The sequence below is a fragment of the Herbaspirillum rhizosphaerae genome, assembly GCF_046025915.1.
Lineage (GTDB): Bacteria > Pseudomonadota > Gammaproteobacteria > Burkholderiales > Burkholderiaceae_D > Herbaspirillum > Herbaspirillum rhizosphaerae_A.
Map to the genome: position 1 here is coordinate 115344 of NZ_JAQQFR010000008.1, position 57671 is coordinate 173014.

Below are 57671 nucleotides of genomic sequence, written 5' to 3' on the forward strand. Positions count from 1 at the left end.
TGAGTGGAACGGATTCTGGAGCGGCGATCAACTGCCGTCGACCTACAATCCAAAGAAGGGCTGGTTCGCGTCCGCCAACCAGATGAACCTGCCGGACGACTATCCGTATCAGGAACGCAAGCTCGGTTTTGAATGGACCAACAACTCGCGCTTCACACGCATCAGCGAAGTGCTGGCGTCGCTGAAAAAAGTGTCGTTGAAGGACTCCATGCGTTTGCAAAACGACGACTTGTCGATCCCTGCACGCCGTCTGGTGACATTGCTCAAGCCACTATCTTCATCCGATGCGCAGACACAGGCGGCACTGAATGTTTTCAATGGCTGGGATTATGTGGAGCGCGTCGACTCGCCGCAAGCCGCGCTGTATGAGGTCTGGCTCACGCGCCATCTCGGCAAAGCCTTCAAGGACGCAGTATTGAGCAAGGACGCAGCCGCCGCCATGGGTGCGCCGGATGTCGCCGTCGTGCTCGACACCCTGGAGCAGCCGCAGACCCGACTGGGCGCCAATGGTGCTGATGCAACGAAGAAGCGTGACGAGATCATGCTCACCAGCCTCAGCAGCGCGTATGCCGAAATGGTCAAATTGCAAGGCGGCGACGCCAGCAAATGGCAATGGGGCAAGCTGCACCACAACCTGATGGAGCATCCGCTGGCAGGCGTAGTCGACGACGCGACACGCGCAAGGCTAAACGTCGGCCCGTTGCCGAAACATGGCGGCGCCTACTCGCCGAACCAGTCGACGTATCGTCCCAGCGATTTTCGCCAAACCAACGGCCCGTCGTTTCGCGTCGTGGTCGACGTCGGCAACTGGGACAAGTCAGTGGCAGTTAATTCTCCGGGACAATCGGGTGATCCGGACAGTCCGCACTATCGCGATCTGGCCGAAAAATGGCTGAATGGCGAATACTTCCCGCTGCTGTATTCGCGCAAGGCAGTGGAGAAGGCGACGACGCAAAGGATCGTGTTGGAGCCGAGCAGGTAAGCTGGTTGTAGAGCGTAGTCAACACGAAGCCGCCGTTCCGGTTTGTGCCGGAGCGGCGGCATTGTTTTGGGAATCGAAAGAAAGCGACTACAAAGCGATTGATGCCGCAGTCAATGCACCAGCGTCAGCCAAAACGGAATTGTCACCGCCGACATCAGCGTGCCGAGTGAAATCAGGAAGGCCGTCACAGGCCCGTTGCCGCCCATGCGTGCGGCGAGGATGTAGCAGCTTGATGCTGTCGGCAGCGAGCAGAACAGCACGACGATTTGCAACTGCAGCTCCGGCAGGCCCATCCAGCGGCCGAGGAAATAAGCAACAGTCGGCACGGCCAGTAATTTGATGGCGGTGAAATAAGCCGACATCAGTTTGCCTTCACGCATGCCCGACAGACGCAATCCTGCGCCCACCATCAACAAGCCTAGCGCTATCGAGGCGCTGCCCAGTCGCGACAAGACGGCGCCGGCGACTTCCGGCAAGGTCAGGCCGCAGATGCTGAACAACAAGCCTGTGCCGGTGGCGATCAACAGCGGATTCTTGCCGAGTTCCTTGAGCAGATTGCCGCTGCGATGCGCCAGTGCGTGCACCGCTGCCATATTACAGAGCGGAACGCCAAAGCCGATCAGCAGCGCCATCAGTCCCACGCCTTCTTCACCAGCCAGACGCGAAGCGAGGGCCAGTGCGATGTAGGAGTTGAAGCGGAAGGCTGTCTGCATGCCCGACTCGTAGGTCATCGGACTGGCTTTGATGAAGGGTTTGCCTATCCATGTCAACGCGATGCCGGCCAGCAGCGCCAGCACGCCGACCTGCAGGAACTTGCCGGTAGTTTCCAGATGCAGTTGCAGGCGCGCGGTCGAGTAAAACAGCAGCGCCGGAAACAGCAAGTAGTACACCATCTTTTCCATGCCGGCCCAAAAGGCGTCGCCCCAATTGGTGATGCGGTAAATAATCACGCCCATCAGGATGAGCGTGAAATCGGGAAGCAGGAGCGAAATAACTTGCATGGTGTTCTGATTTTTTTACTTGAGAAGACGCGCCAGTTCGACCGCAGTCTTGACGTTCATCTTGTCGAAAATATGGGCGCGATGGACTTCCACGGTGCGCATGCTGATGCCGAGTTCGTCGGCGATGATCTTGTTCATTTTGCCGGCCAGGATCAGGTCCAACACTTCGCGCTCGCGGGTCGACAGCGCTTCCAGCCGTGCGCGTACGGCATCCTGTTCGCCGGTTGCCAGCGATGCCTGCAGTGCTTCCAGCACGCGGTCCATCAGCTGGTTGTCGTTGAACGGTTTTTCAAAGAAGTCGAAGGCGCCGTTCTTGAGCATGTCGACCGCCATCGGCACGTCGCCATGACCGGTAAGGAAAATCACCGGGCGCCGCCGTGTAATGCCGCGGTTCTTCAGCGTGTCGAACAGGGCAACGCCACTCTGATCCGGCATGCGTACGTCCAGCAGAATGCATTCGCCTTGCGGGTCGAAGTCGCCGGCCTGTTCCATCGCCGCTAGAAATTCCGCGCCGCTGGCGTAGGCGGTCGCTGCGATGGCGCGCGATTGCGCCAGCCATGTGAGCGAGTCGCGAATGATTTCTTCGTCGTCAACAATGTGCAGCATCGGATGAATGAGTTTGCGATGCTCTGCCTCGGCGAGCGTCTTTGTTTTTATTCAATTGGTGGAACCCTGTGCAGGCAGGGAGAAGCGGAAGATTGTACCTCCTGTGGGATTGTTGGCATAGGTCAGTGTGCCGCCGTGGAATTCGATGGTGGTGCGGCAGATGTTCAGACCCATGCCCATGCCTTCGGCCTTGGTCGAGAAAAACGGTGAAAACAGACCTGCCGCTACCTCCGGTGGAATCCCGTGGCCCTGGTCGATCACGGAGACGATGATCGCCTGCTGGCTGGATTGTGACGACGAGGTATTGCGATCCAATGCGGCGGTAATGCGCAGGATGCGGCGCTCCGGCGCGATGGCGGCCATCGCCTGGATGGCGTTGCGGGTCAGGTTCAGCAAGACTTGTTCGAGCAGCACGGCGTCGCCCAGCACGTTGGGCAAATTGGCGGGGATGGCCGTTTGCAGCACCACAAGGAATTGTTGTGCCTGTAGTTCAATCAACGGGGTGACGTTGTCGACGATGCTCTTGATCGAAATCGGCTGACGTTCCGGCTCGCGCTTCTTGACGAATTGGTGCACGCTGCGGATTACGTGGCCGGCACGTTGGGCCTGAGTGTTGATTTTTTCCAGCGCAGGTTGCAGCGAGGCGGGATCAAGCGCGCCGTTCTGCATCATATTGAGCGCGCCGGTGGTGTAGCTGGAGATGGCCGCCAGCGGTTGGTTCAGCTCATGCGCCAGCGTCGAGGCGATTTCACCCATGCTGGCCAGACGCGCGCTGGCTTGCAGTTTTTCTTCCTGCATGCGGTTGAGGTCTTCGGCGCGCTTGCGGTCGGTGATATCGAGGATGGAGCCCATCCAGCCGGTTTGCTTGCCGTTTTGGTCCACCAGCGGCGACTCAAAAATCAGGACAGGAAAACGTTCGCCGTCGATGCGCTGGAAGATGGTTTCGAATTGCGGCGTGACGCGTCCGGCCAATACGTTGGAGAAGCGTTCCTGATATTCATCCATGGCTTCCGGTGCCCAGTAGGGCATCGGCGGGATCTTGCCGACCAACTCGTTGGCGGAAATGCCGACCATTTTGCAGAAGGCCGGATTGACGTAGGTGATGCGGCCCTCCAGATCGCGTGCGCGCATGCCGGTCACCAGGGAGTTTTCCATCGCGCTGCGGAAAGACACTTCGTTGACCAGCGCGTCTTCGGCTGTCATGCGGCGGTTGATGTCGCGCCACAGCGCCCACAGGCTCCACAGCAAGCCCAGCGACAGTACGATGACCGAGCCGACCAGCAGATTCGGCAGCAGCTTGGGTGCGCTCTTGGTGCTGTTGGTGTGCAGACGCAGGGTCAGGCCGGGCAGCTCCAGTTCGCGGCGATGGGTGTAGACGTTTAACCCGGGGCCGCCGGCGGTGCGGCGCGCCACGACTTTGTCATCGGTGTCGGTGAGGACGATTTCATTGTCCTGAGCAAACCACCACGGCACCATTTCATTGAGCACGCGCGAGACCGAGTAGCTGGCGACGACGCTGCCGATGTAATGGTTGTCGCGAAACAAGGGGATGTGATAGTCCATCAAGACCGGCTCGGCGATGCCGGGCGGTACAGCAGGTGCACTGTAGAGCGGGCGGCGAATGGTGCGGGAATGCTCTTCGGTTTGCTGTGACGGCACCGACAGCGCATTGCGCGCGACCGGAAAATCGTCGGTCGACGCCATGGGTTTGCCGTCGACATTGAACCAGGTGACGCGATAGAACTCGCGGTTGTTGCGCAGCAGTGCGTTCAGGCGGGTGCGGAATTGTTCTTTTTTCAGATGCTCGCCGACGATCTCACGCGCAATAAGTCGCATGCTTTCATCATCGCGGCTGAGCTGGAATCGAATGGCCTGTTCGACCCATAGCGAGTCGGCAATCAGTTGTTCCTGCCGCTCGCTGGATTCCATTTGCTGTGCCTGGCGCGGCAGCCAGATCAGTGTCATCAGGAACAGCAGCACCAGCAGGATGGGCATGACCCAGCGCAGCAGATGCCGACGTCCAGGGGACAGCAAGTGAGAGGGCGAGGAAATTTGCGGCGTGGTCATGGCGCCCTGTATTGTCAATGAAGGTGAAGTGCGCCTAGTTTAGCGTGCTTACGCGGCGGTGAGATGAGCGGAGATGAGTAGAAACAGGCAGAGAAAATGTTGCGGCGCGTCATGCAAATTGTGGTTATCCACACTTGTAGCGTAATTCCTTCATGGCAAAATGCGCTCAAGTCAAAATTATGACCACCTATTTCTATAACCAAAAAGGGGACGACAATGAAGCTCAAATCATTGGTATTTGCACTTTCCGCAGCAACCATCATCGCCGGCAATGCATTCGCACAAGCGCCGATCATCATCAAGTTCAGCCACGTCGTTGCCAACGACACGCCTAAAGGCAAGGGCGCGGAGCGCTTCAAGGAACTGGCCGAAAAGGCGACTAAAGGCCGCGTGAAGGTTGAGGTCTATCCGAACAGCACGCTGTACAAGGACAAGGAAGAGCTGGAAGCGTTGCAACTGGGCGCAGTACAAATGCTGGCGCCATCGCTGGCCAAGTTCGGTCCGCTGGGCGTGAAAGAATTTGAAGTATTCGACCTGCCGTACATCTTCCCGAGCAAGGAAGTGCTGTATCGCGTGACTGAAGGTCCGATCGGCAAGGATCTGTTCAAGAAGCTGGAGCCGAAGGGCATCACCGGTCTGGCCTATTGGGATAACGGTTTCAAGGTCATGTCGGCCAACAAGCCGCTGCACGTGCCTGCCGATTTTCGCGGCCTGAAGATGCGTATCCAGTCCTCCAAGGTGCTGGACGCGCAAATGCGCGCACTGGGCGCCAACCCACAAGTACTGGCCTTCTCCGAGGTGTATCAGGCGCTGCAGACCGGCGTGGTCGATGGCACCGAGAATCCGCCATCCAATCTCTACACCCAGAAAATGCATGAAGTGCAGAAGCACGTGACCGTCTCCGATCACGGCTACCTGGGCTATGCAGTCATCGTCAACAAGAAGTTCTGGGACGGTCTGCCACCTGATATCCGCACTGCACTCGAAGGCGCGATGAAGGATGCCACCAAGTACGCCAACGCCATTGCACAGCAAGAGAATGACGCTGCGCTGGCTGCCGTGCAAAAGACCGGCAAGACCACCATCTATCGCCTCAACGACAAAGAAAAAGCCGAATGGCGTAAAGCCCTTGCGCCAGTACAAGCGCAAATGTCTGATCGCATCGGTAAGGACCTGATCGCAGCAGTGAACAAGGAAGCTGCTGCACTGGGTCAGAAGTAAGTCGGTAATCGGTCAGAAATAAGAGTTCCAAAAAAGTCCGGCGCAGGTTCGTCCTGCGCCGGAGCGCTGACAGGGCGGGGCAAGTTTGACTTTTCCTTCCCATTGAGGAGACACGATGTTGAAATTTCTCGACCACTTGGAAGAGTGGCTCATTGCATTTCTGATGGCGGCCGCAACCGTCATCATCTTCATAGCGGTGGTGCACCGTTATGCTTCCGGTTTACCGATTCCCTGGCTGCAGGATGAACTGATCCAGATCAACACCAGCTGGGCGCAGGAATTGTGTATCTACATGTTCGTCTGGATGGCTAAATTCGGCGCAGCTTATGGCGTGCGTACCGGCATCCACGTTGGCGTCGATGTGCTGATCAATCGCATGGATACGCCATGGCGCAACAAGTTCGTCGTGTTCGGCCTGCTCGCCGGTGCTTTGTTCACTGGTATTGTCGGCACGCTGGGCGCTGAGTTCGTGTGGGAAATCAGTCAGCATTCCAGCACCTCCGAAGTCATGGAAGTACCGATGTGGATTGTCTACATGGCGGTTCCGCTGGGTTCGTATCTGATGTGTTTCCGTTTTCTCCAAGTGGCCTGGGCTTTCATCAAAACCGGTGAATTGCCTAAACATGACCACGCTTACGTCGAAGGCCTGGACGAAGAAATCAAGGGAGAAAAAGTATGAACGCAGCCATTATCTTCATCCTGCTGTTCGGCTTGATGCTGACCGGCATGCCGATCTCGATTTCGCTCGGCCTGACGGTATTGACCTTCTTGTTCACGATGACCGATGTGCCGATTCAGTCGGTGGCGTTGAAATTGTTTACGGGTATCGAAAAGTTCGAAATCATGGCGATTCCGTTCTTCATCCTGGCGGGTAACTTCCTTACCCACGGCGGCGTAGCGCGGCGCATGATCAACTTCGCGACGTCGATGGTCGGTCACTGGCACGGTGGTCTTGCACTAGCAGGCGTCATGGCTTGCGCCTTGTTTGCCGCAGTGTCCGGTTCGTCGCCGGCAACCGTGGTGGCGATCGGTTCGATCATTTTGCCGGCGATGACACGTCAGGGTTTTCCCAAGAAATTCGGTGCAGGCGTGATCACCACATCGGGCGCACTGGGCATCCTGATTCCGCCGTCGATCGTGATGGTGATGTATTCGGTCTCGACCAATACCTCCGTAGGCAAGCTGTTCATGGCCGGCGTTGTCCCTGGCTTGATGTTGGCGATCCTGCTGGGTCTGACCACCTGGTATCTGGCGCGCAAGCATAATTATCCGCGTCTGCCGAAGGCAAGCTGGGGTGAGCGTGCTGCGGCGTTCCGCAAGAGTGGCTGGGGTCTGTTCCTGATCGTGATCGTGATGGGCGGTATCTACACCGGCGTGTTCACGCCGACGGAAGCGGCAGCGATGGCGGCGGTGTATGCCTTCATCATTGCGGTGTTCGTCTACAAGGATATGAGCCTGAAACAAGTGCCGAAGGTCTTGCTGGATTCCGCCTCGATGTCGGCGATGCTGCTGTACATCATCACCAACGCGGTGCTGTTCTCCTTCCTGGTGACCAGTGAAAACATTCCGCAAGCGATGGCATCGATGATCACCGACAGCGGTCTGGGCCCGATCACCTTCCTGCTGGTGGTGAACGTGCTGCTGCTGTTGGCCGGTAACGTGATGGAGCCGTCTTCGATCGTCCTGATCATGGCGCCTATCCTGTTCCCTGTGGCGATGAAGCTGGGCATCGATCCGGTGCACTTCGGCATTCTGATCGTGGTCAACATGGAAGTCGGCATGTGTCATCCACCGGTTGGCCTGAATCTGTACGTGGCGTCCGGTATCACCAAGATGGGGATCACCGAACTGACCGTGGCAGTCATGCCGTGGCTGCTGACGATGCTGGTGTTCCTGGCGCTGGTGACCTATGTGCCGCAGATTTCGCTGTGGTTGCCGAATCTGGTATTTGATTGATGCAATTGCCGCCAAGGCCCGTAGAATGGGGTTTTTGGCGGCAAAGTTGTTTTATTGAAATGTTGTTTAAAAGTATGTTTTTCGTTTGCGCAAAAAATACTTTTAATGCAGGACGAGTACTGTTAAAGTGCGACCTTCGTCTGAAAAGACAACGAGATTTTTAGTCGTGGCTTGGTAACGATGTTGTTGTTCTTCATGCTTTAAAAACAGAATTTAAAGTGGGTGATACATAACAAACGGTATTAATACCGAGGATACTGAGGAGACGTGGGTTCAAGAGACTGTTAAAACGGCCGGAACACACAGGGGTTAGTTTGAGGCGCATCGAGAGATGCGCCTTTTTTATTTTGTGCGTCGGGATTTTGCCAGTGTATTCAGCCCGACAGCCCAAGCGGATGCATCCCGGTCGGCGTCTGTATCAGCGCCAGCAGATGCGATGTTTGTCCTGCCGCCGGCTGATGCATCGCAATCTGGCTTTGCAGGCCGATCAGATTGAGGTTTTTCGTAATGACTTCGGCCTCCGGATGAAAACCTTCCAGCTTGACCAATGAGCAACCCAGATCCTGCATGTTGTCGGTCGGATGGCTGGAGGTGCTCCACTGGATCAGGCTGGGCATCACGCCATTCATCACCAGCTTGCCGTCCAGCGGGATCGTAATGCGCCATTGCAGTGCACCGCGGCTCATGTCCTCTACGGGGCCGAGCGGGATATCCGATGCCGCTGCAGCCGCATCGATGTCGTCTGTGCGCACCACCCAGCTTGCCAGGCGCGGCTTGCTCCCTGTGGGCAGATGATCCAGGCCGAACCAGCGGGCGCGTTCTGCCGGCGGCGCAGCCGGGTTGATCGCAATCACTTCCAGATAAAATCCACGTCCCAGTTTCAGCAAGGCATTGTGTGTGCCCAGGCGGACATGTTCGCCGCCGGCTTGTGGCGACACGCCCAGCGTTTGTCCGATATAGGCAATCCCTTCGGCGAGGGTCGCGGCAGTGATGACGAGGTGATCGGCGTGGCTGACTGGCATGGGCGTATTGTTCTTCCGTAGGATTGGCAGGGACCGGCGGCGATGTGCTTAAATAGCGTATTCCATTTATGTGTCTGAATGATGAAGAATACTCAGGCGGGCGATATTTTTTCTGCCATCGTACACGTACCCTTCGGCGGCGTCGGCATTCGTACCTCAGCGGGCGTGATTCAAGAGATGGTGTACCTGCCCAAACACTTCCACGAAAAAGACGCTACCGATGCGCTGGCCGACAAGGCCGCCAAGCAGATTCTGCGTTACATCGACAAGCCGGACTACCAGTTCAAGCTGCCGCTGGCCGAGACCGGCTCCGAATTCCAGCGCAAGGTCTGGACCGCCATCTCGTCGATTCCGCGCGGTGAAGTACGTACCTATGGTCAGATTGCCAAGTTCATCCGGTCGGCGCCGCGCGCGGTCGGGCAGGCTTGCGGCGCCAATTGGTTTTCGCTGGTGATTCCCTGCCACCGCGTGACGGCAGCGGGCGGACTCGGTGGTTTCTCGCATCACGACGACGAAGACGGTTTTCCCTTGAGCGTAAAGCGTTGGTTGCTGGCGCATGAGGGTGTCGATGGCTATTGACGCAGAGAAGCTGGCCAATCCCGCCAAGCCGGTCAAGACGACCAAGGCAGTCAAACCAGCAAGCAAGCCAGCCAAGCCTGAACCGAAACCTCGTAAGGTCGCCACAGGTAAAGCCCCGAAGGTCGAGGCCACCGGCGCCAGCCTGGCTGCCATCGATGAATTTTGCGACACACTATGGCTGGAAGACGGCCTCGCCAAAAATTCGCTGGAAGCTTACCGGCGTGACATGACGCTGTTTGCACATTGGCTGCAGACGCAGCGCCACAAGGATTTGCTGGCGACGACAGCGGACGATCTCAATGCCTACTTTGCGGCGCGCCATGGCGATACCAAGGCCAGCTCAGCCAATCGCCGGTTGGCAGTACTCAAACGTTTTTTTCTGTTGGCTCTGCGCCAGAATCGGATTACGGAAGATCCCTGCCTGCGCTTGAAATCGGCCAAGCAGCCGCCGCGGTTTCCCAAGGTATTGTCGGAAGGCCAGGTTGACGCCTTGCTGGCGGCGCCGGACGTTTCCACGCCGCTGGGACTGCGCGACCGTACCATGCTGGAGCTGATGTATGCCAGCGGTCTGCGCGTCTCTGAGCTGGTGTTGCTGAAATCGGTGGAAGTCGGCATGAACGAGGGTGTGTTGCGGATCACCGGCAAGGGTAATAAAACGCGTCTGGTGCCTTTCGGTGAGGAAGCCCGGAGCTGGATCGAACGTTATCTGCACGACGGCCGTCCGCTGATCCTGGAGGGCCAGATCGACGATGCCTTGTTTGTCACCGCACGGGGCGGCGCCATGACGCGTCAGATGTTCTGGACGCTGATCAAGAAATACGCGATGCGGGGAGACATTCGGGCTCCCTTGTCGCCACACACCTTGCGCCACGCATTCGCCACGCATCTGCTCAATCACGGCGCCGACTTGCGCGTGGTGCAGCTGTTGCTGGGGCATGCGGATATTTCCACCACACAGATTTACACGCACGTGGCACGGGAGCGACTGAAGAAATTGCACGCCGAACATCATCCTCGCGGTTGAGCGGGGCGAAATAAAAGTGATGGCATAATGTGCGCCAACTCCGGGTTCCGCAAGCGTATTAAATGAGCTCCAAAAAAGACCATATCTCCGAAACTCCCGCCACGCAGTTCTTGCGCAAGCAGGGCATTTCCTTTACCGAACATCCTTACCCTTACGAAGAGCATGGCGGCACCAGCGTGTCGGCGCGCGAACTGGGTGTGGACGAGCACAGCGTGGTTAAGACGCTGGTGATGCAGGACGAGGCTGCCAAGCCCATGCTGGTGCTGATGCATGGTGACCGCAAAGTTTCGACCAAGAACCTGGCGCGGCAGATCGGCTGCAAGTCGGTGGAGCCTTGCAAACCTGAGGTGGCTAATCGCCATTCGGGCTTCCTGATCGGTGGCACCTCGCCGTTCGGTACACGCAAGACCATGCCGGTGTACGTGGAAGGCAGCATCCTTGCATTGCCGAAGATTTACATCAATGGAGGACGGCGCGGCTTCCTGATCGGCATTGCGCCGGAGGTGATTACCAAAGTCTTGCCCAGCAAACCTGTACACTGCGCGCTGGAAGAATAAAGAAGCAAAAGCCGCTGCATCGCAGAAGCGGTATCAGTAAGAAAACAAGACAGAACAAAAGAGTAAAAGAGGAACCAATGAATACAGTGCTGTTTACGATTGCCGCCTACCTGATCGGCTCCATTTCCTTTGCCGTGGTGGTGAGCAAAGCCTTCGGCTTGTCCGATCCGCGCACCTATGGTTCCAAGAATCCCGGCGCCACCAACGTCCTGCGCAGCGGCAACAAGAAAGCCGCCGTACTGACCCTGATCGGCGATGGTTTCAAAGGCTGGCTGGCAGTCTGGTTGGCGATGAAATTCGGTCCACAATACGGCATCGACGACACGGGTATCGCACTGGTGACGATTGCCGTTTTCCTCGGTCACCTGTGGCCGGTGTTCTTTCGTTTCGTCGGCGGCAAGGGTGTGGCAACGGCGCTGGGAATCCTGCTTGCGCTGAACGTCTGGCTCGGCGTAGCGACATTGGTGACCTGGCTGGTGATTGCCTATGCCTTCCGTTATTCCTCGTTGGCCGCGTTGATCGCCAGCGTGTTTGCGCCGTTCTACTACGGCCTGTTGTTTGGCAGCGCCGACGGTATCTTGTTGGCGGTGCTGGCGATGAGTGCCTTGCTGATTTATCGCCATCGCAAGAACATCAGCAATCTGCTGGCCGGCAAAGAAAGCAAGATCGGTTCAAAGAAGAAATAACTACATTGCCGACATTCTTCGGCAAGACGTTAAAAAGCCCGGTACAGTGAACTGACCGGGCTTTTTCATGCAAGCAGAATCAGCGAGAGTGCTTGATTCGTTTTAGGCGGTATTCCGTAACTCATCCAGCGGCCAGCGCGGCCGCACGCTGAAGGAGTACTTGCGCTTGGCGGCTTCGGGATGTTCTTGCAAACGCATCGCACCGGCGAAGGCAATCATCGCGCCGTTGTCGGTGCAGAACTCCAGCTCCGGATAAAACACCTGATAACGGCGTTTTGCTGCCGCTGCGTTCAAGCCTTCGCGCAATTGCTTGTTGGCGCCGACACCGCCGGCAATGACCAGGCGCTTCATGCCGGTGTGCTTGAGCGCATTCATGCACTTGGCGACCAGCACATCGACGATGGCGTCAACGAAGGCGCGCGCGATGTTGGCTTTGTCCTGTTCGCAGATGTTGGTGGTCTGATTCTTGACGACCGTCAGCACTGCCGTCTTGAGACCGGAGAAGCTGAAGTCGAAATTCTTGGAGTGCAGCATCGGGCGCGGCAGTTGATAGACGCCAGGGTCGCCGAACTCCGCCAATCGCGAAATTGCCGGTCCACCGGGATAGCTAAGGCCGAGCAGCTTTGCCGATTTGTCGAAGGCCTCGCCGGCAGCGTCGTCGAGTGTTTCGCCGAGCAATTCATATTGGCCCACGCCGTCCACACGCATCAATTGTGTGTGACCACCGGAAACCAGCAAGGCGACAAACGGGAATTCTGGCGGATTGGACGACAGCAATGGCGACAGCAAATGCCCTTCAAGGTGATGCACGCCGACGACCGGCTTGTCCAGGGATAGCCCCAGCCCGCAAGCCACCGAAGCGCCGACCAGCAATGCACCTGCCAGGCCTGGGCCTTGTGTGTAGGCGATGGCGTCGATATCACTGTGTGCGATGCCGCTTTTTTCGAATACCTGTTTCAGCAAGGGAATGGCGCGACGCACGTGATCGCGCGAGGCCAGCTCGGGGACGACACCGCCGTATTCTTGATGCATCGCGATTTGCGAATGCAGGGCGTGGGCGAGCAGGCCTTTTTGCGTGTCGTATAACGCCAGGCCGGTTTCATCACAGGAAGATTCAACACCGAGAACTATCATTGCAGCAGGGGAAACAGTGAGAACGCGAATACGTCCGAAGGCGCTATTGTAAAGGAAAGGTGCTTGCTGCCCCTGCGGCGCACAAGTCGCCGGGCTTGGTGTACCCTTGCGCACATGAAAAACGGCAGTAACGACAGAATAATGGACGAGAGTAAATCATGACGGATTCAAAGGACACAGGCGTAGAAATGCTCGCGGCAGCCCGCTTCATCAAAGAGATCGGCCGCGGCAAGGATGGTGCGCGCAGCTTGTCGCGCGACGATGCTGCGATGTTGTACGGCGCAATGCTGGACGGCCGCGTCAGCGATCTCGAGCTGGGTGCCATCTTGCTGTCCATGCGCGTAAAGGGCGAGTCGGTGGAAGAAATCGCCGGCTTCCTCGATGCGTCTGAAGTCTCATTCACACCGCTGCAGGCACCGCCAGGAAAATACGCGCCCGTCGTCATCCCGAGTTACAACGGCTCGCGCCACATGGCCAACCTGACGCCGTTGCTGGCGTTGTTGCTCGCGCGTGAGGGTGTGCCCGTGCTCATGCATGGCGTCACGCACGATCCACAGCGCGTCACCAGCGCAGAGATTTTCGAAGCGCTCGGCATTCACCATGCCAACGACGTCGATGCGGCGCAAGCTGCATTGGCGCGCGGCGAGCCGACCTTCATGCCGATCCAGTCGCTGGCGCCAAAGATGGCACGCCTGTTGGCGATGCGCCGGGTGCTGGGCGTGCGCAATTCGACGCATACGCTGGTCAAGATCATGCAGCCTTTCGTCGGCCCGGCATTGCGGCTGACGTCCTATACCCATCCAGAATATCTGGAAATGCTGGCAAAGTATTTTGTCACTGCCGCTCCGCAGGCGCGTGGCGATGCTTTCCTGATGCGTGGTACGGAAGGCGAGACCGTCGCCAATGCGCGCCGTGCGCAACAGATCGACTGGTTTCACGCCGGTGAGCGGACCTTGCTGGTGGAGAAACAAAAAGTGGCGGAAGAAATTCCGGATCTGCCGGAAGGCCGCGATGCACAGGCAACCGCACAATGGATCAAGGCCGTGTTGGCGGGACAGAAATCCGTTCCCGAGGCGATTGTGGAGCAGGTGGAGCATTGCGTAGCTGTTGCGGCAGAGATTGCTGCAAGGTAAGCCTGCCTGAGGCCGCTAAGCAAGATAAGAACGAGCAAGTGAAATGCACTCACTGAACGAGATGACTTGCCCACTCGTATCGCGTGTTATCGATTTTCTTGCTGAATAACTATTCAGTTATGACGATAGCACTCAAGAAACGACGGACGTAAAAATCAGACCTTGGTTTTGGTGATGACCTTTGGTGTCACCGTAGCAGCCACTTGCGCGAAGGCAAAAATGACTTCCTTGACGATCTTGCGTTGTGGTGCGGGAAGATTGATGAAGGCTTCGAAAGCCTCCCGCTCGCGGTAGCCGATTGCCTCTTCCCAGCGGGCGCGGCGCTTGTCGATGCGTTTGCCGATCTCTTCGCCGAAGCGCAGATGTTGCGGCGTGACAATAAGCCATTCGGCAAGCGTTTCCAGCTTGTCCTGATTGGGCATTGACTCACCGAGAAGCCAGCGACGCACACCGTGCAGCGTCATCGGTTTTCCCCAATAGCGCAAATTGAACTCGCGTTCGAGGACGGCAGGCTTAGGCTCATATCCCGCTTTTTCCATCGAGGCGCGCAGTCGTTTTGCAAATTTTTCGTTCGCGTTTTCCATGACTGGAAGTTACTGCCTGGCAGTTAAAAATTGGGTACGTTTGCGTTTCTGAATAATTACGCGAAGGATGTGACTTGTAATCAACTCTGCAAATCGCAGCGTCGTTTTGCTTATCTTGTCTTATTTTCAACTTGACTGATAGATAACAATTGTAACGTGTCTGAATCTACCAACATGATGCCCAGCAAGACTTTCAGGCCGGTAACCAACTTTTCCGTATGGCAGTTTTTCGACAAGCTACCAAGACGTATGTAACCTCGATTCATGTCGAGAAGCAATTAAAAGAAATTTGAGAGATTGTTAAAATATTCAGTTAACTCTTTAGGCATAAAACCTCGGTGAAGAAGCCGGGCTTTTTTAGTGCAGACAGGCTAGAATAGGCGCGGATAAAGGGATTGCGCCGATCGTCGCGAATGAATAATGAGCAAACGACGATGATAAAAGCGGGCGCAAAAAATAATCAGCGCATTTTGAAGGGGTTGACGACGCCTTCTCTCGGCTCCGGCTTTGCCTTGTTTTAAATATTTAAAAATCTCATAGCTGCCTTTCACGCGCAGGCTGGGATCACACGGCGTTCGATGTTGTTGTGAATGATTGAGTTTCGCTTCTCGAAATTCATTTCGTAATTTGCAGTTTGAAACGGAAAATGCAGACGGATTTTTCAGATCATGGCTGGCTCCTATAACCTCTTGCTGATTTGTTTTTCACTATTCGTTGCGACGCTGGCTTCGTACACAGTATTGGAAATCGCTGAACGCATCGCATCCCAGGAAACCACGCGCTATCGGCGCATGTGGCTGGGCGGCGGAGCGTTGGTGTTCGGCGTCGGCATCTGGGCTGCGCACTTCACGGGCATGCTGGCGTTCCAGTTGCCGATCAATGTCGGCTACAACGCTGTCCTCACCACGCTGTCGCTGCTACTGTGCGTCGCGCTGTCGTTCTATCTCTTGCATCGATCCACACAGCGCCGTCTGCGCTGGCCGCGCATGCTGGCCGACGGCGTCGTCCTTGGCGCGGGCATGGCGCTGGTGCACTACCTGGGCATGCACTCCATGCAGATCACGCCGGCGGTGCGTTATATGCCGTGGCTGGAGTCCTTGTCGGTGTTGCTGTCGATCAGCGTGGCGGTGCTCAACATCTGGGTTATCTACACACTCAATGCGCGCAAGAGCGACCATTTCTGGAAGCGCGTCACCATGGCTGCGGTGCTGGGTCTCGGCATCTTCTTCATGCATGGACTGAATATCGCCGCGGCGCATTTTTCGCCGGACAGCATCAGCAGTACCTACGGCAATATGGATCGCGACAATCTGATGAGCGTCGTGCTGCTCGGTACTTTGTTCGTGCTGATTGCCGCATTGATTTTCAGTGGTGCCCAAAAGACCAAGCTGCTTAAAAAGATCGTCGGGCGCACCAATGACAAGCTGCTGCATTTCGCCACGCACGATGTGCTGACGGGTTTGCCCAATCGTGCTTTGCTGGCTGAACGCATTCAGCATGCGATTCACGTGTCCAAGCGCAGCGGTCTGTCGTTTGCGGTGCTGTTCATGGATCTGGATGGTTTCAAGGCGATCAACGACTCGCTCGGCCATGCGGTCGGTGACGGTTTGCTGATTGCGGTCGGTCAGCGTATCCGCGCCTGTATTCGTGGTGAAGACATGGTGTCGCGCATTGGTGGCGATGAGTTCGTCGTGGTGATGAGCAACCTCGCCACGCCGGAAGTGGTGGAGAATCTGGCCGAGAATGTTCTCAGCGTGTTGCGTCAGGATTTTCGCGTCGACGAAGCAACCTTGCGCGTGACATCGAGTATCGGCATCGCGGTGTACCCGAACAGCGGCGAGACCGTCGATGCGTTGATGAAAAACGCTGACGCCGCGATGTACGAGGCCAAACAAAATGGCCGCAATACTTACCGCTTCTTTGAACCCGCCATGCATGCCAGCGCGATGCGCCATCTGACTATTCGTCACGCCTTGCAGCAGGCGGTGGAACACAACCAGTTGTCGCTGCATTTCCAACCCAAATTCGAAGGCCGGCAGCGCACGCTCACAGGAGTGGAAGCGTTGCTGCGCTGGGATCATCCCGAGCTGGGCAGTATGAGTCCGACCGAATTCATTCCGATCGCTGAGCGTTCAGGGCAGATCATACCGATTGGCGACTGGGTCTTGCGCGAGGTGTGCGCGCAGATAGTACGATGGGATGCGGAAGGGCGGCCGCCGGTGAAGGTGGCGCTGAATCTGTCGCCGCTGCAGATGCGTCCTGATCTGGTTGATAGCGTCACCGCGATTGTCGGGCAAGCCGGCATTGCGCCGCAACGCCTGATGTTCGAGATCACGGAAACGGCCGCGATGAAAAATGTCGAAAAGTCCGCACGCATCATCACCGATCTGCAGGCGCTGGGTTTTGATATTGCCATTGATGATTTCGGCGCCGGGTATTCCAGCCTCGCTTACCTTCAACAATTCCACTGTCGCCAGATCAAGATCGATCGTTTTTTTACCTCTCGTCTTGATCAGGGTGGCGACTCGGGGCCCGCCATCGTATCGGCGATCATCGCGCTGGCGCATGCCTTGAATATGGAAGTCGTAGCCGAAGGAGTGGAAACCGAAGCGCAACTCGAGGCGCTGCAAAAACTCAACTGCGATCAGGTGCAGGGCTTCTTGCTGGGTCGACCGGCAGCGGCGGTCGACATGCAGCAATTGCTGGGGCCGGGACGCGCTTTCGCCTAAGGGTTTGCGGAGATGCTTGCCTGGTCGGTGGCGATGCGTCGTTGCACCACCCGCAGATACCAGATCAGGAAGAATGCGACTACGCCCAGACTGGCGCTGTTACCCAGCCAAAAGCCTGCTGCGCCATGCAGCCAGGACGGAGAAAATCCGAATGGGTCCAGACCCAGTACGTAACCGCCGCCAAGCCCCACACCCCATAATGCCACCGCATAAATCACAGTCGGGATTACTGCCACCTTGTACGCGCGCAGCACGAATGCGGTCGTTACCTGCAATGAGTCGAACAACTGATAGAACGCGATGAACAGAAACAAAGGTAACGCCGACGCGATGATCACCTCATCCGGCGTATAGGCGCGGAGGATGTCTTTACGCGCAAACCATACGATCACGCCGATGAGTACGGACAGGACTGCCGACAGGCGAATACCGGCGCGGGAAATGGTCTTGGCCATGCGCCAGTCGCGCGCGCCGATGGCTTGCGCCACTAATGTTCCGGTGGCGTTGGCCAGCGACAGCGGCAGCATGTAGAGCACGGTGCCGACGTTGGCGGTGATCTGATGCCCGGCCACAGCCACGGCGCCCAGACGCGCGATAAAGATAGCCATCAGCGTAAAGGCGGTGACTTCGATGAAGTAGCTCAGACCCATCGGGATACCCAGCTTCAGCAGGCTGCGTTGCGCTGACCATTGTGGTTTGATGAAGCCGCTGCCGAAGACCTTCAGTTCGCGATAGATCGGCGCCTTGCGCACCAGCATCCAGCCGGTCAGCAGCATCAGCCACGCAATCAGGCTGGTGGCGATGGCGCAGCCTGGACCGCCGAACGCCGGCAAGCCGAGTCCGCCGAAGATGAACCAGGCATTGAGCGGGATCTTCAACAGCAACGCGCCGATCTGAATCGCCATGACCATCTTCGGCCGAGCGATCGCCGTATTGAGCGCCGCATAGACGCGAAATCCCAGCGTGGCAGGCAAGGCCAGTGCTTCGATGCGCAGGTAGAGCGTGGCCTTTTCGGCCAGCTCCGGTGAGGCTTGTGCAAAGGACAAAAAAGCAGGGGAGAACAGCAGCACCAGGCAACCGATGCAGCTCAGGAAAAACGCCAGCCATAAACCTTGCTTCACTTCACGGCCGATATCTTCCAGCCGGCGCGCGCCGTAGAGCTGGCCGATGATCGGCAACAGCGCCTGCAACACGCCCGACAAGCCGACAAAGACGCTCACGTAGATGGATACGCCCAGCGCCAGCGCCGCCAGATCCATCGCCGAAAAGCGCGACACCATGGCGGTATCGATCACGCCGTTGGCAATCAGTGCCAACTGGCCGATCAGGATGGGCCAGGCCAGCGAGGCAATGCGGAAGGTATGGAAGCGTTGAGTCATGCGGATAAATGATCAACGCAGGCTTCGTGCGGAAGCCTGCGTTCTCTTTTCTTTCTATTCTCTTTTGAGTTGACGGCAGCAGGGACGTCGGTACGAACGTCTGATCAATCTGACCACTGCGCAGCAGACGGTGTTCTGCTGCGCGCTGCCCTCAATTATCGCCCAATGCGGCGATACAGGCGGAAGCGCTCATCGCGGTCGGACGGACGGCGGCCTTCCCACAGCAATTGCCAGTTGCCTTGATACTGGCGCAACATCTGTTCGGCATTCTGATTATCGATGCTGTCTTGCAGCAGCAGGAAGTCGCAGCGCATGTCGGGACGGTCTTCAAAGCGCACATGGCCGAAGTACGCGAACGACGCGCGTTGCGCCGGTCCGACGTTGGATTCCACGCATTGCTTTACCGCCGACATCTTCTCTTCGATCTGTTGCGCAACACCGGCGTAGCTCTTGCCGTAGTTGACCCAAGGCAGCCACAAGGTCATCAACAGCACCCAGCACAGCACCACGCCACCTGATGACAGCACCACGGCGCGCCACAGCACCGACGGGCGGCGCGAGATGCGCCAATGCACGAGCAAGATCCAGAAAATGGTCGTCAGGATCGCAACCGTCAGCGCAATCATGTTGAAGCCGGGCTGATAGCCAGGCGCCAGCTTGTAGGCGTTCTTTGCTATCTGTGCCGGCCAGCCGGTTTCCTTGGCGATCCAGCCGATCCAGATGAAGGCCGCGCAGGTGGTCAGCGTCATCACCGAGAACCAGTCTACCGCGTTGATGGCGCCGCGTTTCATGGTCGGCAAGCCGAAGGCCGCGAGGATGGCCAGCGCCGGCAACAGCGGCAGCAGGATGCCTTCTTCGCTGTGCACGTTCAGTAGCACCAGCAGGGTCAATGGGATGAAGAACGCCAGCGGCAGCGAGATATGCAGCGAATGCGGCTGGCGGCGCCACGCGTAGACGGCCCATCCGGCAAACGGCCAGGCCGGCCAGGCGAACCACACACCGTATTTGAGGAAGAATTTCAGCGAGGCCATGGTCGGCCAGTTCAACTGATAGATGTTCCAGCTCAGCCAGGTAGAAAATTGCGCACCGGCTTCAGGCAACAACGCATTGATCGTCAATACCCAGATCACGCAGATTGCCAGCGCTACCGGCAGCGCCACGCCCAGCAAGGATTTAAAAACGGGACGGTAATAGAGTCCGGAAAGCACCAGCAAGCCGATCAGCAAGCCGCTCGGCAGCAACCAGCCATGGGCCAGGACCAGTAGGCCGAGCACCGCACCCAGCGACAGCGCCTGATGCACTTTATTCGTATCGAACACGCGCACCGAGCTGTACAACGCATAGGAGACCAGTGCGATTTGCATGGTCTTGGCGCTGGTTTCATGGCTATGCAGCAGCAAGCCGAGAAAACCGAGATAAATCAGGAAAGCGCCATCGGCCAGCGTACGGCCGAAATCGCGCGGTTCCGGTTGGCCGCCAAAGGCCAGTTTGAGCGGTTGCGCTTCGTTGCGGCGGCCCAGCAGATAGGTGGCGTACCAGATCGACAGCGAGCCGATCAGGAAGCAGCCTACAGTCGAGATACGCGCCGCCAGCGGATCGCCGAGCAGCCAGCCGAACAGCTTGATGCAGATCGCCCCAAACCAGTAAGCCAGCGGGCTTTCGGCAGGCATCGCCATGCCCGCGATATTCGGCGCCAGCCAATCCATCAGATTGCCGTGCGCCATGGTCCACATGATGCCGAAACTGGCGGCGTCATCGTTCTTCCACGGGTCGCGGCCGATCAGGCCCGGCAGGATATAGAGCAGGCCGAGAGCGAGCAGGCCCCAGCGAGGCAGTGCATTGGTCGCAGCGGCAGGGAGACGGACTGGCTTCATCAAGGTGTTATTGCTCTTGTTTAGTTTTGGTGCACTGTTGGAGTGCAAATTCAGGGTATCGTTTTGTCGACAACTTTGCAGGCGATATTGTGCAGCAAAACCCTGTTAAAAGTTGTATTTGACCGTAACGGCCTTAGGGGCGAATAGATGCTGGCTGAGGCAGATGAGACAGTTCCCCGTCACGTGGCGGGCAAAAAACAAAAAAGGCAGCCTGAGCTGCCTTTTTTGACATCGTGCAGAGATTACTCTGCAGCGACGGCAGTCTTGGAACCGACTGTACCGAATTTTTGGCGGAACTTTTCAACGCGGCCAGCGGTGTCAACGATCTTGTGCTTGCCGGTGTAGAACGGGTGCGATTCGGAAGAAACTTCAATCTTCACGAGTGGGTATTCTTTACCTTCGAATTCGGCCTTTTCGCGTGTGCCGATAGTCGAACGGGTGATGAACTTGAAGTCGTTCGAAACGTCGTGGAACAGAACTTCGCGGTAATCCGGGTGAATGCCTTGTTTCATTTTTTGCCTTAAAAATTAATGGTAGCCAATCATCACTTCGTCGGTCGTCTTGCTTCTTGACCCGATTGTCGATCACTTGCCGGGGGTGAAAAGTCCGAAATTATACAATTAAATCATAGGTTTGCATAGATTGGCTTTGGCCCTGAACGGCTTTGACCGGGCTCCGGCGTTGTTTTGCGCCGATTGCTCTGCTTTTTGGCTTCAAACGCGAGTCAGTCTGTGGCCCAAATGCTTTATCATTCAGCGCCCATGCGGCTTACGGGGCGACTGCTTCATTGTTGGGCAGACAACAGGCGAGCTTGGCCGGGATAGTCGCTATATGTATCTGCCTATAAATTAACGGAATAACAGACGCACAATTATTCATTTTCGCTTATCCCCCCGTCACTTCATACTGAGCCGCATGTAGTCAGGCTGGCTTAAGCAGCACGGACAGCGGCTCCAGCCGGTAAAAACAAAAAAGACAGAGAACAGAGCAAGACCCGTGCTGACGCTCGTTATTACGCGTTATCACACGTGATCGTGCAGATATTTTTAGATTTGGGAATCAATATGGTAACAAGACAGGACTGTATTACGCTGGACCAGCAAGATGCGCTGGCCGCATGCCGCGACAAGTTTGCATTGCCGGAAGGTGAAATCTATCTCGACGGCAACTCGTTGGGCGCCATGCCCAGGCACTTGCCGGCGCGCATGCAGGAAGTCATGGTCAAGGAATGGGGTAACGGCCTGATCCGCTCCTGGAACGACGCCAACTGGATCGACCTGCCCAAGCGCGTAGCCGGCCAAGTTGCACGCCTTATCGGCGCCGGCAAGGATGAAGTCATGGTCGCCGACTCCACCTCGGTCAATCTGTACAAGGCGCTGGTCGCCGCTGTCCGTCTGAATCCGGCACGCAAGGTCATCCTCAGCGAGCGCGGCAATTTCCCGACTGATCTCTATATCGCTCAGGGCGTGGCTGAAATCTTCAATCTCGAGATCCGTTATGTCGATTCGACCCCGGAACCCGTGCTCGCGGGTCTCGACGACAGCGTCGCGGTGGTGATGCTGACCCATGTCAACTACCGCACCGGTCAGATCTATCCGATGCAGGAAATCACCGCCAAGGCACACGCCGTTGGCGCATTAGCCTTGTGGGATCTGGCGCACAGCGCCGGCGCGGTGGAAGTTGACCTCAATGCGGCCAAGGCCGACATGGCGGTTGGCTGCGGTTACAAATATCTGAACGGCGGCCCTGGCGCACCAGCGTTTGTGTTCGTCGCGGAACGTCACCACAAGGACATGCGCCAGCCGTTGTCCGGTTGGCATGGTCACGTACGTCCTTTCGAATTCGTGCTCGGCTACGAGCCGGCACCAGGCATCGAAAGCATGCAATGCGGCACGCCGCCGCTGCTGTCGATGCTGTCGCTGGAATCGGCGCTGGAGATTTTCGATGGCGTCGAGATGAGCGCGCTGCGCAAGAAGAGCGTCGCCCTGACCGAACTGTTCATCAAGCTCGTCGACGAAAAGCTCTCGCCCTACAAATTCGGTCTGGCCTCGCCACGCGACTCTGCTGTGCGCGGCAGCCAAGTGTCGCTGACACATGAGCAAGGCTACGCCATCGTACAAGCGCTGATCGCGCGCGGCATCACCGGTGATTTCCGCATGCCGAACATTTTGCGTTTCGGTTTCACGCCGCTGTACGTCAGCTTTGCCAACGTCTACGACACGGCGCAGGCAATCGCCGAAATCATGGAAAGCGGCGAATGGAATCAGGACAAATTCCTCACCAAGAAGGCAGTGACCTGATCAATATTTTGTAGTTCTTAAGTCCAGTTTGGCGCGCCCGTGCAGACAGCGGGCGCTACCCGGTTGTCCCCAATTGTTTCGTTAGAAAACGATGGGAATTAACGCTCTCGAGATAGAAATAAATCGCAGTGGGTAAAAATTAACAGGGAGGAGTAGTGATGAAACTCAAAGGTGCAGTTGCGTCCGCGTTGTTGTTGGCGGGTGCAGGTGGAATGGCGCATGCCGCCGACGGCGTAAAGATTTCCGGCTTCGTCGATATCAATCTGGAGCATTTGTCGACGCCGAAGAACAGCGTCAATCGTATTTCCAGCGGTGGCCTCAATGCATCGCGCCTCGTCTTCAGCGGCGATGAAGATCTGGGGGGTGGCAGCAAGGCCTTCTTTACGCACGAAATGCAATTCTCCGCCGACAATGGCACCGGTCCTACGCCGCGCCAATCCTTCGTTGGTCTCAGCGGTTCCTGGGGTACGATTTCCATGGGCCGTCAGAATACGCCTTCGTACTGGATCGCCGGTTATGCTGATCCGAGCTGGTCGGCCGACTACAGTATCGTCAGCAATATGCAGTTCTTCTACGCGCCGTATCGCGAGAATAACTCGTTGGCCTACAACACACCACGCGTGGGCGGTTTCATGGGCCGCTTCATGGTCACTGCCGGTCAGGAAGACGGCACCAGCAACGGCCGCTACGTCAGTACCGCCGTTGAATATCGCGAAGGCCCCTTGTTCGCCGGCGCCGTCAGCGACCTGAAGTACAACAAGAATGTCTTCGGTTCCAACATCCTGAGCTCGCGCGATAACTACTTTGCCCTGGCGTACCGCTTTGGTTCGTTCGAGCCTACCTTCATCTATCACACCTACAATGGTTACTACGCCTACCCACCGTATGTCGGCTTCAACGCCAGCGGCTGGGATGCACAAGCCGGCATGCGTTGGCAGATCACCGATCGCCATCGCGTCTTTGCCAGTTTCGTGGTCAAGAAGGATGACAAGAACGTCGCCATGTCGGATGCCAAAGGCATGCTGCTCGGCTACGGTTACAACCTGTCCAAGCGCACCGACCTGTACGCCAACTACGGCCGCATCAACGTGAAGAACAACACGACTGTGGCGTATCCGATGACCTTCAATACCAGTACTTCGCCGGCGCCAAACAGCGGTATCCAATTGGGTATCCGTCACGCGTTCTGAAGTCCTGAAGTTTTACGTCTGACAGGCGGTAAAAAGGAGCCGGCGCAAGCCGGCTCCCACCAGATTCAAGGAGGTGTTTAAATGAAAGAAGGAGTCATGAAAACAAAATTTTTCCAATTCAGCACGATCGTTGCGTTGTTGGCCGGCGCAGCCGTTATGTCGATGTCTGCCCACGCGCAGCAACCGCGCAGCGGCGTCAACTTGACCGCGCCTGACGCGCCGCAAGGAATACCGCAGCATCCGTTGCTACCGGGTGAGCCGGCTTATCCGGCGCCAGGCACCTGGGGCTATGACAAGGCCACCGGCAAGTTCAAGAGCCCCGACATGGCACCTGACGCCTACGGCGCGCATCCAGTGGAAGGCAGCTTGCCTTATCTGGATCTGAACCAGTACGAAAAGAACGTCAAGGTCGAGAACTTCACGCCTTACGTTGCCGGTGCAGGCCACAGCTGGCAGGCCTCGTTCGACTGGAACGGCCGCCGCTATCTGTACGATTACGAAACCTGGATGTACAACCTGTTCGACATCACCGATCCGCATGACATCAAGGTGGTGCAGCAGAAGACCTTCAACACCCGCGCCGGCGAACATCAGTTCGGCCCGTTCAACGTCAAGTTCAACAAGAAGCTGAACAAGATGATCGCGGTGCAATGCTACGAAATCACACGCTACGGTCTGCTCTCCAACAAGTACACCAAGCCTGACGAAGTCAAGCGCGTACGTGAGCGTCAGATGCTGCGCGGCTTCCGTATTTTCGAAGTGACCAGCCCGCAATGGACCGACTGGAAACTGCTGTCCGAGACCTCGCTCGATCCTTATCACTCGGCGCAACAGCAGCCGCAGGAAGGTTCCGGCTGTCAGGACGTGCCGGTCTATAACGGTGACCAGTACCTGTTCGTCGCCGGCGCACCGGACAACAGCTTCGCCAACCAGGAGTACAAGAACTACCTGTACACCGGCGGCCAGTTGGCATTCGACGTGTCCGATCCAAGCAATCCAAAACGTCTGTCGATGTGGTGGGCGCCTGGTTCGCGTCTCGGTGAAGAAGAGGAATACAAGAAAAATCCTCGCGCCGGCAACAAGACCTCGTGGATGGGTTCGCGCATGCCGCTGTTCATTCCGAAACCGGTTGAGCAGGGCGGTAAATACGGCTACGCAGCGATGGGCGGCTTCGGCTTCTACGTGATCGACATCTCCGATCCGAAGAACATGAAGCAAGTCGCGCACATCGACATGCCTGTCAGCGTGACTGGCACCGAAGGCGACAACATCGACGTCTCCAAGGTCGAGTCGACCGGCATGGTGTACTACAGCGGCTATCCGATGACCGAAGATTGCTACGAACCGCTCAAGGCCATCTACTCGATCGACGTGCGCGATCCGAAGAATCCCAAGATCGTCAACACGCTGCCGACACCTGTGCCGCCGAAGGATGCGCCATTCACCGACTTCTGCCAGCGTCGCGGCAGTTTCGGTCCGAAGCGCAGCGGTTACGCCCAGATCCAGCCAGGTACGCCAAGCCCGCGCTACATGCCGTACTCGTACTACAACGCCGGCATGCAGATGTTTGATGTGAAGGATCCGCTGAACCCGACCATCGCCGCTTACTTCGTGCCGAAGATGATCGACCCGTCGCGTCACACCAAGGATGAACAGACACAATCGATCCGTGCTCTGCCGAATCCGGTGCACAGCATCTTTGTTGAGTGGGATCGTAATCTGGTGTGGGTGTTCTCCAACCACGGTATCTACACGCTGTCGGTGCCACCGCTCGGGAAACCAGTGTTCGGCATGCCGAAGAAATAAGCGCCGGCTCTCAACCTATACGCAAGAAAAAAAGCGTAGCAACCAATGAGGCGGGCGTCATCTTTTTCGATGGGTGACGTCCCGCCGCATGTAGTACGGATCTCTGACCGGATCCGGAGTTAAGGAAGTTCATTCTTTGTCCTTCTCTTGAGCTTGTGCCATTCAGTGTCGAAGCTGAATGGCACTTTTTTTGTTCGTTTTTTCAGGAACCCCATCATGAAGTTTCACTCGATCCTGTTCGTTACCTTGTCGCTGCCGATTCTGTTTTCACCTGTCGCCGGGATGGCGGCATCGGCTGCCGAAGAAAGCTGCCGCGTCTGTCACAAGATGGATAGCAAGCTGATCGGCCCGGCCTTCAATGACGTTGCTGCTCGCTATGGCAAGGACAAGGACGCCATTGCCAAACTCAAGCACAGCATGCTCGAAGGCAGCAGCGGCAAGTGGGGCACGATGGCCATGCCGCCCAACGCCGGGCTGACTGAAGCCGAGGCCGAGCGCTTCGCACACTGGATCATGAGCTTGAACAAGAAATGAGCGTGGATGTGAAATAGAGCAGGAGAGAAGGCAGGAGAGGCAAACACCACAACGCCGTCGTCCTGAAAAAAGTCAGGACCCAGTGTCGTGTCAACCGTTGCCACGACACTGGGTCCCAGCGTGCGCTGGGACGACAGCGAGGGAAGGGTCTATAGAGACTTTACTTCCACAACGAACACTTGGATTCCGCCTTGGTAGTCCAGGCTTGTTCAGCCGGAATAGTCTGTACCACCTTGTAGTAATCCCACGGATACTTCGACTCGGACGGCTTCTTCACTTCCATCAGGTACATGTCATGCACCATGCGGCCATCCGGACGAATGTAGCCGTTCTTGGCGAAGAAGTCGTTGATCTTGGTCTTGTGCATCTGCGCGATGACCTTGTCCGGATCGTCGGTTCCGCTGGCCTTGACCGCATTCAGATACTGCGTCGTCGCTGAGTAATCGGCGGCTTGCAGCATGGAAGGCATGCGCTTCATCTTGGCGAAGTAGCGCTTGGACCAGTCGCGGGTTTCCTGATTCATGTCCCAGTACCAGCCGTCGGTCAGGTACATGCCTTGCGTAACCTGCAGCGTCAGCGCATGCACATCGTTGATGAACATCAGCAGGCCGGCCAGCTTCATGGTCTTGTTGATGCCGAACTCGTTGGCGGCCTTGATCGAGTTGATGGTGTCGCCGCCGGCATTGGCCAGACCCAGGATCTGCGCCTTCGATGCCTGCGCCTGCAGCATGAAGGACGAGAAGTCCGACGCACCCAGCGGATGCTTGACCGCGCCCACCACCGTGCCGCCGTTGGCCTTGACGATATCGGAGGTATCTTTCTCCAGCGATGCGCCGAAGGCATAGTCGGCTGTCAGGAAGTACCAGCTCTTGCCGCCGTTCTTGACGATGGCCGAGCCGGTCCCCTTGGCCAGTGCGACCGTGTCGTAGGCGTAATGGATGGTATAGGGTGTGCATTCTTCATTGGTCAGCCGCGCAGTCGCGCCGCCGACGGCGATGAAGGTCTTTTTCTTTTCGCCGGCCACCTTGGCCATGGCCAGGCTGGTGCCCGAGTTGGTGCCGCCGATCAGCATGTCCACGCCTTGCTGGTCGAACCACTCGCGCGCCTTGGAGGCGGCGATGTCGGCCTTGTTCTGATGGTCGGCTGTGACCAGTTCGATCTTCTTGCCGTTCACCGTGCCGCCGAAGTCGGCAATCGCCATCTTGATCGCTTCGATCCCCCCCTGACCGTCGATGTCGATATAGACGCCCGACAAGTCGGTGATGATACCGATCTTGACCACATCCCCTGAAATCTGCGCTGCCGCCGGTGCGGAAAATCCTCCTGCAAATACGGCGGCCACGGTCGCCGCGATGGCTGTCTTTGTGACGTTCATCTGTTGCTCCTCCTGATTGGTTGTGTCTTTGATGCTGCTGTTGTTATGCCGTCTGATGGACGGTTGCTTTTTTACTGCCCGGTATGGATAAGCCGGTGTGCCGCTTCTTCTACAACATACAACGATACTGCGCTTGCTGGTGAGGCTGGTGACACTGGTGATGAGGCTGATAAGGAAATGCTTGCCGGAGGATCGGCTGCTAGTGTTTTTTTTGCTTGTCTCTACTTTGATTCTTATTTGTTTTTTGCTTCGGTTCTTTTTCATCCTGACCGAAGCGTGCCTGAAATAGTAGTGTCGGAAAAAAACACGGTCAAGCTGTTTCTCCGTGAATGTGAAGAATAAAAAAAGCCGTGAATCGCTTCACGGCTTTTGCACTGTATTGGACTGTTCAAGCACTCAAAGTTTGACGGGTCTGCGGTACCAGATGAAGTAGACCACACTCAGCAAGACCACAAAAGGGATGCCCGAAAGCAAGGTCGCCTTGAACTCATCGGTGAAATACGTCGTCACCATGATCGCGACCATCAGCAATGCGCCCAGCAAAGTCAGACCCGGAAAGCCCCACATGCGGAACGCCAGCGGCCGGCCGCCTTCTTTGCTCCAGCGGCGGCGGAAGCAGTAGTGCGTCACAAAGATCATCAGCCAGGTAAACATCGCACCGAACATCGACACCGACATCATCAGCGTGAACGAGGCCTTCGGATACAGCACGCTCAATGCGGTGGCGATAGCAATGCCGATACACGACAGACCGAGTGCCCGCACCGGTACACCGCGCTTGCTGACCTTGCCGAACTGCGGCGAAGCATAACCGGCGCGCGACAGGCTGAACATCATGCGGGTAGTGATGTAGAGCTGGCTGTTCATGGCCGACAGGGCGGCGATCAGCACCACGAAGTTGATGATGCCGGGTGCACCTGCAACATGGATCGCTTCCATCACCAGCACGAACGGACTCTTGTCGGTACCGGCCGACGACCAGGGCAGGATCGCCAGCATCAACGCCAGAGTCAGCAGATAGAAAATCACCAGGCGGAACATTGCAGCGCGGAAAGCATGCGTAATAGCCTTTTCAGGCTCCTTCGCTTCGCCGGCGGCGACGGCGATCATCTCGATGCTTAGGTAGCTGAAGATCGACACGATCACCGCCACCCAGGTGCCCCAATAACCTTTGGGGAAGAAGCCTCCATGTGCTACATAGTTCTTGAAACCGATGGGGCCATCGACCGGTGCGCCGTAGACAATGTACGCGCCCAGCAGAATGAAGCCGACGATGGCGACGATCTTGATCATCGAGAACCAGTATTCGATGAAGCCGAAGATGTTCACGCTCAGCGCATTGACGATGATCAGTGCGCCCGAAAACAGCACAATCCACAACCACGCGGGCGAACCGGGAAACCAGTACTGCATGTACAGCGCCACCGCCGTGACTTCGGTACCGACCGCCAGCACGATCGACGCCCAGTAGGCATAGCGCACCATGAAGCCGGCCCAGGGGCTGACGTAGTAGCCGGCATAGGCGCCGAACGATCCCGAAGTCGGATGCGCCACCGTCATCTCGGCCAGGCAGCCCATCAGCAGCAGGGCGATGACGGCGCCGATGGCATAGCTGATGAGAACGCTGGGACCGGCGAAACCGATCGCAAAACCGCTACCGAGAAACAGGCCGGTGCCGATCGCGCCGCCAATGGCGATCATCGACATCTGGGCGCTGCTCAAACTGCGTTGCAACCCCTTTTCCTGATCGACAATGCCCTGAAAGTGGTCGCTGCTATGCTGCATGATATGTCTCCTGAAGGTATTCTTTGTGTGGCTGGCAAACACTGTGCCAGCCACTTTTATCGCGCAGCATTATGCACTGCGCTTGTCATGCTGAATTAAAAATCAAATGCCGAAGAACCTGCGCGCATTGCCCGCCAATAGTTGGGCATGCGTGGCTGCGCTGAAGCGGGTGTCGCGGATCAGTTGGCCGACCTGTTGCTCGCCCAGCGGATAGGGATAGTCCGAACCCAGCATCACGCGCTCTTCGCCCATGATGTCGACCAGTAGTTCCAGCGCACGGCTGTCGAACACGGCCGAGTCGACGTGGAAGCGATTGACGTAGGACGACGGCAGGTTGGGGCAGTCCTCGCGGATGATGTCGCGCTCGCGCCAGGCGTTGTCGACTCGGCCCAGCAGGAAGGCGAAGCTGCCGCCACCATGGGCGAAGCAAATCTTCAGCGATTTAGGCAGGCGTTCAAAGGCGCCGGACAGGATCAGCGACAGGATACCGAGCTGGGTTTCCGCCGGCATGGCGACCAGCCACGGCAACATCCATTTTTTCATGCGCTGCTCGCCGCCCATCATGTCCCAGGGATGCACCAGCAGCGGGATATTTTCATTGGCGCAATGTGTCAGGAAGGCCAGCATGTCGGCGTCATCCAGATCCTTGCTGCCGAGGTGATTACCGATCTGCACGCCGATGTGGCCGATGCTTTTTGCGCGCGAGGCTTCCAGGCAGGCCGCATCGATGTTCTGCAGCGGCACCTGTGCCAGCGTCTTCAGACGCTTGGGGTCATGCGCACACAGTTCGATGGCGTAGTCGTTCATGCGTTGCGCCCACGGCAAGGCTTGTTCCACCGGATAGCTGTAGCCGAACATCACCGGCGTGGCGCACATGATTTGCAGGTCGACGCCTGCCTTGTCCATTTCAGCGATGCGGCGCGCCGGATCCCATAGCGCGGAATACACCGGACGGAACGGCTTGCTGCCGGTCATGATCATGCCGTGTTCGTTGTCTTTGACTTGCAGCCAGGGCGCGGCGTGCGGATCGAGTGCTGCAGCTTCGGCCTGGGTAATCGGCGGGAAAAAGTGCGAGTGAATATCGATCACTTGCGGTTGTGTATTGCTCAAGGTTTCGCCCCTTGTTGTGTTGTTGACGATGGCAGCACCGCGCCGTGCGCGTGCTTGCCCGGATGCGTGGCGCCGCAGTGTTTGCAGAGGCGCAGACTGGCGTCGCCGTAAAAGCGCTCAAACAGCGGCGGCAGGTCGGCCACGATGCTCTTCAATTGCACCTCGACGCGATACACCAGGTGGTTGCATTGCAGGCAATACCACTCGAAACCGTCGGTCACGCCTTCCGGGCGCTGGCGCTCGATAACCATGCAGCGGCTTTCCGGCTCCGGGCGTTGCGGCGAATGGCGCACATGCGGCGGCAGCAGGAAGATGTCGCCTTCCTTGAGGTCGACACGTTCCACCTTGCCGTTGTCCATGATGTTCAAATAGGCGTTGCCCTTGAACTGGTAGAAGAATTCTTCCAGCGGATCGTCGTGGAAATCGGTGCGCTGATTCGGGCCGCCGACCACGGTCACGATGAAGTCGGCGTCTTGCCAGACTTGCTGGTTGCCGACCGGTGGCTTGAGGCGATCTGCGTGATCGTCCAGCCATTTCTTAAAGTTCAGCGGCATGCCATAGGTAAACATGCTGTCTCCTCAGTTGTTATTTGGGTTTGTAGGCAATCGCCTTGATTTCTATCAACAGATGCGGGTGCGGCAATTGATGAACCGCCACCGTTGTGCGTGTAGGACCATCGTAATCGAAGTATTCCCCGTATACCTCGTTATAACCGCCGAAGTCGTTCATGTTGACGAGGAAAGTCGAGATTTCAACGACGTCCGACAACTCGGCGCCGACGCTGTGGAGGATGCCGCGGATATTCTCGATCACGGCGCGTGTCTGCGCTTTGATGTCGAGTGTGGTGGTGCCCAACTCGTCGACTTCCACGCCTTCGAAACTATTGTCAGGGAGGCGCGAACTGGTGCCGGAAACGAACAGAAAATCGCCGGCGCGTTTGACGTGCGGAAATTTACCGCGCGGCAGCGCCTTTCCTTCGACCAGCTTGGCTTGGGTGTTGAGGGTGAGTTGATTCATCATTGTTTCCCGGTAAAAAATTCGACCCGGCCCAGGCCGCCGATGTCGGTGCTGACATGCAAACCGGGGCGCAAGGCTTCGGCCGCTGTCGCCGCACCAGCCATGATCAACGAGCCGGCCGGCAGCGACATCTCTGCCGCGGCAAGCAATTGCGATGCCTGCACGATGCTGCGCAGCGGATTGCCGAGGATGGCGCCGGTACTGCCGAGCTGCACCGCATGGCCGTTGAAACGCATGGCGACGCCGCGGTTGCTCAGTGAGCGCAAGTCGCGCACGTCGTCGGAAAACGCACCGACGATCAGACCTGCGGACGAGCAGTTATCGGCCACCACGTCTTCCAGCGTGAACTTGAAATTGCGGTAGCGCGAGTCGATGATTTCCATCGCCGGTGCCACAGCTTCCAGATAGTTGCCTGCTTCAAGCAGCGTCAGCGGACGATCAATCACTTTGCTGGTCAGGAAGCAGACTTCCGGTTCGACGCGCGGATGAATGAAGTCGCCGAGATCGACCACGCCGCCTTCTTCGCGGAGCATGGCGTCGGTCAGCAGACCCCAGATCAGGCTGTCGACGCCCATCTGGATCATCTTGGCGCGGCTGGTGAAGCCGAGCTTGATGCCGATCGGTTTCTCGCCGCGCGCATGGCGCTGGGCGATGGAGGCGCGTTGAATATGGTAGGCCTGATCCAGCGAGAAGGCATGCTTGGGCGTCAAGGGATCGACTTCATGGCGATCGCGCGCGGCAGCGTCGAGCGTGGTCGCGAGTGCTTGCAGACTGGCCGCGCTCATGCCGCCACCTTGGCGGTTTTGCGTTGCTCCAGCAGGTCCAGCGCAACGTCGACGATCATGTCTTCCTGACCGCCGACCATGCGGCGGCGGCCCAGTTCAACCAGGATGTCGACGGCAGCGATGCCGTAGCGTTTCGCCGCTGCTTCCGCGTGACGCAGGAAGCTGGAATACACGCCGGCATAACCGAGCGCCAGCGTCTCGCGATCCACGCGCACCGGACGGTCTTGCAGCGGGCGCACCAGATCGTCGGCGGCGTTCATCAGCGTGAATAATTCGGTGCCGTGCTTGTAGCCCAGACGGTCGACGGCGGCGATGAATACTTCCAGCGGTGCATTGCCCGCGCCTGCGCCCATGCCGGCCAGCGAAGCATCGACACGGTCGCAGCCATGCTCCACCGCGATGATGGAGTTGGCCACGCCCAGCGATAGATTGTGATGGGCGTGCATGCCGGTTTCGGTTTCGGGTTTGAGCGTGTCCTTGAATGCTTTGAAGCGGTCGGCGACGTCGCGCATCGACAGGGCGCCGCCGGAGTCGACCACGTACACGCACTGCGCGCCGTAGGATTCCATCAGCTTGGCTTGTTGCGCCAAAGCAGCCGGCGTTGTCATGTGCGACATCATCAAAAAGCCGACGGTGTCCATGCCCAGTTTGCGTGCATGTTCGATGTGCTGTTTCGAGACGTCTGCTTCGGTGCAGTGTGTCGCCACGCGCACGGTACGCGCACCGGCGGAATACGCGGCGTCGAGGTCGTGCACGGTGCCAATACCGGGAATCAGCAAGGTCGCCACGCGTGCATGTTGCAGCACGCCGGCCACGGCTTCGATCCACTCGAGATCGGTGTGCGCGCCGAAGCCGTAGTTGAAGCTCGATCCACACAGGCCGTCGCCGTGGGCGACTTCAATGCTGTCGACTTTGGCGGCGTCGAGTTCTTTCGCGATGGCGACCGCGTGTTCCAGCGAATACTGATGGCGGATGGCGTGCATGCCGTCGCGCAGCGTAACGTCGGAGATATAAATTTTCTTTTCGGTTTGCATGAGCGTAATTTCCTTAATTCGCCAGGCGCGCGGCGATGTTCTCGGCGGCGGCCATGGCGGCCGAGGTCATGATGTCGAGGTTGCCGGCGTAAGCGGGCAGATAGTGCGCCGCGCCTTCGACTTCGAGGAACACCGATACCTTGAGGCCGCCGACTTTACCTAGACCCGGGATGTTGATCGGCTGATCGGGCGGGATGCGGTCGAACTGCACTTGCTGCTTCAGACGATAGCCGGGCACATAGGCGGCGACGTCGGCCACCATTTTTTCGATGGAGGCACGTATCTCGTCTTCATTGGCGCTGGCGTCGGCCAGGCAGAACACGGTGTCGCGCATGATCAGCGGCGGTTCGGCCGGGTTCATGATGATGATGGCTTTGCCGCGAGCGGCGCCGCCGACGCTGACGATGGCTTTCGAGGTGGTCTCGGTGAATTCGTCGATGTTGGCGCGGGTGCCGGGACCGGCGGACTTGCTGGCGATGGACGCCACGATCTCGGCGTAATGCACGGTCGCCACACGCGACACGGCGCGCACCACGGGGATGGTCGCCTGGCCGCCGCAGGTGACCATGTTGATGTTGGGGCTGTCGAGATGTTCTTGCAGATTGACCACCGGAATCACGTAAGGGCCGATGGCGGCCGGTGTCAGATCGATGACCTGGATGCCGTGTTCTTGCAGAATGCGGTTATGTTCGGCGTGGGCGCCGGCGGAGGTGGCGTCGAACGCGATCTTGATCTTGCCGAAACCCGGCAATCTGGTTAGGCCCTGCACGCCTTCATGGGTGGTCGTCACGCCCATGCGGGCGGCGCGGGCCAGACCGTCGGAGGACGGATCGATGCCGACCATGGCGCCCATGTTCAGATGCTTTGAATTGCGCAAGACCTTGATCATCAGGTCGGTACCGATATTGCCGGAACCGATGATGGCGACGTCGACGCGCTGCGTGTTTTCTGTGCTCATGCTGCTTCCTTAAATGTTGCCGTTATTCCGAAAAGAGCGCGCTGACGCGGCCGAGTCCTTCGATCTGCGCATCGAACACGTCGCCGGCGGCGGCCACCACCATCGGGCCGAGCGCGCCGGTCATGATGATGTCGCCCGGCTGCAACGGATTACCCACACGCGCCATGACGTCGGCCAGCCAGACGGCGGCGTTGAGTGGATTGCCGAGGCAGGCGGCGCCGGCGCCGATCGACACCTGATCGCCGCGGCGTTCCATCAGCATGCCGCAGTTGACGATGTCGAAATCAGCCAGCTTGACCGGACGCGAGCCGAGCACGAACAGGCCGCTGGAAGCGTTGTCGGCAATCGTGTCGGTCAGGCGGATGTCCCAGCCGGCGACGCGGCTGCCGACGATTTCCAATGCCGGGAGTGCGTAGGCGGTGGCGTTGATGATGTCGGCCACGGTGTGCTTGGCGTGGTTCAGCGGGCGTTCGATGACGAGGGCGATTTCCGCTTCGATCTTGGGTTGCAGGATGCGCGCGATGTCGATGGCTTCGCCGTCGGCCACGCACATGTCGGCAAACAGCATGCCGAAGTCGGGTTGATCGACGCCGAGTTGTTTTTGCACGGCCTTGGAGGTCAGGCCGATCTTGCGGCCGACCAGACGGCGGCCCTGCGCGATCCAGCGGTCGGTATTGCGTTGCTGAATGGCGTAGGCGGTATCGATGTCGCTGGTGCCGATCAGATCGCGCACGGGATCGCAGGGCTGCGCGGTTGCATGCGCTTGCCACAGGCGTTCTGCGGCTTGTTCGATTACGTTTGTCATAGGTTGATCTTCAAAGAGTCCTCAGGATTGGACGAAGGAAAATTCGATTTCGACGGTAGCGCCCAGCGGCAGCGCGGTGACGCCGACCGTGGTGCGCGCCGGGGGGATGACTTCGGCGGTAAATACTTCTTCCCACGCGGCGTTGATCTCGGCGAAGGCGTCGAAGCGCGTGGTGAAGATGCGCGCAATCAGCAGGTCGTCCAGCGTGACGTCGTAGTCAGGCATGGCCTTCTTGAGGTTGGCGAGAATGACGCGCGTCTCCGCGGCCGGGCCGCCTTCAGCGAGCTTGCCGGTGGCGGCGTCGAGCGCCACCATGCCGGACACTTGCACCACCGGGCCGATTTGCACGCAAGGGCTGTAACGGAAGCGCGGTGCGGGGATGGCGTCGGACTGGATGCAGACGCGGTTGTTCCTGGTCGTATTCATCGCGGCCTCGCTCACAGCTTGATGCAGATGTTGGTGACTTCCGAGTAGAAGTCCAGCGAATAGCGGCCGCCTTCGCGTCCCAGCCCCGATTGCTTGACGCCGCCGAAGGGCGTGCGCAGGTCGCGCAGATACCAGGTGTTGACCCAGACCAGTCCGGCTTCGATCTGCGGCGCAACGCGGTGCGCGCGTTTGAGATCAGAAGTCCAGATGGCGCAGGTGAGGCCGTAGTCGCTGTCGTTGATACGACCAATGACTTCGTCTTCTCGGTCGAACGGCGCGATGTGGCAGACCGGGCCAAAAATTTCTTCCGTCACGCAACGCGCATCGTCGGGCAGGCCGGTCCAGATGGTCGGCTGCACATAGGCGCCGTCGTCACGCTCGTCGTTGAACGTCGGGATCCCGCCGCCGGCCACCACGGTCGCGCCTTCTTCAACGGCAAGGCGGTAATAGGACAACACCTTGTCGCGGTGACCATGCGAGATCAGCGGGCCCATGTCGACGTTGTCTTCAGCGGGATAGCCGATTTTCAGCGCTTGTGTCTTCTCTTTCATTGCGGCGACAAAACGATCGAAGATGGATCGTTCGACATAGACACGTTCCGAGCACAGGCAGACCTGGCCGGAGTTGGTGAAGGACGAACGCATCACGCCGGCAACGGCGGCATCGAAGTCGGCGTCGGCAAATACCACGGCCGCATTCTTGCCGCCCAGTTCGAAGGAGACTTCCTTCATGCCGTCGGCGACTGCCTTCATGATGGTGCTGCCGGTTTTCGATTCGCCGGTGAAGGTGATGGCGTCGATGTCCGGATGGCGCGTGAGGAATTCACCAGCCGAGTTGCCGCCGAAGCCGTGGATCAGATTGAATACGCCCGGCGGCACGCCTGCGTCTCGGATCACTTCGGCCAGCAGCGTTGCGGAGGAGGGTGATTCTTCCGATGGTTTGGCGACGACGGTGTTGCCGCAAGCCAGTGCGGGAGCGACTTTCCAGGTGAACAACAGCAGCGGCAGATTCCACGGCGAGATGATGCCGACCACGCCCAGCGGTTTGCGCACAGTGTAGTTGAGGGCGCCGAGACCGTCCGCGCTTTCGCTCTGGAACAGGTCGGTGTTGGCGGTCTTGGCCAGATCAGCGAAGGTGCGGAAATTGGCGATGCCGCGGGCGACGTCAAGCGTACGCGCCTGATGCACCGGACGACCGGTGTCGGCGACTTCGGCCGCGACGAATTCGTCGAAGCGCGCCTGGATGCCGTCGGCGATCTTGTGCAGCATGGCTGCGCGTTCGGATACGGCCATGCGGCCCCATGGGCCATGCAACGCGGCTTGTGCAGCCTTGACGGCGGCGTCGACGTTGTTCGCATCAGCTTCGCAGACGTCGGCGATGTGCTTGCCGTCGACCGGCGAAATGTTGCGGAAGGTCTTGGCGCTGGCGACAAACTCGCCATTGATGAAGTGTCGTAACTGCGGACGCAGGTGTACAGATGATGTCGAATTCAAAGAACTCACGAGCGGGTCTCCCGATATAAAAGCGTGCTGGACCGGCAGCCGAAGTTGTCGTGACGATCCCGTCTCCTTGTTCTGATGAAAAGGCGAAGGTGGGCGTGTGGATGACTTCTGTCTACTTGTATTTGCGCCGGTTTTTCTTATCGTTTTGACCGTTAGCGCAGGCTTGCCGGATCACTTGTTGAGGCTAGTATAGGGAGAGCCAGATATGAAACATAATGAAAAAACAGGACTTTAGTATTCCATGAATTTATGGCTGGGAGGTGCGGCGAGGATGGGGGTTATCTGTTGATAACACGCGTCAAATAGCGGCTATTTGTATAGATTATGACGAGTAGGCCGGGATCGTAAGGATGCGTTCGGCCTGCCATGGAAGCTAATTTTCCAGGAATTTAATACTCGGCGGCAGTCTCTTTGAGGCACTTGATAAATGCCTGTGCAGCGGGTGTCGGTTCACGGTCGGTACGGATGGAATAACCGATATCGCCGAAGTCGCCAAGGTCACCCAGTTCGAGGATGGAAAGCAGGTTGAGATTGGCAAAATGCTGGGCAACCGCACGTGGCATCAGCGAGATCGAAGGCGAATCCTGCATCAGGCCGATATTGGTCAGCACCGACAGCGATTCCACCACGTTGGTCGGAATACTGAGACCGGCATCGAGAAACAGATGTTCGGCAGTCAGTCGCGCCGGCGACACTTGTAGCGGAAAAATCCACGGCCAGTCCAGCAGGTCGGATAACTGGATATCCATGCGCTTGGCCAGCGGATGTTTGCAGCCGACCACGGCGCACAGCGCTTCGCGGTACAACACGCTATGTTCGAAGGCATACATGCGCGCCAGCGGCAGGTCGCGTTCCGGCAGGCGGCCGACGACGATGTCGAGTTCGCCGGTCGCCAGCGCGGGAAACAGTTGATCGGTCGGGCCGTCGCGCACGGTGACCAGTACGCCGGGGCGCTGATGTTTGAGACGCGTGATCGCCTGCGGCAGCAGACGTGCCGACGCCGAGATCACGGTGCCGATGATGACGTGGCCGCTGTCGCCGGTGCGGAAGGTATTGAGTTCGTCGGTCAGGTAGCGCAGCTCGGCGATCACGGTCTTGACGCGCGTGCCGAGCAGGGTGCCGTAGCAGGTCGGCGTGACGCCGCGATTGGTGCGCTCAAACAGCGGCACGTCGAGATCGGCTTCCAGTTCCTGGATGGCTTTGGTGACGGCGGGCTGGGTCAGATTGAGTTCGCGCGCGGCGCGGGCGATGGACGATGAACTGAGCACACGCTCAAAAATCAGCAGCGGCTTCAGCTTGAGGCGGCGCAGCATGACGTCGGTTAACGGAATATTGGGGCGCGGATTGTTGGCGCCGCCGGTCTTTGCATCGGACATCGTTGTCTCCCTGCCGGTGCGGTCACGCATCGTTCCGGACAGTCTTGTTAATAGCTCGGCATTCCGGCGGAATGCTCGGTCACCGGTCATGCAAGAGGTATGCCATTGCGGCACCGCCTGTCATTGTCTGCCGGTGAATTTAGTCGAGACAGTTTACTGTATTCGCGGTGTGTGTCCGCTATAAAAAATGTAAAGACGAAATGAAGAGGTGTTGTTCGTCACGCTTAATCATGACGTCTTGATATCACCGTCGTCCTGACGAAAGTCAGGATCCAGCGTCGTATTGCATGTCGTATTGCACATGTCATATTGCACATTGTCACGACACTGGATCCCAGCGTTCGCTGGGACGACGGAGGTGAATGGATGGCGATCCGATTAAACGGTCGCACATATAGCGCGGGCATAAAAAAATCCGCCGGATTGCTCGGACGGATTTTTGAAGAATCGCTTACTTCGAAAGTGGCTAACACGGCGTCGCTGGCAAGGCGTTGCAACGTTGCCAGCGACGTTGGTCTTTATCTTTCGCTGCCGCGACGCATCATGTCGAAGAACTCTGCGTTGTTCTTGGTCGACTTCATCTTGTCGAGGATGAATTCCATCGCTTCGATTTCGTCCATGTCGTACATCAGCTTGCGCAGGACCCAGATCTTTTGCAGCTGGTCTGGCTTGATCAGCAGTTCTTCGCGGCGTGTGCCGGACTTGCTGAGGTTGATCGCCGGGTAGACGCGCTTCTCGGCGAGGCGGCGTTCCAGATGGACTTCCATGTTGCCGGTGCCCTTGAATTCTTCGTAGATCACGTCATCCATACGGCTGCCGGTTTCGATCAGCGCGGTAGCGATGATGGTCAGCGAACCGCCTTCTTCGACGTTACGCGCAGCACCGAAGAAACGCTTTGGACGTTGCAGTGCGTTGGCGTCGACACCGCCGGTCAGGACCTTGCCCGAGGCCGGGATCACGGTGTTGTAAGCGCGTGCCAGACGGGTGATCGAGTCCAGCAGGATGACCACGTCTTTTTTCATTTCGACCAGGCGCTTGGCTTTTTCCAGCACCATTTCGGCGACCTGCACGTGACGCGTTGCCGGTTCGTCGAAGGTCGATGCGACGACTTCGCCACGCACCGAGCGCTGCATTTCGGTCACTTCTTCCGGACGTTCGTCGATCAGCAGGACGATCATCACGGTGTCGGGATGGTTGGTGGTGATCGCGTGGGCAATGTGTTGCAGCATGACCGATTTACCGGACTTTGGCGACGCCACCAGCAGACCACGCTGACCGCGGCCGATAGGCGCGATCAGATCGATGATGCGGCCTGTGATGTTTTCTTCGCCGCGCATTTCGCGCTCCAGCTGCATGATCTTGTTCGGATGCAGTGGCGTCAGATTTTCAAACAGGATGCGGTGCTTGGAGGCTTCCGGCGCTTCGCCGTTGACCTTGTCGACCTTGACCAGCGCGAAGTAGCGCTCGCCGTCTTTTGGTGTTCGTACTTCGCCTTCGATGGAATCGCCGGTGTGCAGATTGAAGCGGCGGATTTGTGAGGGCGAGATGTAAATGTCGTCTGTGGACGCCATGTAGCTGGCGTCGGGCGAGCGCAGGAAGCCGAAGCCGTCAGGCAGGACTTCAAGGGCGCCATCGCCAAAAATCTGTTCTCCTGATTTTGCGCGTTTCTTGAGGATCGCGAACATCAGTTCTTGTTTGCGCAGGCGCGCTGCGTTATCGATGTCCAGGCCAATTGCCATTTCAAGCAATGCGGAGACGTGTAACGCCTTTAATTCTGATAAGTGCATATGAGTGTCCCGAGACGGGAATAGTAAAAGGTGGGGGAGGGAGTTGCGTGGTGTGTGTAAATTAAAGAACAGGCTTACAAGCTACGTTCAGGCTGCCGGTAAGCACAACAAGCGGCGATACGAGCGTATCGCCGCCTTGAATCTTCTTAGATATTGCTGTCGATGAACGAAGTCAGCTGGCCCTTGGCCAAAGCACCGACTTTTTGCGCCGCTGCCGCACCGTTCTTGAACAGGATCAGCGTCGGAATGCCGCGGATACCGAACTTGGCTGGAACAGCCTGGTTCGAATCGACGTCCAGCTTCATGATTTGCAGCTTGCCGTCATATTCTTTGGCGACTTCTTCCAGAATTGGCGCAATCGCTTTGCAAGGTCCGCACCATTCAGCCCAGAAGTCCACCAGGACTGGCTTGTCGGATTTCAAAACGTCAGCTTCAAAAGATGCGTCGGAGATATGTTTGATGTTTTCGCTCATGGTATTTCCTCGATATGAGGGATATATAAGTAGTCAAATAGCGCCGTGGGAACATACCGCATGCTTGGCGTATGCCATCAACGCTTCCAGAATTGCCTCATTGCTTACTAGGTGCTTATCAAGTAAGTGCTCAAAGCAGATGGAGTCGTTGCGCCCTAATTCAAGTTGTTTTGAAGTGCGGCAGCGGGTAATCGGCGGGGTACGGAGGCAATCATAACCCATTTTCGAAAAAAGTGCGTTTCAGATTGAAAGCCTTGTTGCGCGGGCGTTTGCCTGCGCCATGGCCTATGCGCCCGCGCATTCGGGCGGTCTCTCGCATACAATGCCGCAAAGGCATGGCCGGGTGATAGTTTTCGGCAATGCTTTTGATAGATATTTATTTTCATTTTGTTGTCCATTTTTCCCAGAATTTCACCGCATGCTTCATTCGCCCTTGCTGATCAGCCCGTCCGTCGATTTTTGGCCGCAAACCGCCGCCGCGCTGCTGGAGGCTGATCATGCGCTGGGCCAGGCCGTGCGATCCGGATCGCGTGACTTCTCCGGCTGCCAGGTGGTGGTGCCGGCGTTTTCGCACGCAGTGCACTGGCGCGCGGCGCTGGCCCAGGAGCTGACGAAGATCGCTCCCGGCACGCGCGCGTTCATCCCGCCGCGCATCAACACCATGGCCGGCTGGCTGGCCATGCAAGAACCCGAACCGGCAACCGCGGACAGCGAGCGGCTGATGCAGCTGTATGCGCAATTGCGCCAGCATGGCTGGCTCAAGAAGATGTTCACCGCGCGCCGCAATACCGATCTGCTGCCCTTGGCGCAAACACTGTTGTCGCTCTCGGACGAACTCACGCAGGCGCTGCTGCCGGCCATGGAAAAAGCGCCCGGCGATGCCGACGAGCGCTGGCAAGCCGCCCTGAATCAATTGTCGCCATCGGCACGTAGCATGCTCTCGGACGAGGCGCAGCTGGTCTGGTCGATCTGGAAGAGCCAGCTCGACGGCAACGACAAGACCGTACGTCGCTACTCCCGCATGCTGGCCCTGGCGCAGCCGCCCTTGCACGGTGCGCTGGCGCCGCTGATCTGGATCAGCCCGGTCGCGCCGGAGCCGATGGAACGGGCCTTCCTCGAAGCCTATGCCGAACACGCCGACGTGCAACCGGTCGTCATCGACTGGCGCGGCCCTGATATTCCTTTGCTCTATCAGACTGCCTGGCCGGAATTGTGCGATGCGCCATTGGCCCCGATGCCGGACGATCTGTTCGCGCCGCAGATGGATGCGCCGACCATGGCGCTGTGCCCGGCTGGCAGTCTCGAAGAAGCATCGCAACAAAGCGCGCTGATCGTGCTCGACTGGCTGCGGCAAGGCAAGAAGGATATCGCCATCGTCGCCCAGGATCGTGTCAGCGCCCGCCGCTTGCGCGCCTTGCTGGAGCGCGCCGAGGTTTCCGTCGCCGACGAAACCGGCTGGAAGCTTTCCACCACGCGCGCCGCCGCCGCATTGGCCGCATGGTGCGACGTCGTCACTTCGCGCGGCGAAACTACCGCGTTACTGGATTTGCTGAAGTCGCCGTTCATCTTCGCCGGCATGGCGGACAAGCCGGCCGCCGTGATGCAGATCGAATGGCAATTGCGGCGTCAGAACATTGCAGGCGAATGGCGCAGCATCCTCGCTGTCTTCAACAATGAATCCGCCGCTGCGGATTGCCTGAATGCCGTGGCCCGGCAAGCGACAGTATTCGAAGGCCGCAAGAGCTTGTCCGCCTGGAGCGACTGCGCCCAGCAACTGCTGGATGCGCTCGACATGCGCAGTGCATTCGAAGAAGACACCGCCGGCCAGCAGGCCCTGCAATTGCTGCAGGATCTGGGGGACGACAGTGCGCGCAATGCGGACGGCAGCGAACTGTTTTCTTTTGCTGAATGGCGCGCCTTGCTGAACCTGCAACTCGACGCCGTGACCTTCATGCCGCCGATCACCGATCGCCGCGTGGTCATGCTGCCGCTCAACGGCGCGCGCCTGCGCAACTTCGACGCCGTACTGGTGATCGGCGCCGATGCCGAGCATCTGCCCTCGCAACCGCAGGAAACACTCTTCTTCTCCAACGCGGTGCGGCACGAGCTCGGCTTGCCGACACGCCTGAGCCGCCAGCATCAGCAATTGCGCGACCTCACCGAGCTGCTGTGCGCCAATCGCGAAGTGGTCTTGAGCTGGCAGACGCACAAGGACGGCGAACCCAATCCCATGAGCCCGTGGCTGGAACGCATGGAGCTGTGCCTGGCAAGAGCCGGCATGGAGCCGATACGCGTACTGCGCCATCAACTGCCGTTGCAGCAATTGCACGCCGAGCCGGCAAGCATGCCGACGCCATCGGCACCAACGCTGCTGCCGTCCAAACTGTCGGCCAGCGGCTACAACACTTTTGTCGCGTGTCCGTATCAATTTTTCGCACTGCGCATGCTGCGCGTGAGCGTCATGGACGAGCTGTCCGACATGCCGGAAAAGCGCGACTACGGCGGCTGGCTGCATGAGATCCTGATGACCTATCACGAGACCGTGCGCGATCAAAAGACGCCGCTGGAGCAACGCGCGGCTCTGCTTGCTGCAATCTCCGATGAAGTATTCGGCAAAGCCATCAGCCAGCATCCGGCTGCACTCGGCTACGCTGCGCGCTGGCAGAAGGTCATGCCTGCGTATCTGGTGTGGGCGAATGATCGCGAAGGGCAGGGCTGGCATTTCGCCTTCGGTGAAATCGCCTTGCAGCACATGCTGGAGTGGCCGGGTGGCGGCATCGAATTGCACGGACGTCTTGATCGTGTTGACGAAAGCACCGAAGGCGAGCGCGCCGTGCTCGACTACAAGACGCGTCCCTTGCCGTCGCTGGTTACCAAGCTGAAGGACGCCGAAGATCATCAGTTGCCGTTCTACGGTTTACTGTCCGGACAAACCATGGCGGCCGCGCATTACGTCGCACTGGAAACCTTCAAGGATAAAACCGGCGACGTTGCTATTACTGCGGAGGATTTCGCGCGGCAGCAGCAAGCCTTGCAACAACAGATCAGCACCGTCATGCAGGCCGTTACGCAGGGCGCACCGCTGCCTGCCAACGGCATCGAATCGGTTTGCCAGTATTGCGAAGTACGAGGCCTGTGCCGCAAAGGAGTGTGGCAATGAGCGCCATGGAAACTACCGACAAAGATATGACGCCCATCTCTGCCTATGAGATCAACGGCCAGCCTGCTGAAGCCGCGGCCTTCACCGCAGCAGCCTGCGATCCGCGCCATTCGGTCGTGGTGGAAGCCTGCGCCGGCAGCGGCAAAACCTGGCTGTTGGTAGCGCGTATGCTGCGTCTGCTGCTGGCCGGAGCCAAGCCTGCTGAATTGCTGGCGATTACTTTCACCCGCAAAGCCGCACAGGAAATGCGCGAGCGTCTCATGGAGTTGCTGCATGAGCTGACGCTGGCGCCGGCAGACAAGGCGCGCGGCTTGTTGCTGGAGCGCGGCATCAGCGAAGCGGAATTGCCGCGTGTGATGCCGCAGGCGCGTGCACTATATGAACAGATTCTGTCGGGACAGCATGCGCTTTCCATCGATACTTTCCACAGCTGGTTTGCACGCCTGCTGCAAATTGCACCGCTGGCATCGGGCGTGCCGCATGGCTATTCGCTGACCGAAAAGAACGGCGAGCTGATGAACGAGGCTTATCGTCGCTTCATGCAAGCCGTGCAAAAGCCGGCGCAGAGCGACATCAAACAAGCCTTGCTGGAGCTGTACGATCTGGCCGGCGACAGTGGTGCCAAGCGCTTGCTGGATTCCTTCCTCGACAAGCGTGCCGAATGGTGGGCGGCGACCATGCCACCGTTGTCGTCCGACGATATGCCGCTGCAATGGCTGGAGAGTTTGTGCGGAGCGGATGCGCACCGCGATGCGCGTCTCGATGTCTGGTCGGATGAAGCGTTGAAGGCGAAGCTGTACGAAATTTCTTCCGTGCTCGGCAAAGGCGCAGTAGCCAATCAGAAGCGCGCGACCACCATCGAAGCATTGGTCACGGGCGAGGCTTCGCCGGAGAATTTCACCGCACTGGCGGCACAGTTCTATGACGACGCCGAAAAAACACGCGGCAACAATGCCCGCACCAAAGCGCTCAAGGCGGCGCTGGTCGCGCATTATGGTGTGGACGAAGAGGTCGCCGTCTCGCTGTTCGAAGAAACTTTCGAGCTGACCGGCAATGCGCTGAAACGGTTGCAACGCCGCAGCGCCGAAGGCATCGTGCTCAAGCTCAATCGTGCCTTATTCATCGCCGGTCGCGCTTATCTCGATGCGTATCAAGAAGTGAAGGCGGAACAGCGCGTATTCGACTTCGCTGACCTGGAATGGCAAGCCTATCGCCTGCTGACCAACGAAGAGAGTGCGGCCTATCTGCAGAGCCGTCTTGATGCGCGTTACAAGCACATTCTGCTGGATGAATTCCAGGATACCAATCCGCTGCAATGGAGCATCGTGCGCGCCTGGCTGCGTGCCTATGGCGGCGATGCGGCACAGCCGACGGTGTTTGTCGTGGGCGATCCCAAACAGTCGATTTACCGCTTCCGCCGCGCCGAGCCGCGCGTATTCTCGGCAGCACGCGACATGTTGCAAGAGCAGGGCGCCGCCGTGTTGCGCGCTAACCAGACGCGCCGCAATGCGACCGTTATCGTCGATGTGCTCAACACCAGTTTCACCGGACGCAATACCTTGTTCGCACCGCAAACCACGCTGGGCATGCCGGGCGGTGGCGTGTGGAAACTGCCGCTGGTGCAGGCGCCGGAGGCAGCAGAGACCGTCGCCGAAGTTGAAACTGCGGCTGAAGTGCAAACACCCATGCGCAATCCGCTGACCACACCGCGCGAAGAAGAGGATGACGCACGCCGCCGCGACGAAGGCACGCTGATCGCGCAGGCGATCTTGCAGGCACGCAGCCGGATCACCGTCAAAGGCGACAGCGGCGAACGCGCGCTCAATTGGGGCGACGTGATGCTGCTGGTGAAAAAGCGCCGCCATCTGATCGCTTATGAAAGCGCCTTGCGCGATGCCGGCATTCCTTTTGTTTCCGACAAGCGCGGTGGTCTGCTCGACTCGCTGGAAATTGCGGATCTGATCGCGCTGCTGACTTTCCTGATTACTCCCAATGACACGCGTGCGCTCACGCATGTCCTGAAGAGTCCCATCGTCGGTGCCTCCGACGACGACTTGATTGCACTGGCGCAGCGTGAAGAGAGCGACTGGTGGCAGCGCGTCCGGGCGCAGCAGCAAAGCGGCAATGCCTCGCCTGCGATTGATCGCGCGGTGCAGTTGTTGTCGCAATGGCTGGAAGCGGCACCGCATTATCCGGTGCACGACTTGCTCGACATGATCTTGCATCAGGGACAACTGGTGGCGCGTTACGCGCAATCGGTGGCGCCGGCCATGCGTACGCAGGCATTAGGCAATATCGAAGCCTTCGTCGAGCTGGCGCTCAATCTGGATGCCGGTCGTTATCCGAGTCTGCCGAAATTCATCGATGCCTTGCGCGTGCTGCAGCGTCATGCCGAGAGCGATGCACCGGACGAGGCCAGTATCGATGCTGCCGCCGACGCCGTGCGTATTCTCACCGTGCACAGCGCCAAGGGGCTGGAAGCGCCGGTGGTCGTGATGCTGGACACCAATCACAGCGACCCTGCCAACGACAACGTCGGCATCCTGTGCGACTGGCCGCAAGATGAAGACGCACCGACGCATTTCTCTGCCTTCGGACGCAAGAGCGAACGCGGGCTGGCGCGCGACCGCTGGTTCGACGCCGAAGAAGGATTCAAGCAGCAGGAGGACTGGAACTTGCTCTACGTCGCCATCACGCGCGCCAAGCAATTGCTGATCGTCAGCGGTGTGGCCAGCACGCGCGGCGCATTGGAGGGCGGCGTGCAGGAGGGCAGCTGGTATCACCGGCTGTTCGACCGCACCGGCGATGTCGCCGGCATGGAAGAAGTACATCCTGCTGCACAGCGCAACGACGAGCTTGCTGCGGCCGAGCAGATGTTTTCATTGGCATTGTTTGATCCTGTTCCGTTGCCGGTATCGATTACACCGGCGCCGGAAAATTACAGCAACGACGCCATCGAAGAAGGCGTCGCCTTGCACGCCTTGCTGGAACGCATGACCGAAGCACGTACATGGCCGCCGGTATTACCGGACGATGCCGTGATCGCACGCTGGCTGCCGTGCCCGCGGCCGCTGGCGACGACGATACGCGCTCAGGCCGCAACCATGCTGGCGCAACCGGCGCTGGAGCGGTTCTTCAATCCCGCTTTGTATCGCCACGCGCGCAATGAAATGGATATCGTGACCGGCGACGGCGTGTTGCGCTGCGATCGCGTGGTCGTGTTCGATGATGAAGTCTGGATTCTCGACTACAAGCGCAATCTGCTCGATAGCGAACGCGCTGCTTATGCGGCGCAGCTTGCAGGCTATCGCGACGCGGCGTTGTCAGTGTTTTCTGACAAGCGAATCAGGTCTGCGCTGATAACTGCCGACGGGCAATTTTGGGAACAATGATGGCGCTTTCACCATTCAAAACATAACGATCACAACATAGGAAAAAATTTCGTTTACTATAAAACTGGTTTATCTTCGAGTTCGCTCTCGAGATACTTTTCGATAAGCGTCACTTCATTTTCATCATTGCATCAGCACATACGCGTCGTGCAGGGGATATCCCGGAACAACCGACGCCGCCGGATGCACGTCAAATCTACAATTGTCAGGAGGAGCTATGCAGTGGACTCTTCCGTCTTTCGCCCTTGCGCAACCGGTTCAATGGAACGCGTTGCTGCTATTCGGTAGCTTGTTGCTATTCGGGTTGATAGCCGGTCATATCGTGTCGAAATCGCCATGGGTGCCGCGTATCACAGGTTATTTGATCGTCGGCTTCATTCTCGGCGGCGGCGGTCTGAACTGGCTGTCGGGCGATGTGCTGAGCGTCACCAATATCTTTGCCGACATTGCCGTCGCATTGGTTGTGTATCAGCTCGGGCGTTATGTCGATATCGGCTGGCTCAAGCGCGAGAAGTGGCTGCTGGCCACCGTCGGCACGTCTGCGGTGTTGTGTTTTGTATTCGTCAGTCTGGCCTTGTCCTGGTTCGGCACCTCGCAGGTACTGGCCTTGCTGGGCGGTGTGTGGGCAATTGCCACAGCGCCGGCGGTGGTGCTGGTGGTGTTGCGTGATCTGAAGGCCGAGGGCCAGGTCACACGGCGTCTGGCAACGATGACAGCGCTGAACAACTTTGTCGCGATTCTTGCTGCTTATGCATTGCTGCCGATCATCGCGCACGAATCCGGCACGCCAGTGCTGCTGCTGGTTGAAAATACCGCGTACTCACTGATCGGTTCTTTCGTACTGGCCTATCTGACGTACTGGCTGATGATGCCGCTGGCACGCTTGCTCGGACGTCAGGGAAGCCGTCAATTCGTACTGGTGATCTCTGTCATCGCGCTGGCCATCGGCGTCGCGCACGCCTTGCATTTGCCGGTGATGCTGACGATGTTGATCTTCGCGATCTTGTCGAAGAATCTTGATCGTCAATACGACTTGATGGAGTTGGAGTTTGGCGTCGCCAATGAATTGTTCGTGGTGATGCTGTTTGTGACAGTCGGCGCCTCGATGCGTCTGGCAGATCTCACCATGGTCGGCTGGTCAGTGCTGATTCTGATCGCTGCACGGTTTGTGGCGATGGGCTGCGGCGTATTCGTCTTTGCCCGTTTTGCACGCATGAACTGGAAGCAGGCCGGCTTGCTCACGCTCGGCACCTTGCCGATGACGGAAGCGGGGCTGGGGCTGATGCAGACAATTTCGAGTCTGTATCCCCATACGACCGCCGATGTGGTGCCGTTGCTGGCGGGTTGCCTGATCGTGCTCGAATTGTTTGGCCCGGTTGCCACACAATTCGCCTTAATCAAATCTGGTGAAAGTGGACGCGAATGACAACTACACTTATCCAAGAAGACGACCTGGTCGCGGAAGCCGCCGCCGGTTCGCACACGCACGCGGTTGGTGACACCAGCAGCGCAGGCATCCTGCCGTTCACTTCGTCGACGCCGTTCACGATGGGCATCGAGCTGGAGCTGCAGCTGGTCAACCGCCGCAACTACAATCTCGCCAGCGATGCCGTCGATCTGCTGACCTGGATCGCGCCGCGCGATCTGCAAAAGCAGATCAAGCTGGAAATGACGCAGGGGATGATCGAGCTCAACTCCGGCATCCACACCCGTGTCGACGATCTGATCGAAGAGCTGAAGGGCTTGCGAGCAGCATTGAATCGCGGTGCGCAGCATCTCAATATCGACGTCTCCGGCGGCGGTGCGCATCCCTTCCAGCATTGGAATGAGCAGCGCATCACGCCGAGCGAGCGCTTCTTTCATCTGCATGAAAAATATGGCTATCTGGCGAAGACCTTCACCGTGTTCGGCCAGCACATCCACATTGGCGTTCCCAATGGCGACGATGCGTTGTACCTGACGCATGCGTTTTCGCGTTTCGTGCCGCACTTCATCGCGCTGTCGGCGGCGTCGCCGTTCTATCAGGGTGCGGATACCAAGTTCGATTCGTCGCGCAGCAACGTGGTGCGCGCCTTCCCGTTGTCGGGTACGGCGCCGGTGCAGACCAAGTGGAGCGAGTTCGAAACCTATTACGACGAGTTGCTGCAAATGGGCATCATCGGCAGCATGAAGGATTTTTACTGGGATATCCGTCCCAAGCCCGAATACGGCACCGTCGAAATCCGCGTCTGCGACACGCCGCTGACCATCGAGCATGCGGCGCATCTGGGCGCCTATGCGCAGTTGCTGGCGCGCTGGATTCTGACTGAGCGGCCGTTTGAGATTCGCGATGATTTTTATCTCTTGTATCAGTTCAACCGTTTCGAGGCCAGTCGCTTTGGATTGAACGGCATGCTGGCTTTACATGGCGAGTCGCCGGCGACTTCGAGTAAACTGCCGATCTTCGAGCATTTGTTGCTGCAATTGCAGTTGTTGCAGCCGTACGTGCAAAATGAGGTCGAACTGATTACCCTGAAGCGCTTGCGCCATATGGCACACAACCGGCTCAGCGATGCCGGCTGGCTACGTCAGGCATTTACCCAGCGCGGCTCGCTCAACGATATGATGCGCATGTCGTCCGAGCTGTGGATGGATCAGTCTCCGCCTTCTTACTTCCAATAATGCCGTTTGCTTTCGCCAGTAAAGCAAGTTGGCGAAAGCAAACATGACAACACCATTCGATGTAGCAGTAATCGGCGCCGGCGCCGCCGGCATGATGTGCGCCGCTGTGGCCGGGCAGCGCGGCAAGTCGGTCGTGCTGATCGACCATTCCGCCAAGCTGGCCGAGAAGATCCGCATCTCCGGCGGTGGCCGCTGCAATTTCACCAACATCGGTGCGACGCCACAGAATTTCCTCTCGCAAAATCCCCATTTCTGCAAAAGCGCCTTGTCGCGCTACACGCCGCAGGATTTCCTCGCGCTGGTCAAACGCTACCGCATCGGCTTTCATGAGAAGCACAAAGGCCAGTTGTTCTGCGACGACACCTCCGACGACATCATTGAAATGCTGAAAGCCGAGTGCGATCTTGGTCACGTTGACTGGCGCATGCCCTGCGGTGTGGCCTCGGTCGGCAAGGATGGGGACTTGTTCCGTCTGGAAACGGACAGCGGCGAAATCCTGGCCCGCCACGTCGTCATCGCCACCGGCGGCTTGTCGATCCCCAAGATCGGCGCTACTGATTTCGCCTATCGCATCGCCAAACAATTCGATCTGAAGCTGGTTGAGCCGCGCCCGGGCCTGGTGCCGCTGACTTTTGACGGTGCCGGCTGGCAGCCGTTTGTCGATCTGGCCGGCATCGCGCTGGAAGTGGAGGTCGAAACCGGTGTCAAGAAAGAGCGAGGCTATTTCTTGGAAGACTTATTGTTTACACATCGCGGCCTGTCCGGCCCGGCGATTCTGCAGATTTCCAGCTTCTGGCAGCCGGGCGCATCGCTCACGCTGAACCTGCTGCCGCAGATCGACGTTGCCGGAACCTTGATCGAAGGCAAGACCACGCTCAAGAAGAACCTCGGCAACCTGCTGGCACAATGGCTGCCGACGCGTCTGGCGGACGGTTTGCTCAAAGCCAATGGCTTCGACGGCGCGGCGCGCATTGCCGACATGCCTGATAAAGAGCTGCGCAAGCTGGGCGAAGCGCTCAACCGCTGGACCATCAAGCCCAACGGATCGGAAGGCTACCGCAAGGCGGAAGTCACCATGGGCGGCGTCGACACGCGCGAGCTGTCGCAGCAAAGCATGATGGTCACCAAGGTGCCGGGCCTGCACTTCATCGGCGAGGCGGTGGACGTCACCGGTTGGCTGGGCGGCTACAACTTCCAGTGGGCCTGGGCTTCCGGCGTGGCGGCGGGGCAGTCTATTGAATAAGCTGGGGTGTGCCTGTGGGGGTGTATGTTTCCTGCACGCATCCCAGATCCTTGATTTATTTGAGTTTTTTGTGTGGCGGGTGGAAAAAAGCCACGCATTAGCTTCCATTTGGTGTCGCGGTCTGCTAAAATCGCGTTCTTTCCGTATCTAACCTAACCTCTTTGGTTTGAATCTACATGACCACTATTCGTCTTAAAGAAAACGAGCCGTTCGAAGTCGCCATGCGCCGCTTCAAGCGCACTATTGAAAAAACCGGCCTGTTGACCGAGTTGCGCGCGCGCGAGTTTTACGAAAAGCCGACAGCAGAACGCAAGCGCAAGCTGGCAGCTGCAGTGAAGCGCCACTACAAGCGCATCCGCAGCCAACAACTGCCTAAGAAGCTGTACTAAGAAATTCCCGTCGCGCTGCCTCGTTACAGGGTGCGCGCGACCATGTAAAACCCGCTCTGGTAAAGCACCACAGCGGGTTTTCGCATTCGTAGGCCGTCGCTAAGCTACTGCGCGAACCGGCATGCGGTCTGCGATGCTCGCCGTACTTTCGTACGACTGCGCTTCTCGATCCACATGTCGGTCCTGCTCGCTACGCTTATCGACGGCCTACGTGGTCTCATCCAAGTCCTTCGTTACTTTTTGCGGCTGGGATTTGAGGCTTATGCTAGTCTGAAAAATCGCTATCTCTGGAGAATGCAATGGGTCTGAAAGAGCAAATCACCGAAGACATGAAGGCCGCGATGCGCGCCAAGGAAACGGCCAAGCTGGGTACGATCCGTCTGATCACGGCTGCGATGAAGCAAAAAGAAGTCGACGAGCGCGTTGAGCTCGATGACACGATGGTGCTGGCGATCATCGACAAGATGGTCAAGCAGCGTAAGGATTCCATCAGCCAGTTTGAAGCCGGCGGTCGTCAGGATCTGGCCGATATCGAAAAAGCGGAGCTGGCCATTCTGGTCACTTACATGCCTGCCGGCCTGTCCGACGATGAAATCAAGGCCGAAGTGCAAGCCGCCGTCGCCGCCACCGGCGCAGCGGGTCCGCAGGATATGGGCAAGGTCATGGGCGTTCTCAAGCCGAAGCTGGCCGGTCGCGCCGACATGACTGCCGTTTCCGCACTGGTCAAGGCTGCCTTGACCGCTGCCTGATCTTGTCAGGACGCTAATTCTCTGTGATCCCACAGTCGTTCATTCAGGATTTGCTCAACCGCGTCGATATAGTCGATGTGGTTGGCAAGTACGTGCAGCTCAAAAAGGGCGGCGCCAACTTCATGGGCCTGTGCCCGTTCCATAACGAAAAATCGCCGAGCTTTACGGTTAGTCCGACCAAGCAGTTTTATCACTGCTTCGGCTGCGGCGCGCATGGAACGGCCATCAGTTTCCTGATCGAATATTCCGGCCTGGGCTTTGTCGAGGCGGTCAAAGACCTCGCACAAGGCGTGGGCATGGTGGTGCCGGACAATGATGACCGCATCCCGCCGCAACAGCGCGCCGAGCAGCAGGCCAAGAGCATGGCCTTGTCGGATGCGATGTCGGCGGCCTGCGATTTTTATCGCCAGCAGCTGCGTGCCGCGCCGAATGCAGTCGAGTATCTGAAAGGCCGCGGGCTGACCGGCGAAATCGCCGCCAAGTTCGGTCTGGGCTATTCGCCCGACGAATGGGACAGTCTGCGCAAGGTGTTCCCCGATTATGAGGTACCGGCGCTGGTCGAAGCCGGCCTGGTGATCGACAAGAGTGAAGAAGAGGGCGCCCAGCGCATGGGGCGCAAGCGCTATGACCGCTTCCGTCATCGCGTCATGTTTCCGATTCGCAATACCAAGGGCCAGGTCATTGGCTTCGGCGGCCGCGTCATGGACGGTGGCGAACCAAAGTACTTGAACTCTCCGGAAACGCCGCTATTTCAGAAGGGTAGCGAACTGTACGGTCTGTTCGAAGCGCGCCAGGCGATTCGCGAAGCGGGTTATGTGCTGGTGACTGAAGGCTATATGGATGTGGTGGCGCTGGCGCAGCTGGGTTTCCCGCAGGCGGTGGCGACATTGGGTACGGCGTGTACGCCTATCCACGTGCAAAAGCTGTTGCGCCAGACCGACGAGGTGGTGTTCAGCTTCGACGGCGACTCGGCTGGCCGGCGCGCTGCGCGGCGGGCGCTGGATGCCTGCCTGGTGCATGCCTCGGATAACAAGATCATCAAGTTCCTGTTCCTGCCGACCGAGCACGATCCGGACAGCTATGTGCGCGAAATGGGCGCCGAAGCGTTTGAGCAGCAGATTAAAGAAGCGATGCCGCTGTCGCAGTTCCTGATCAAGGAAGTGGTCGGCGACAATGATATGACCACGCCGGAAGGTCGTGCGCGCGCGCAGTTTGACGCCAAACCGATGTTGCAGGCATTGCCGCCGTCGTCCTTGCGTCTGCAGATCGTGCGCAGTCTGGCGCAGGTCACGCAGACCTCGCCGGCGGAGATTGAAGCCTTGTTCGAGCTTGCCAAACCGGTGGTGCAGACCACTGCACGCCGCGCGCCGCCGCCAAAAAGCAAGCGCATGGCGCCGGTCGGTCTGGAGCGGCAGATTGTGCGCCTGCTGGTGGCGCATCCGGCACTGGCAGCGGATCTTGACGATGCCGCGATGCAAGCCATCGCCCGTCAGGCGCCGGATCGGGCCGACATGCTGTCACAACTGGTTGAGGCCTGCCGCAGCATGGGCGAGCAAGCCAATTTCGCCACGCTGGTCGAGCTGTTGCGCGACGTCGGACCAGATTTTGAAAGCCTGATTGCCGAAATTGCTGCGGAAACCGAGTCCGAATTCGATGTCGTCCGGCAAGAAATGGCCGGCGCTGTCCGCCAAACCAAGATGCGCGGCGTTGAAGATGAGATGGAACAATTGGCAAGTACCGGACTCAGGGACGATACGGCACGCAGCCGATATCGTGAATTGATGCAGCAAAAAGAACATCTGAAGCGTCTTAGCGGCGCTGAATTCAGTTGAGAATCAAGTCGGGCGTACTCTGCAGAATGCTAGATGTTGTGTAGGATTAGCTTGATCTTGGGGAGAAACACCCTATATATGGTATAATCTAGGGCTTTAGTTCCGCGGCGAAACATACTCCGTGATGCGGAAAAGATTCATTGAACCATCGGTCCATAGGGCGATTTACAGCACATAAGCTATCGCATGGACACAGCAGAAAGCAGGGGACGAAAGATTTAGGAACGTTGCGCGGTCAGTCCGTGTCTACCGAATATATCGGATACGGGTTGCATGAAATACATGGTTTGATTGGCGCGATGAGGTAACTCACTTGGCTTTGATTCTATGGCAAATGCAATGAAGAAAACCGCAAAAACTCCGACACCTTCCGCAAAAAACATCAAGCCGGCCACCAAGCCGGCAAGTAAATCGACCCCTTCGGTATCTGTAACACGATCGGTCCCAAAGAAAGCAGCTGTTGCAAAGCCCACCGGCAAAGTAGCAGCAACGGCAGTAAAGGCGGTAACGTCGCCAGCGAAAGCTGCAACGGCAGCGGCGGCGAAAAATTCCAGTGCCAAAACTGCTCCCAAAGCGGTTCGCGCTGCAGCGCCAGTGGTAGCCAAACCGGCAGCCAAAGCGACTGCGACGCCAACGAAGAAGAACTTATCTGAAGCCAACGTAAAGACGGCTTCTGTGCAATCGAAAGCTTCTGTGACAACCAAGAAACCTGAACCGAAAACCGCTAAGCCTGCCGCCAAAGCAGCAGCCAAGAGCGAAGCCAAAGACGTCAGCGTCATGATCGCGCCTGGCGTAAGCCAAACGACTGATGCCGCTGTACTGGCAGCCATTGATACGTCCGGCTACATTTTGCCGTCCGTCAAGGTGCCTGGCCGCCGTGGCCGCAAGCCAAAGGAATTCCAGCCTGAGAACGACGAAATCGCCGCGCTGAACGCGGTTGAGCGCGCCGAACTCAAAGCTGTCGACAAAGCCAAAGCCAAGGACCGCAAGGCCAAGGAAAAGGCTCTGCTGAAAGACGCGTTCTCGTCCGACACAGAAGCAACCGAAGAAGAACTCGAACGCCGTCGTCAAAAGCTCAAGACCCTGATCAAACAAGGTAAAGAGCGCGGCTACCTGACCTTCTCCGAAATTAACGATCACCTCCCGGAAAACATCGTCGATCCGGAAGCAATCGAAGGCATCATCGGCACGTTCAATGACATGGGCATCTCCGTGTATGAACACGCGCCTGATGCGGAAACATTGCTGCTGTCCGACAACGTCGCCAACGTCGCCAGCGACGACGACGCTGAAGCCGCTGCCGAAGCAGCACTGTCGACCGTCGACTCCGATTTCGGCCGTACCACCGATCCAGTGCGTATGTATATGCGCGAAATGGGCTCGGTCGAACTGCTGACCCGCGAAGGCGAAATCGAAATCGCCAAGCGTATCGAAGACGGACTGAAGGACATGATCCAGGCGATCTCGGCTTGCCCGACCACCATCGCTGAAATCCTGGTTGCTGCCGACAAGATCAAGAACGACGAAATCAAGGTCGACGAAATCGTCGACGGTCTCGTCGACATGAGCGAAGGCGAAGTCGTTGTCGCCGCCGCTGCGTCTGATGAAGAGGAAGACGAAGAGGACGAAGAGGACGAAGAAGAAGAGGAAGAAGAAGGCGAAAGCAACGCTTCCGGTGCAGCCGGCTTCTCCGCTGAACAGCTGGAACAGCTCAAGCGCGACGCGCTGGGCAAGTTCGCGACCATCTCGACCCAATTCGACAACATGCGCAAAGCCTTCGAAAAAGAAGGCTACAACTCGAAGCCGTATGTCAAGGCGCAGGAAATCATTTCCAACGAGTTGCTGGGCATCCGCTTCACCGCCAAAGTCGTTGAAAAGCTGTGCGACACCTTGCGTGCACAAGTTGATCAAGTGCGTCAGATCGAACGTCAGATCCTCGACGTCGCCGTCAACAAGTGCAACATGCCACGCGCGCATTTCATCAAGGTTTTCCCAGGCAACGAAATCAACCTGGACTGGGTTGATGGCGAAGTCAGCGCCAACCACGGTTACAGCGTCGTGCTGAGCCGTAACGTTCCTGCTATCAAAGAACTGCAACAAAAGCTGATCGACCTGCAAGCGCGCGTCGTGTTGCCGCTGCCAGACCTGCGCGGCATCAACAAGAAGATGGGCGCCGGCGAGAAGAAGGCCCGCATGGCCAAGCGTGAAATGACCGAGGCCAACCTGCGTCTCGTGATCTCGATCGCCAAGAAGTACACCAACCGCGGCCTGCAATTCCTGGATCTGATCCAGGAAGGCAACATCGGTCTGATGAAGGCAGTGGACAAGTTCGAATACCGTCGCGGCTACAAGTTCTCGACCTATGCGACATGGTGGATTCGCCAGGCAATTACCCGTTCGATCGCCGACCAGGCGCGCACCATCCGTATTCCGGTGCACATGATCGAAACCATCAACAAGATGAACCGCATCTCGCGTCAGATCCTGCAAGAAACCGGTGCAGAACCTGATCCGGCAACGCTGGCCATCAAGATGGAAATGCCGGAAGACAAGATCCGCAAGATCATGAAGATCGCCAAAGAGCCGATCTCCATGGAAACGCCGATCGGTGACGACGACGATTCGCATCTGGGCGACTTCATCGAAGACAACAACACATTGGCCCCGGCCGATGCAGCGTTGCACGCTTCGATGCGCGGTGTCGTCAAAGACATCCTCGACTCCCTGACACCACGCGAAGCCAAAGTGCTGCGCATGCGTTTCGGTATCGAAATGTCGACCGACCACACGCTGGAAGAAGTCGGCAAGCAATTCGACGTCACCCGCGAGCGTATCCGTCAAATAGAAGCAAAAGCGCTGCGCAAGCTGCGCCATCCATCACGCTCCGACAAGCTCAAGAGCTTCCTGGAAGGTAACTAAGTCAGACCGGGACACACGTCCCGGTTGGACTCAGGCCCCCTAGCTCATGCTTGGTTAGAGCAGCGGACTCATAATCCGTTGGTGCCGTGTTCGACTCACGGGGGGGCCACCAAGATATAAGCGGGCTCACACTTTATTGTGTGAGCCCGTTTCTTTTTCGATTGCCGTTGAGTTGCGAGATTGAAATTAAAAGCGCGAAGAAGGCTGGAGTCGACTCTTGAAATATCTGTTGAAATGAAAAGGTTGAGTCTTAGGTCTTTCTAATTTGTGCTCTTTATCTAGTTAGTCGCTTAAATATTGAGGTCATTAGCGATCCATATAGGTTGCCAAAATGACTATTGCAACTCGACATTTTTTTTGCGTTAGGCGTACCTAACACAGTAGAGTTTTTGTTAAGTAAGCTTAACGCAAAATAATTTGTGTTAGGTATGCCTAATGCAAGCTATGTTGCATTAGGTGTGTCTATTGCACCTGAACGATGTCACGCCCCTCTGCAATATTAAGTAATTCACCTAAGACATAAATATGG

General features: G+C 57.9%; 49 protein-coding genes and 1 tRNA gene (2 of these 50 cut by a window edge). 25 read left to right on the plus strand and 25 right to left on the minus strand.

Annotated elements, in window-relative coordinates; all coding sequences use genetic code 11:
• On the plus strand, positions 1-982 hold the 3' portion of the coding sequence (locus PQR63_RS13635) for a penicillin acylase family protein (RefSeq protein WP_408168434.1). 1448 nt of this gene lie to the left of the window's left edge; only the last 982 of its 2430 coding nucleotides appear in the window; its start codon lies beyond the left edge, outside the window; the stop codon is at positions 980-982.
• A gap of 110 nt (positions 983-1092) precedes the next feature.
• On the opposite strand, the gene PQR63_RS13640 is transcribed toward PQR63_RS13635, so the two are convergent.
• The 3 genes from PQR63_RS13640 to PQR63_RS13650 are packed head-to-tail and all read right to left on the minus strand — an operon-like array spanning position 1093 to position 4656.
• A complete protein-coding gene (locus tag PQR63_RS13640) occupies positions 1093-1983 on the minus strand; it encodes an AEC family transporter (RefSeq protein WP_408168435.1) in 891 nt (296 codons plus the stop codon).
• Positions 1984-1998: 15 nt separating this feature from the next.
• A complete protein-coding gene (locus PQR63_RS13645; protein WP_408168436.1) occupies positions 1999-2589 on the minus strand; it encodes a response regulator transcription factor in 591 nt (196 codons plus the stop codon).
• A gap of 51 nt (positions 2590-2640) precedes the next feature.
• A complete protein-coding gene (locus tag PQR63_RS13650) occupies positions 2641-4656 on the minus strand; it encodes a PAS domain S-box protein (RefSeq protein WP_408168438.1) in 2016 nt (671 codons plus the stop codon).
• Between the two features lie 216 nt (positions 4657-4872).
• Here PQR63_RS13650 and PQR63_RS13655 point away from each other — a divergent pair, with 216 nt between their 5' ends.
• The 3 genes from PQR63_RS13655 to PQR63_RS13665 all read left to right on the plus strand — a co-directional run bounded on the left by PQR63_RS13655 (position 4873) and on the right by PQR63_RS13665 (position 7833).
• Positions 4873-5877, plus strand: coding sequence for a TRAP transporter substrate-binding protein (locus tag PQR63_RS13655; RefSeq protein WP_408168439.1), 1005 nt, complete (start codon positions 4873-4875; stop codon positions 5875-5877).
• Between the two features lie 118 nt (positions 5878-5995).
• A complete protein-coding gene (locus tag PQR63_RS13660; protein WP_408168589.1) occupies positions 5996-6556 on the plus strand; it encodes a TRAP transporter small permease in 561 nt (186 codons plus the stop codon).
• Positions 6553-7833, plus strand: a complete 1281-nt coding sequence (locus PQR63_RS13665) for a TRAP transporter large permease (protein ID WP_408168440.1) — start codon at positions 6553-6555, stop codon at positions 7831-7833. The genes PQR63_RS13660 and PQR63_RS13665 overlap by 4 nt, the downstream gene beginning before the upstream one ends.
• 374 nt (positions 7834-8207) lie before the next feature.
• On the opposite strand, the gene PQR63_RS13670 is transcribed toward PQR63_RS13665, so the two are convergent.
• Positions 8208-8855: a VOC family protein gene (locus PQR63_RS13670; RefSeq protein ID WP_408168441.1), complete on the minus strand. Its 648-nt coding sequence runs from the start codon at positions 8853-8855 to the stop codon at positions 8208-8210.
• 81 nt (positions 8856-8936) lie between these two features.
• Here PQR63_RS13670 and PQR63_RS13675 point away from each other — a divergent pair, with 81 nt between their 5' ends.
• The 4 genes from PQR63_RS13675 (at position 8937) to plsY (ending at position 11701) form a co-directional block, all read left to right on the plus strand.
• Positions 8937-9434 (plus strand): methylated-DNA--[protein]-cysteine S-methyltransferase, encoded by a 498-nt coding sequence (locus PQR63_RS13675; RefSeq protein WP_408168591.1) that lies wholly within the window; start codon positions 8937-8939, stop codon positions 9432-9434.
• Complete coding sequence (gene xerD, locus PQR63_RS13680; protein ID WP_408168442.1) at positions 9424-10458, plus strand: site-specific tyrosine recombinase XerD; 1035 nt, start codon at positions 9424-9426, stop codon at positions 10456-10458. Before PQR63_RS13675 ends, xerD begins: the two co-directional genes overlap by 11 nt.
• Positions 10459-10520: 62 nt before the next feature.
• Positions 10521-11015, plus strand: coding sequence for an aminoacyl-tRNA deacylase (locus tag PQR63_RS13685; protein ID WP_408168443.1), 495 nt, complete (start codon positions 10521-10523; stop codon positions 11013-11015).
• 77 nt (positions 11016-11092) lie between these two features.
• Entirely contained in the window at positions 11093-11701 is a 609-nt protein-coding gene (gene plsY / locus PQR63_RS13690) for a glycerol-3-phosphate 1-O-acyltransferase PlsY (RefSeq protein ID WP_408168444.1), read from the plus strand.
• A gap of 102 nt (positions 11702-11803) precedes the next feature.
• Here plsY and tsaD read toward each other — a convergent pair whose 3' ends face one another.
• Positions 11804-12835, minus strand: a complete 1032-nt coding sequence (tsaD, locus tag PQR63_RS13695; RefSeq protein ID WP_408168445.1) for a tRNA (adenosine(37)-N6)-threonylcarbamoyltransferase complex transferase subunit TsaD — start codon at positions 12833-12835, stop codon at positions 11804-11806.
• A 158-nt stretch (positions 12836-12993) separates the two neighbouring features.
• On the opposite strand from tsaD, the gene ybiB reads away from it, so the two are divergent.
• A complete protein-coding gene (gene ybiB, locus PQR63_RS13700; protein WP_408168446.1) occupies positions 12994-13968 on the plus strand; it encodes a DNA-binding protein YbiB in 975 nt (324 codons plus the stop codon).
• Between the two features lie 155 nt (positions 13969-14123).
• Here the strand turns inward: ybiB and PQR63_RS13705 are convergent, their stop codons facing one another.
• Positions 14124-14552: an XRE family transcriptional regulator gene (locus tag PQR63_RS13705; RefSeq protein ID WP_408168447.1), complete on the minus strand. Its 429-nt coding sequence runs from the start codon at positions 14550-14552 to the stop codon at positions 14124-14126.
• A 668-nt stretch (positions 14553-15220) separates the two neighbouring features.
• Between PQR63_RS13705 and PQR63_RS13710 the strand changes: the two genes are divergently transcribed.
• Positions 15221-17281: a putative bifunctional diguanylate cyclase/phosphodiesterase gene (locus PQR63_RS13710; protein WP_408168448.1), complete on the plus strand. Its 2061-nt coding sequence runs from the start codon at positions 15221-15223 to the stop codon at positions 17279-17281.
• Here PQR63_RS13710 and PQR63_RS13715 read toward each other — a convergent pair.
• From PQR63_RS13715 to PQR63_RS13725, 3 genes are all read right to left on the minus strand, one after another.
• Entirely contained in the window at positions 17278-18660 is a 1383-nt protein-coding gene (locus PQR63_RS13715; RefSeq protein WP_408168449.1) for an MATE family efflux transporter, read from the minus strand. The two genes, PQR63_RS13710 and PQR63_RS13715, sit on opposite strands and share 4 nt — an antisense overlap.
• A gap of 155 nt (positions 18661-18815) precedes the next feature.
• A complete protein-coding gene (locus tag PQR63_RS13720) occupies positions 18816-20534 on the minus strand; it encodes an ArnT family glycosyltransferase (protein WP_408168451.1) in 1719 nt (572 codons plus the stop codon).
• 242 nt (positions 20535-20776) lie between these two features.
• The gene (locus tag PQR63_RS13725; RefSeq protein ID WP_007876624.1) at positions 20777-21046 is read right to left on the minus strand and encodes a type B 50S ribosomal protein L31; all 270 of its coding nucleotides are present in this window, start codon (positions 21044-21046) and stop codon (positions 20777-20779) included.
• Between the two features lie 552 nt (positions 21047-21598).
• On the opposite strand from PQR63_RS13725, the gene kynU reads away from it, so the two are divergent.
• From kynU to PQR63_RS13745, 4 genes are all read left to right on the plus strand, one after another.
• Complete coding sequence (gene kynU / locus PQR63_RS13730; protein ID WP_408168452.1) at positions 21599-22834, plus strand: kynureninase; 1236 nt, start codon at positions 21599-21601, stop codon at positions 22832-22834.
• A gap of 158 nt (positions 22835-22992) precedes the next feature.
• Positions 22993-24024, plus strand: coding sequence for a porin (locus PQR63_RS13735; protein ID WP_408168453.1), 1032 nt, complete (start codon positions 22993-22995; stop codon positions 24022-24024).
• Positions 24025-24120: 96 nt separating this feature from the next.
• Complete coding sequence (locus PQR63_RS13740) at positions 24121-25830, plus strand: LVIVD repeat-containing protein (protein WP_408168454.1); 1710 nt, start codon at positions 24121-24123, stop codon at positions 25828-25830.
• Positions 25831-26046: 216 nt separating this feature from the next.
• Complete coding sequence (locus PQR63_RS13745) at positions 26047-26364, plus strand: c-type cytochrome (protein ID WP_408168455.1); 318 nt, start codon at positions 26047-26049, stop codon at positions 26362-26364.
• 160 nt (positions 26365-26524) lie between these two features.
• On the opposite strand, the gene PQR63_RS13750 is transcribed toward PQR63_RS13745, so the two are convergent.
• A complete protein-coding gene (locus PQR63_RS13750) occupies positions 26525-27739 on the minus strand; it encodes an ABC transporter substrate-binding protein (protein WP_408168456.1) in 1215 nt (404 codons plus the stop codon).
• A gap of 3 nt (positions 27740-27742) precedes the next feature.
• On the opposite strand from PQR63_RS13750, the gene PQR63_RS13755 reads away from it, so the two are divergent.
• Positions 27743-28081 carry a hypothetical protein gene (locus tag PQR63_RS13755; protein WP_408168457.1) on the plus strand — a complete coding sequence of 113 codons (339 nt, stop codon included), beginning with the start codon at positions 27743-27745 and terminating at the stop codon, positions 28079-28081.
• A 54-nt stretch (positions 28082-28135) separates the two neighbouring features.
• Here the strand turns inward: PQR63_RS13755 and PQR63_RS13760 are convergent, their stop codons facing one another.
• The 13 genes from PQR63_RS13760 to trxA all read right to left on the minus strand — a co-directional run bounded on the left by PQR63_RS13760 (position 28136) and on the right by trxA (position 40797).
• Positions 28136-29524: an amino acid permease gene (locus PQR63_RS13760; protein WP_408168458.1), complete on the minus strand. Its 1389-nt coding sequence runs from the start codon at positions 29522-29524 to the stop codon at positions 28136-28138.
• A 102-nt stretch (positions 29525-29626) separates the two neighbouring features.
• The gene (locus PQR63_RS13765; RefSeq protein WP_408168460.1) at positions 29627-30634 is read right to left on the minus strand and encodes an amidohydrolase family protein; all 1008 of its coding nucleotides are present in this window, start codon (positions 30632-30634) and stop codon (positions 29627-29629) included.
• A complete protein-coding gene (locus PQR63_RS13770; RefSeq protein WP_408168461.1) occupies positions 30631-31203 on the minus strand; it encodes a 3-hydroxyanthranilate 3,4-dioxygenase in 573 nt (190 codons plus the stop codon). The genes PQR63_RS13765 and PQR63_RS13770 overlap by 4 nt, the downstream gene beginning before the upstream one ends.
• A 16-nt stretch (positions 31204-31219) precedes the next feature.
• Positions 31220-31651 carry a RidA family protein gene (locus tag PQR63_RS13775; protein ID WP_408168463.1) on the minus strand — a complete coding sequence of 144 codons (432 nt, stop codon included), beginning with the start codon at positions 31649-31651 and terminating at the stop codon, positions 31220-31222.
• The gene (locus PQR63_RS13780) at positions 31651-32436 is read right to left on the minus strand and encodes a 2-keto-4-pentenoate hydratase (protein ID WP_408168464.1); all 786 of its coding nucleotides are present in this window, start codon (positions 32434-32436) and stop codon (positions 31651-31653) included. The genes PQR63_RS13775 and PQR63_RS13780 overlap by 1 nt, the downstream gene beginning before the upstream one ends.
• Positions 32433-33470 (minus strand): 4-hydroxy-2-oxovalerate aldolase, encoded by a 1038-nt coding sequence (gene dmpG / locus PQR63_RS13785; RefSeq protein ID WP_408168465.1) that lies wholly within the window; start codon positions 33468-33470, stop codon positions 32433-32435. Before dmpG ends, PQR63_RS13780 begins: the two co-directional genes overlap by 4 nt.
• Before the next feature lie 13 nt (positions 33471-33483).
• Positions 33484-34428: an acetaldehyde dehydrogenase (acetylating) gene (locus PQR63_RS13790; protein WP_408168467.1), complete on the minus strand. Its 945-nt coding sequence runs from the start codon at positions 34426-34428 to the stop codon at positions 33484-33486.
• 22 nt (positions 34429-34450) lie between these two features.
• Positions 34451-35233 carry a 2-keto-4-pentenoate hydratase gene (mhpD, locus tag PQR63_RS13795; protein ID WP_408168468.1) on the minus strand — a complete coding sequence of 261 codons (783 nt, stop codon included), beginning with the start codon at positions 35231-35233 and terminating at the stop codon, positions 34451-34453.
• 21 nt (positions 35234-35254) lie between these two features.
• Positions 35255-35659: a RidA family protein gene (locus tag PQR63_RS13800; protein WP_408168469.1), complete on the minus strand. Its 405-nt coding sequence runs from the start codon at positions 35657-35659 to the stop codon at positions 35255-35257.
• A gap of 11 nt (positions 35660-35670) precedes the next feature.
• Positions 35671-37152 carry a 2-hydroxymuconic semialdehyde dehydrogenase gene (locus tag PQR63_RS13805; RefSeq protein WP_408168592.1) on the minus strand — a complete coding sequence of 494 codons (1482 nt, stop codon included), beginning with the start codon at positions 37150-37152 and terminating at the stop codon, positions 35671-35673.
• 398 nt (positions 37153-37550) lie between these two features.
• Entirely contained in the window at positions 37551-38537 is a 987-nt protein-coding gene (locus tag PQR63_RS13810; protein WP_408168471.1) for a LysR substrate-binding domain-containing protein, read from the minus strand.
• 518 nt (positions 38538-39055) lie between these two features.
• Positions 39056-40324: a transcription termination factor Rho gene (gene rho, locus PQR63_RS13815; protein ID WP_053196117.1), complete on the minus strand. Its 1269-nt coding sequence runs from the start codon at positions 40322-40324 to the stop codon at positions 39056-39058.
• Between the two features lie 146 nt (positions 40325-40470).
• The gene (trxA, locus tag PQR63_RS13820; protein ID WP_094565210.1) at positions 40471-40797 is read right to left on the minus strand and encodes a thioredoxin TrxA; all 327 of its coding nucleotides are present in this window, start codon (positions 40795-40797) and stop codon (positions 40471-40473) included.
• A gap of 418 nt (positions 40798-41215) precedes the next feature.
• On the opposite strand from trxA, the gene PQR63_RS13825 reads away from it, so the two are divergent.
• The 8 genes from PQR63_RS13825 (at position 41216) to dnaG (ending at position 54223) form a co-directional block, all read left to right on the plus strand.
• The gene (locus PQR63_RS13825) at positions 41216-43957 is read left to right on the plus strand and encodes a PD-(D/E)XK nuclease family protein (RefSeq protein WP_408168473.1); all 2742 of its coding nucleotides are present in this window, start codon (positions 41216-41218) and stop codon (positions 43955-43957) included.
• On the plus strand, positions 43954-47349 hold the full coding sequence (locus tag PQR63_RS13830; protein ID WP_408168474.1) for a UvrD-helicase domain-containing protein: 3396 nt from the start codon (positions 43954-43956) through the stop codon (positions 47347-47349). Before PQR63_RS13825 ends, PQR63_RS13830 begins: the two co-directional genes overlap by 4 nt.
• A 217-nt stretch (positions 47350-47566) precedes the next feature.
• Positions 47567-48775, plus strand: coding sequence for a cation:proton antiporter (locus tag PQR63_RS13835; RefSeq protein ID WP_408168475.1), 1209 nt, complete (start codon positions 47567-47569; stop codon positions 48773-48775).
• On the plus strand, positions 48772-50010 hold the full coding sequence (locus PQR63_RS13840; RefSeq protein WP_408168477.1) for a YbdK family carboxylate-amine ligase: 1239 nt from the start codon (positions 48772-48774) through the stop codon (positions 50008-50010). Before PQR63_RS13835 ends, PQR63_RS13840 begins: the two co-directional genes overlap by 4 nt.
• Positions 50011-50053: 43 nt before the next feature.
• Positions 50054-51253 carry a BaiN/RdsA family NAD(P)/FAD-dependent oxidoreductase gene (locus PQR63_RS13845; RefSeq protein ID WP_408168478.1) on the plus strand — a complete coding sequence of 400 codons (1200 nt, stop codon included), beginning with the start codon at positions 50054-50056 and terminating at the stop codon, positions 51251-51253.
• Positions 51254-51429: 176 nt separating this feature from the next.
• Positions 51430-51642, plus strand: a complete 213-nt coding sequence (gene rpsU, locus PQR63_RS13850; RefSeq protein ID WP_005665410.1) for a 30S ribosomal protein S21 — start codon at positions 51430-51432, stop codon at positions 51640-51642.
• Positions 51643-51941: 299 nt separating this feature from the next.
• Positions 51942-52391: a GatB/YqeY domain-containing protein gene (locus PQR63_RS13855; protein WP_094565204.1), complete on the plus strand. Its 450-nt coding sequence runs from the start codon at positions 51942-51944 to the stop codon at positions 52389-52391.
• Positions 52392-52414: 23 nt separating this feature from the next.
• Positions 52415-54223, plus strand: coding sequence for a DNA primase (dnaG, locus tag PQR63_RS13860; RefSeq protein ID WP_408168479.1), 1809 nt, complete (start codon positions 52415-52417; stop codon positions 54221-54223).
• Positions 54224-54441: 218 nt separating this feature from the next.
• Here dnaG and PQR63_RS13865 read toward each other — a convergent pair whose 3' ends face one another.
• Complete coding sequence (locus tag PQR63_RS13865; RefSeq protein WP_408168596.1) at positions 54442-55002, minus strand: hypothetical protein; 561 nt, start codon at positions 55000-55002, stop codon at positions 54442-54444.
• On the opposite strand from PQR63_RS13865, the gene rpoD reads away from it, so the two are divergent.
• Entirely contained in the window at positions 54917-57142 is a 2226-nt protein-coding gene (gene rpoD / locus PQR63_RS13870; protein ID WP_408168480.1) for an RNA polymerase sigma factor RpoD, read from the plus strand. The two genes, PQR63_RS13865 and rpoD, sit on opposite strands and share 86 nt — an antisense overlap.
• Before the next feature lie 33 nt (positions 57143-57175).
• Positions 57176-57254: transfer RNA gene (locus tag PQR63_RS13875), tRNA-Ile, on the plus strand.
• Positions 57255-57604: 350 nt separating this feature from the next.
• On the opposite strand, the gene PQR63_RS13880 is transcribed toward PQR63_RS13875, so the two are convergent.
• Positions 57605-57671 carry the end of a Fic family protein gene (locus PQR63_RS13880; protein ID WP_408168482.1) on the minus strand. It continues 1055 nt past the right edge of the window, so the window shows 67 of its 1122 coding nt (coding positions 1056-1122); its start codon lies beyond the right edge, outside the window — the gene reads right to left on this strand; its stop codon occupies positions 57605-57607.

Excerpts from the sequence above, each read along its gene's own strand:
- PQR63_RS13800 (WP_408168469.1), bottom strand. The coding sequence starts at position 35,659 with ATGAATACGACCAGGAACAACCGCGTCTGCATCCAGTCCGACGCCATC.
- PQR63_RS13675 (WP_408168591.1), top strand. The coding sequence starts at position 8,937 with ATGAAGAATACTCAGGCGGGCGATATTTTTTCTGCCATCGTACACGTA.
- PQR63_RS13665 (WP_408168440.1), top strand. The coding sequence starts at position 6,553 with ATGAACGCAGCCATTATCTTCATCCTGCTGTTCGGCTTGATGCTGACC.
- PQR63_RS13790 (WP_408168467.1), bottom strand. The coding sequence starts at position 34,428 with ATGAGCACAGAAAACACGCAGCGCGTCGACGTCGCCATCATCGGTTCC.
- PQR63_RS13830 (WP_408168474.1), top strand. The coding sequence starts at position 43,954 with ATGAGCGCCATGGAAACTACCGACAAAGATATGACGCCCATCTCTGCC.
- kynU (WP_408168452.1), top strand. The coding sequence starts at position 21,599 with ATGGTAACAAGACAGGACTGTATTACGCTGGACCAGCAAGATGCGCTG.
- PQR63_RS13770 (WP_408168461.1), bottom strand. The coding sequence starts at position 31,203 with ATGTTTACCTATGGCATGCCGCTGAACTTTAAGAAATGGCTGGACGAT.
- PQR63_RS13650 (WP_408168438.1), bottom strand. The coding sequence starts at position 4,656 with ATGACCACGCCGCAAATTTCCTCGCCCTCTCACTTGCTGTCCCCTGGA.
- PQR63_RS13725 (WP_007876624.1), bottom strand. The coding sequence starts at position 21,046 with ATGAAACAAGGCATTCACCCGGATTACCGCGAAGTTCTGTTCCACGAC.
- PQR63_RS13735 (WP_408168453.1), top strand. The coding sequence starts at position 22,993 with ATGAAACTCAAAGGTGCAGTTGCGTCCGCGTTGTTGTTGGCGGGTGCA.
- PQR63_RS13740 (WP_408168454.1), top strand. The coding sequence starts at position 24,121 with ATGAAAACAAAATTTTTCCAATTCAGCACGATCGTTGCGTTGTTGGCC.
- PQR63_RS13840 (WP_408168477.1), top strand. The coding sequence starts at position 48,772 with ATGACAACTACACTTATCCAAGAAGACGACCTGGTCGCGGAAGCCGCC.
- PQR63_RS13710 (WP_408168448.1), top strand. The coding sequence starts at position 15,221 with ATGGCTGGCTCCTATAACCTCTTGCTGATTTGTTTTTCACTATTCGTT.
- mhpD (WP_408168468.1), bottom strand. The coding sequence starts at position 35,233 with ATGACAAACGTAATCGAACAAGCCGCAGAACGCCTGTGGCAAGCGCAT.
- PQR63_RS13750 (WP_408168456.1), bottom strand. The coding sequence starts at position 27,739 with ATGAACGTCACAAAGACAGCCATCGCGGCGACCGTGGCCGCCGTATTT.
- rho (WP_053196117.1), bottom strand. The coding sequence starts at position 40,324 with ATGCACTTATCAGAATTAAAGGCGTTACACGTCTCCGCATTGCTTGAA.
- PQR63_RS13865 (WP_408168596.1), bottom strand. The coding sequence starts at position 55,002 with ATGACGCTGACGTCTTTGGCTTCGCTCTTGGCTGCTGCTTTGGCGGCA.
- PQR63_RS13760 (WP_408168458.1), bottom strand. The coding sequence starts at position 29,524 with ATGCAGCATAGCAGCGACCACTTTCAGGGCATTGTCGATCAGGAAAAG.
- PQR63_RS13685 (WP_408168443.1), top strand. The coding sequence starts at position 10,521 with ATGAGCTCCAAAAAAGACCATATCTCCGAAACTCCCGCCACGCAGTTC.
- dmpG (WP_408168465.1), bottom strand. The coding sequence starts at position 33,470 with ATGCAAACCGAAAAGAAAATTTATATCTCCGACGTTACGCTGCGCGAC.
- xerD (WP_408168442.1), top strand. The coding sequence starts at position 9,424 with ATGGCTATTGACGCAGAGAAGCTGGCCAATCCCGCCAAGCCGGTCAAG.
- PQR63_RS13855 (WP_094565204.1), top strand. The coding sequence starts at position 51,942 with ATGGGTCTGAAAGAGCAAATCACCGAAGACATGAAGGCCGCGATGCGC.
- PQR63_RS13715 (WP_408168449.1), bottom strand. The coding sequence starts at position 18,660 with ATGACTCAACGCTTCCATACCTTCCGCATTGCCTCGCTGGCCTGGCCC.
- PQR63_RS13640 (WP_408168435.1), bottom strand. The coding sequence starts at position 1,983 with ATGCAAGTTATTTCGCTCCTGCTTCCCGATTTCACGCTCATCCTGATG.
- PQR63_RS13835 (WP_408168475.1), top strand. The coding sequence starts at position 47,567 with ATGCAGTGGACTCTTCCGTCTTTCGCCCTTGCGCAACCGGTTCAATGG.
- PQR63_RS13825 (WP_408168473.1), top strand. The coding sequence starts at position 41,216 with ATGCTTCATTCGCCCTTGCTGATCAGCCCGTCCGTCGATTTTTGGCCG.
- tsaD (WP_408168445.1), bottom strand. The coding sequence starts at position 12,835 with ATGATAGTTCTCGGTGTTGAATCTTCCTGTGATGAAACCGGCCTGGCG.
- rpsU (WP_005665410.1), top strand. The coding sequence starts at position 51,430 with ATGACCACTATTCGTCTTAAAGAAAACGAGCCGTTCGAAGTCGCCATG.
- ybiB (WP_408168446.1), top strand. The coding sequence starts at position 12,994 with ATGACGGATTCAAAGGACACAGGCGTAGAAATGCTCGCGGCAGCCCGC.
- PQR63_RS13645 (WP_408168436.1), bottom strand. The coding sequence starts at position 2,589 with ATGCTGCACATTGTTGACGACGAAGAAATCATTCGCGACTCGCTCACA.
- PQR63_RS13780 (WP_408168464.1), bottom strand. The coding sequence starts at position 32,436 with ATGAGCGCGGCCAGTCTGCAAGCACTCGCGACCACGCTCGACGCTGCC.
- trxA (WP_094565210.1), bottom strand. The coding sequence starts at position 40,797 with ATGAGCGAAAACATCAAACATATCTCCGACGCATCTTTTGAAGCTGAC.
- PQR63_RS13720 (WP_408168451.1), bottom strand. The coding sequence starts at position 20,534 with ATGAAGCCAGTCCGTCTCCCTGCCGCTGCGACCAATGCACTGCCTCGC.
- PQR63_RS13670 (WP_408168441.1), bottom strand. The coding sequence starts at position 8,855 with ATGCCAGTCAGCCACGCCGATCACCTCGTCATCACTGCCGCGACCCTC.
- PQR63_RS13775 (WP_408168463.1), bottom strand. The coding sequence starts at position 31,651 with ATGAATCAACTCACCCTCAACACCCAAGCCAAGCTGGTCGAAGGAAAG.
- plsY (WP_408168444.1), top strand. The coding sequence starts at position 11,093 with ATGAATACAGTGCTGTTTACGATTGCCGCCTACCTGATCGGCTCCATT.
- PQR63_RS13745 (WP_408168455.1), top strand. The coding sequence starts at position 26,047 with ATGAAGTTTCACTCGATCCTGTTCGTTACCTTGTCGCTGCCGATTCTG.
- PQR63_RS13705 (WP_408168447.1), bottom strand. The coding sequence starts at position 14,552 with ATGGAAAACGCGAACGAAAAATTTGCAAAACGACTGCGCGCCTCGATG.
- PQR63_RS13810 (WP_408168471.1), bottom strand. The coding sequence starts at position 38,537 with ATGTCCGATGCAAAGACCGGCGGCGCCAACAATCCGCGCCCCAATATT.
- PQR63_RS13655 (WP_408168439.1), top strand. The coding sequence starts at position 4,873 with ATGAAGCTCAAATCATTGGTATTTGCACTTTCCGCAGCAACCATCATC.
- PQR63_RS13845 (WP_408168478.1), top strand. The coding sequence starts at position 50,054 with ATGACAACACCATTCGATGTAGCAGTAATCGGCGCCGGCGCCGCCGGC.